Here is a 56,877-nt window from a genome sequence, read left to right on the forward strand (position 1 = left end):
AGGATGAACTCCTGCCGGACGTCGTCGGTGATGTGGCCGGCCCGGGTGAGGAAGTCGATCGCCTGTCCCCACTCGTCCTCGGTCAGGCGGACCTCACGGATGAAGGAGTGCAGGTGCTTGACCAGGCTGACCATGAGTTCCTTCAGCCGTGCGTCGTCGCAGGCGCCGAAGGAGGCGACGACGTTGTCCACCAGCCGCTGCTCCACCGCCTGTTGCTCCGGCGACGCCTCGCGGTGGATCGCGCCGGCGTCGTCGGTCCGGGCCGAGTCGGGGTTGACGTAGGTAGCCATGACGGCCTCTTTCAGCTGATCGGTTCGCCTGACCACGCGGCCCGCAGCAACAGGGTCAGGTTGGCGTGGGTGACGGGGGTGGGGTTGTCGGCCGGGATCGCCTTGATGATCGGCGCCAGCGCCTTGGCGATGCCGTCCTCGGGCATGCCGTAGTCGCGCAGCGCCCGTGGTGCGCCCAGCAGCTCGCGCAGGGCGGCGAGCCCGGCGCTCGCCGTGCGGGTGCCGGAGTCCATGCCGAGGGCCTGGGTGATCCGTGCCTCCGCCTCCGGGGCATGCGGGGCGTTGAAGGCCAGTACGTAGGGCAGGACGACCGCGTGGGTCTGGGCGTGGGGGAGGTTGAACATGCCGCCGAGGACATGGCAGATCTTGTGGTGCATGCCGGAGCCGGCCGAGGCGAAGGCGACGGCCGCGAGGTAGGCGCCGTACAACGTCTGCTCGATGCCCTGGACGCTCGTCGAGTCCACCGCGACCGCAGGCAGGCCGTTCGCCAGCGCGCGGATGCCCTCCTGCGCCAGCGCCCGGTCGAGCGGGTCGGCGCGCGGCCCCCACATCGAGTCCACGCAATGGGCCATCGCGTTCAGGCCGCTGGCCACGGTCATCCCGCCGGGCAGTGTGGTCAGCAGGGTGGCGTCGTACACCACCGAGGCGGGCAGCACCTTGTCGTCCACACCGGTGGTCTTGGTCTCGCCTTCGGTCAGGCCCCACACGTTGGTCGCCTCGGAGCCGGCGTAGGTGGTGGGGACCGCGACGATCGGCAGGCCGGTGGTCATCGCCACGGCCTTGGCCAGGCCTGTGGTCGAGCCGCCGCCGACGCTGACCAGGATGTCCGTGCCCGCGTCGGCCGCGGCCCGCCGGGCTCGCTCCGCGACCTCGACCGGCACGTGCATCACGACCTCCTCGTGGCGGAGGGCGACCGGGATCTCCTTGGCGATCGGGTCGGCCAGTTCCTTCTCGCGGTCGGACGCGATCAGCATGACCTTGGTACCGCCGTGGGCCTCGACCTCCGCCGCCACGGCGGCCGGCGATCCCCCCGCCGCGAACACGACCCGTTGGGGGAGGGTCCGGTGGGTGAACCGCATCAGGCTTCCGTCAGCCACTGCTTGCCTTCCGAGTAGAGCTGCTCGACTGCTGGGCCGGTGAGGCCGGGGAGTCCTTGCTTGACTGTGAAACCCGCCTTGGTCTGCAGGTAGGCCAGGTGTCGGTAACCGGTCGGGAATTGGTTGAGGAGGCCGGGGTCCAGCGTGAGTGAGGCAGCGGGGTCGACGACGTCGAGCCGGTCCTTCTCGTAGATCGGCTGCCGGCGCACGAGGGTCCAGTGCCCCTCGTGGCGGGCGAGGAAGTCGTAGAAGCGGCCGGTGCAGACGACGTCGACTTCCACGTCGTCGACGCTCGCGCGCTGGTTGATGGTCATCTTGGTCTGGGCGACGGCGCGGTCGCCGCCTATGTCCGCGGTGTGGCCGCCCAGGAAATGGAGGATGCTGACGCCGTTCTCGAAGCCCGCACGACTGGCCTTGATGAAGTCGGTGGCGCTGCCCTGGAACCAGGTGGCGCTCATCCAGCCGTCGTGCGGATGCCAGACCGTGGCGAAGCGGTCCCAGTCCCCGGCGTCGCGCCACAGTGCCCAGTTCTCGACGAGCTGCCGGATCTCGTGGCGGTCCTTGTCGCTCTGCGACATCGCTGACTCCTTGCTGACTCCTTGGAGGGGCGGAGATCCCCGGTACAGGGGTCTCGTCAGAGAGGTGGGCGGGGCACACGGCAGTCACGTGTACCCCACCCGCCTCTCCATGCCATCAGATGGGGTAGTGACGGGACCCGGACTGGATGGTGATCCAGCGCAGTTCCGTGAACTCCTCCAGCGCGGCGCGGGAGCCAAAGCGGCCCCAGCCGCTGGCGCCGACCCCGCCGAAGGGCATCTGGGGCTCGTCGTGCACGGTGGCGCCGTTGATGTGGCAGATGCCGGACTTGATGCGGCGGGCCACGTCGAGCGCCGCGGCCGCGTCCTTGCCGAAGACGGCGGCGGAGAGGCCGTACTCGGTGTCGTTGGCCACCGCTACGGCTTCGTCGGTGGAGTCCACCTCGATGATCGAGACGACCGGGCCGAAGGATTCCTCGTGGTAGATGCGCATGTCCGGTGTGACTCCGCGCAACACGGTGGGCTGCACGAACAGGCCGTCGGCCGTGCCGCCGGTCAGGACCTGCGCACCCTTGTCACGGGCGTCCTCGATCAGCGCGACCACATGGTCCCGGGCGGCGGTGTGGACCAGCGGGCCGATCTGTGAGCCGGGGTCGCTCGGGGGGCCGACGACCAGCTTGGCGGCACGCTCGGCCAGCCGGGTGGACAACTCGTCGGCCACGGTCCGGTCGACGATGACGCGCTCGGTGGACATGCAGATCTCGCCCTGGTTCATGAAGGCACCGAAGCTTGCCGCGGCAGCGGCTTCCTCCAGATCGGCGTCGGGTAGCACCAGGAAGGGCGCCTTGCCGCCGAGTTCGAGAACCACTCGGGTCAGGTGGCGGCCGCCGAGTTCGCCGATGATGCGGCCGACCTTGCTGGATCCGGTGAAGTTGACCCGCGTCACGGCGGGGTGGGCGATCAGCGCCTCGACGACGGCCGGGCCGTCCTCGGGTGCGTTGCTGATGAGGTTGACCGCTCCGGCGGGCACGCCGGCGTCGTGCAGCACCTGGACGATGGCGGCCTGGGTGAGCGGCGTCTGCTCGGAGGACTTCAGTACCACGGTGTTGCCCCACACCAGGGGCCACACGATGGCGCGCACGCCGAGGATCAGCGGGGCGTTCCACGGTGCGATGCCGACGACGACACCGACCGGCTGACGTACGCCGAGGGCGGTGAGACCGGGCACGTCAGACGGGATGACCTCGCCGACGGCCGCGTAGGCCTGGGCGGCCGCCTCGACGAGCATGCCCCTGGCGACGTGCACGTTGAAGCCGCACCAGGGCAGGGTGGCGCCCATCTCGCGGCTCATGGTGGCGACGATGTCGTCGGTGCGCTCACCGAGCAGGGCAGCCGCCCGCTCGAGAACCGCCCGCCGGGCGGCGGGCGGAAGGGCCGACCACTCGGCAAGGGCGCCGGCCGCGGCGTCCACCGCGAGGTTGACGTCCTCGACGGTGGCCGCGGCGACCCGTGCGATCGGTTCGCCGGTCAGGGCCTCGGTCGTCTCGTGGTAGCGGCCGTCCCTGGCCGCGACGTGCTCGCCCGCGATGAAGAGATCGCTGGTCCGGACTGTGCCGGACGTAGGTGCCTGAGTCTCAGTGGGTGACATGTTGTTGCCTCATCTCCACGACAGCGGCTCACTGCCGCACGAACCCTGCATGCCGCACTCTTCTCGGCCGACGGCCTGTCCTGAACCCTCTTGTCCGTTCATCGAACAGCGGCGTGAGGGCGCGGCCGCCTGCCGTACGGGATGTCAGACGGGCGGCATCCGCTTGGCCTGGTGCATGTGTGCCAGGCGCCAGCCCTCGGCGGTCTCCTCCCACACGCGCGTCACGGCCTCCTGCACCGGGAACGGCGGGAGGTTCTCGTCGAAGACGATGTGCATCTCCTGGAGGCATGTCGTGATCGCGGTGTTGCCGCGCACGGTGATGCTCAGCTGCTCGGCCTTCGCGAAGACGTGGCGGCGGCGGGTCCAGGTGAAGTGGGCGAAGGTCCTGGCATCGTCGATCTTCCCCACAGGGCCGTGGACCGCCCGGCTGTCGTCGAGCATGAGGGCGGTCATGGCCTCCTCGCCCTCGGTGAGTGCGACGAGCCAGGCGGCCTCCGCCTGCTCGATCGCCTGGACTGCCTTGTCGGGTGCGGCGGATGCGGTCGTCACAGGTCCAGCTCCAGAATCGGTGAGAGTGCTCGGGACGAGCAGGTGGTGAACATGCCGTCGGCGCGTTCACGGTCGGTCAGGATGTCGTCGCGGTGGTCGGGCTCTCCCGCGAGTACGCGCACGATGCACTCGCCGCAGATCCCCTGCTGGCAGGAATAGGGAGCGTCGACGCCCTCCGAGAGGAGGACGTCCAGGACGCTCTCGCCCTCCTTGATCTCGTACTCTCCACCGGACTTGGCGAGCCGCACCGTGAACGCGCCGCCCTCGGTGTGCGCGTCGGCGTCCTGCACGGGCGCGAAGCGCTCCTTGTAGATCGCGTCCGCGGGCCATCCCGCTCCCTGCGCGGAGGAGATCACGAAGTCCATGAAGCCTCCGGGTCCGCACACGTAGACGGCGGTGTCCGGGTCGGGCGGGCCGAGGTCGCCGGCGCTGAACCGCTGGTAGTCCGGGCCGTCGTCGAAGTGCAGCCGTACGCGGGGGTTGCGTTCCAACTCGCCGAGGAACGCCGCGTCCGCCCGGCTGCGCGCGCAGTAGTGCAACTCGTACTCGGCGCCCGTGGCCTGGAGCAGATGCGCCATGGCCAGCAGGGGAGTGATACCGATACCGCCCGCCACCAGCAGATGGCGACGGGCCCGGTCCGAGACTCCGAACCTGTTGCGCGGACGCGAGATCCGCAGCCTGTCACCCGCGCGGAGCCGGTGCATACCGAGGGAGCCGCCGCGCGACGCTGCCTCGGCCAGCACGGCCAGCTGGTACCGGGTGCGGTCGTGCGGCGGCCCGCACAGCGAATACTGACGGATCAGTCCGGCGGCGCCGTCACCGTCCAGGAGCACGTCGACATGGGCGCCGGCGGCGAACTCCGGGAGCTCGGCTCCGTCGGGACTGATCAGGTCGAGCACCACGATCCGCGCGGTCGCGTCGTACCGGGCGATCACGATGGTGTCGAGCCACTCGTTGCTCATGGTGCTCGCTCAGATTCCAGCCGTGGCGTCGACATCGGCTTCCGCCGGACGTTTGCCGATGGTGAACAGGCCGGACTGGGTGTGGTGGACCTCCGACGTGTCACGGATGATGTTGATCGGGTCGCGTCCGGCCTCGACGTCGTCGGCCATCGTCAGAAGCATCCGGCGCAGCATGACGACGCCGCGATCCCCGGTGGCCAGGGTCTCCTCGGAGTCCAAGGTGATGGCGCCCTGTGAACCCTGGGCCTCGTTGTCACCGGGGAACCGCTGGCGCTCCTCGTCGGTCAGCTCGTGGTTCAGCTTGCCGTTCTGCTGGATGCCGATGACGAAGCGGACCATGCGCTCGTGGTCGTTGGTGCGGATGGAGAAGAAGAGCCGGTGGGTGGTGTCGTCGGAGGGCACGACCCACAGCAGCTGGTCCGGCCGCTGGTCGGGGGTGACCTTTACGTAGTCCGCCAGGCCGAAGACGTTGGGAAGGTGCTGCTCGACGTCGAAGCTGTACTCGGTGACCTCTCCGTCCTCGCCCTCGATCTCGAACCGCTGGGTGTACTTGACGCCGTGGTCGGTGCGCTCGTACGTCAGGCGGTCGGCGATGGTGGCCGGGTCGAAGAAGTTCTCGGGGTAGCCGAAGGTGCCGGTGCCCAGCATCTGGTAGCCGCTGTGCGTGGAGTGCAGCCAGGTGACGTGGGTCGGGTCGGCGGAGTTCTCGTAGACGTTGAGCCAGCTGAAGTCCGCCGGCATTCCGAGGACCGCCGCGTGCGGGACGGGCCAGCTCGCGAAGTACCTCTCGTCCTCGGCGGGGTTCTCCAGCGCGTCGTAGCGCGGGAGCTCGGGTTTGAGCTCGGGCGGGCCCATGTAGACGAAGACCAGGCCGTAGCGCTCCGCGACGGGGTACCAGGGCTGGCGGGCGGCGTCGCGGCGGCGCCCGAGGGCCGGTTCGCAGGCCTGCTCGATGCAGTGGCCCTGGACGTCGAATTTCCAGCCGTGGTAGCAGCAGCGGATGCCGTCGTCCTCGACACGGCCGTAGAAGAGGCTGGCGCCACGGTGGGTGCAGCGCTCGATGACGACGCCGGGGTTGCCCTGCCCGTCCCGGAAGACGACCAGGTCTTCGCCCAGGACGCGGGTCTTCTGCGGCAGGGCGCCGGCGACGAGCGTCTCCGAGCTGGCGACGGGGTGCCAGTAGCGGCGCAGTGCCTCACCCATGGGCGTACCGGGCCCGACCTCGCGCAGACGGGCGTTGTACGAGGGCTTCGGGCGGCCGTAGGCCGTACCGGTGTCGATCTCTGAAGTGGTGGTCATGGTGCGGTCTCCCGTGCGGCTCGGGGGCACAACTCGTAGCGCGGGCAGGGTTGTGGGGGATCACCTGCGAGGGCACGGTGGTGTGCGGTCCTCGAATAGGATTGTGCATTCACATTCGCATTACGCCTCGTGGGCGTCAAGGGCTGTGTTCGCGAAGCGGGCCGGGCGGCACGCCGCCGGGGCGGATGCCGACGGTGTATAGGCTGGGACGGTGAGTACCGAACCGTCACTCGATCTGCCGCCGGCGCAGCAGGCCCGCAGCCGGCTGACCCAGCAGCGGATCCTGGAGGCGGGTACGGCCCTCCTGGAGGAGGGCGGCACCGAGGCGCTCACGGTCGCGGCCGTCGCCTCCCGGGCGGGCGTCTCGGTGGGCAGCGTCTACCGGCGGTTCGGCGACAAGGATCGGCTGATCGCGGCTCTGCAGCACGCCATGATCGACGAGTTCCGCGCCGACATCATCCGCCGTTTCGCGCCGCTGAGCACGGACCCGACCGCGCTGGTCACCTCGGCGGTCGCCGGCCTCACCGAGACCTATCAGGCGCACGAGCGACTGATGCGCGTCTTCCTGGCCGCGGGCGCGACTGATCCCGCGGTGGCCCGGGTCGGCTCGGAGGCCGCCATCGACGCCGCCCGGGTCTTCCGTCGGTTCCTGGAGTCGATCATTCCCATGATCGACGCGCCGGAGCCGGAGCGACGCCTGGACGTCGTCTACCGCCTGATCTACGGAACCTGCCAGAACCGCGTGCTGTACGGCGATCTCTTCGAGTCCGACCGGCCGCTGACGTGGCGTCAGCTCACGGACGAACTGGTGAACGTCGCCTGCCTGTCCCTGCTCGGTGCGCAGGCGCGGTGAGTCGCGATCTAATGTGAATGCGAGCACCCCTTCACATTAATGGCCGACGGCGACATACTGGCTTCCGCCACGGAAGTCGGCCGCTCGACCATGCGGCCGCCAGGGAAGGAACCGCCCCATGCGAGAGCCGCTCAGCTACGAGATCGCCCACGGCGCCGCGCTCGCCGCTCTGGAAGCGGGAAGGGCCGAGGGGCACAAGGTGTGCGCTGTCGTGGTCAACCGGAGCGGCGTCACCAAGGTGCTGCTCAGCGACGACGGCGTCGGCTTGCTCGGCGTGGAGACCGCGCGACGCAAGGCGTACACCTCAGCCGTGAGCGGTGTCCCGACCGCCAAGTTCGCGGCCTTCGCCGCGTCCCCGCAGATGGAGGTGGCGCCTCCCCACCTGGTCGATGCCAACCTTCTGCCGGTCGCCGGCGGCGTGCCGATCGTGACGGCCGACGGGGAGGTCATCGGCGCCATCGGGGTGGGCGGGGCGGACGACACCACGGACGACCGGATCGCGCACCAGGCTCGTGAGTCCGTGGCGAAGATCGTCGCGTAGGCCCTTTTCCTGGTGCGCAGGGGCAATCGGCGCGTGGCCGGAATGCGGCGGCCCCCGGCTCTCAGATCACCGCACGGATGATTCCGACGGTGCGTGCCAGGTGCGGTTCGGCGCGGTCGGCGCGGTGGGCGACGGCCAGCTCCACACGTGCGCCGGCGCCGGGCAGGGGCAAGTAGGCCACTCCGTCGAGTGCCAGCGCTGTCACCGGTTCGGGCACGACGGCGACGCCGAGGCCGCCGGCCACGAGGGTGACCAGCGTCGACGTCTCACCTACCTCGTGGCGGATGCGCGGTTCGACGCCGTCGTCGCGCAGCAGGCCCAGGACGATGTCGTACATCACGGACCGTCGGTCGGCGGAGTGCACGATCAGGTCGGCACCGGCCAGGTCCGCTACCCGCAGGCGTTTGCGGCGGGCGAGCGGGTGGTCGAGCGGAACGGCGACGACCAGCCGGTCCCGGCGCAAGGTGTGCACGGTGAGCGAGAGGTCGGCCGCCGGTGGGCGCAGCAGGGCGACGTCGATGGCGCCGGTGCGCAACGCCTCGACCTGGTCGGGTGCGAGCATCTCGCCGCGGAAGGAGAACTCGACGCCCGGCAGTTCCTCGGTGAGCCGCCGGGAGAGCGCGGGCAGGAGGCTGTACGTCGCCGAGCCCACACACCCGATCGCGAGGTGCCCGACCGAGCCGGCCGCCACGAGCCGTGCGTGGTGGGCGGCTTCGTCGACGTCGGCCAGGATCGCACGCGCCCGCTCCAGGTAGGCCCGGCCGGCCTCGGTCAGATCCACGCGCCGTGTGGTGCGGTGCAGCAGCTCGACGCCGAGCTCTGCCTCCAGCTGCCGGATCTGCTGGGACAGCGGCGGCTGGGCCATGTGGAGCCGCTCGGCCGCACGCCCGAAGTGACGCTCCTCGGCCACCGCCACGAAGTACCGCAGGTGCCGCAGATCCATACGTCATCCATATCAATCGCATCGGATATGTGTACTTCAGAATATCGCGGCCCGGGATTAGCGTCCCTGTCATGAGTGCTTTCCTGTACGCCGCGACCCGGACGCCGTTCGGCCGCTTCAACGGCGCGCTGGCCGGCGTCCGCCCCGACGACCTCGCCGCCGCCGCGATCACCTCGACGCTCGCCCGGGTACCGGGCCTCGACCCCGCCGCGATCGGCGACGTGGTGTGGGGCAACGCCAACGGCGCCGGTGAGGAGAACCGCAACGTCGGCCGTATGGCGGCGCTCCTCGCCGGCCTCCCGGTGAGCGTGCCGGGCACCACGGTCAACCGACTGTGCGGATCGAGCCTCGACGCGGCGATGACGGCCAGCCGCACCATCGAGTCCGGGGACGCCGAGGTGGTGCTCACCGGCGGCGTCGAGTCGATGACGCGTGCGCCGTGGGTGCTGCCCAAGTCGGCGAAACCGTTCCCGGCCGGAGACGTCACCGCGGTCTCCACCACCCTCGGCTGGCGGTTGGTCAACCCGCGGATGCCGAAGGAGTGGACGATCAGCCTCGGCGAGTCCAACGAGCAGCTCCACGAACGCTTCGGGATCTCCCGCGAGCGCCAGGACGCGTTCGCCGCCCGTTCCCACCAACTCGCCCACGCCGCCTGGGAGTCGGGCTTCTACGACGACATGGTGGTGCCGGTCGACGGCATCGACCTCACCCGCGACGAGGGCATCCGGCCCGGATCCACCCCCGAGGTGCTGGCGGGACTCAAGCCGGTCTTCCGTACGCCGGAGCAGGGCGGCACCATCACCGCAGGCAACGCCAGCCCGCTCAACGACGGCGCCTCCGCCGTGCTGCTGGGCAGTGAGAAGGCCGCGGCCGTGATCGGGGCCGAGCCGATCGCCCGTATCGCAGGGCGCGGGGTGATGGCGCTGGAGCCGCAGGCCTTCGGCTATGCCCCGGTCGAGGCCGCGAACCGTGCGCTGGCCCGGGCCGGGATCGGCTGGGACCAGGTCGGTGCGGTCGAACTGAACGAGGCCTTCGCCGTGCAGTCACTCGCCTGCGTGGACGCGTGGAAGATCGACCCCGCCCTCGTCAACCAGAAGGGCGGCGCCATCGCGATCGGCCACCCGCTCGGCGCCTCGGGCGGCCGCATCCTCGCCACCCTGGCCAAGGTGCTGCGCGAGACGAGGCAGCGCTACGGCGTCGCCGCGATCTGCATCGGGGTCGGCCAAGGGCTGGCCGTCGTACTGGAGAACTGCGACGTCACGGAGGTGGCCCGATGAGCCGGACGGAGATCGTCGAGAGCGCAGACGCGGCGGTCGCCGGCATCGAGGACGGGGCGACCGTCCTGGTCGGCGGATTCGGCCTGGCCGGGATGCCGTTCGACCTGATCGACGCGCTCATCCGGCAGGGCGCGAAGGACCTGACGATCGTGTCCAACAACGCGGGCAACGGCGACGTCGGGCTGGCCGCGCTGCTGGCCGCGGGGCGGGTGCGCAAGGTGCTGTGCTCCTTCCCGCGCCAGGCCGACTCGTGGGTCTTCGACGGCCTCTACCGCGCGGGGAAGATCGAGCTGGAGGTGGTGCCGCAGGGCAACCTCGCCGAGCGGATGCGCGCGGCCGGTGCCGGTATCGGCGCCTTCTACTGCCCGACCGCGGTCGGCACCCCGCTTGCCGAGGGCAAGGAGGTGCGGGAGATCGACGGCCGCACCTACCTGCTGGAGTACCCCATCAAGGGCGACTACGCGCTGATCGGCGCGCATGCCGCGGACACGCTGGGCAACCTCGTCTACCGCAAGACCGCCCGCAACTTCGGACCGGTCATGGCCACAGCCGCGACGACGACCATCGTCCAGGTCGACCAGGTCGTCGAGCCGGGCACACTCGACCCCGAGGCCGTCGTCACCCCGTCCATCTACGTCGACCGGATCGTCCAGGTCGAGGCCCGTCACTACACCGTCCAGGGGGCACGATGACCACCACGTCCACCGACCATCGTCTGTCGATGGACGAACTGGCCGCCGTGATCGCACGCGACATCCCGGCCGGCTCCTTCGTCAACCTCGGCATCGGACAACCCACCAAGATCGCCGACCATCTGCCGGACGGCTCCGGGGTGGTGCTGCACACCGAGAACGGCATGCTCAACATGGGCCCGAAGGCCGAGGGCGACGCGGTCGACCCCGACCTGACCAACGCCGGCAAGGTCCCGGTCACCGAACTGCCGGGCGCGGCCTACTTCCACCACGCCGACTCCTTCGCCATGATGCGCGGCGGCCACCTCGACGTCTGCGTCCTCGGCGCCTACCAGGTCGCCTTCGACGGCGACCTCGCCAACTGGACCACCGGCAAACCCGAGGACATCCCCGCCGTCGGCGGGGCCATGGACCTCGCCATCGGCGCCAAGGACGTCTACGTGATGATGACGCTCTTCACCCGCTCCGGTGAGCCCAAACTCGTACCGCACTGCACCTACCCGCTCACCGGCCTCGGCTGCGTCAGCCGCGTCTACACCGACCACGGCGTCTTCGACGTCGGCGCCGAGGGCATACGCATCCGAGAGACATACGGCATCGGCGCCGACGAACTCGCCGAACGGCTCGGCATCACGCCGGCTTAGAGGTCCTAACAGAAGTTGTTGATCATGTGACTGTCGGCGTGGTTTCTCGTTGGTCTTGCCGTGGGGAAGAGGGAGTCGCGGCCGTGGATCGTCTCGGACGAACTCTGGTCGCTCATCGAGCCGTTGTTGCCCGAGCCGGGTCCGAAACTGGTCGAGGGTAGACCGCGGGTCCCGGACCGGCAGGCGCTGTGCGGGATCCTGTTCGTGCTGCATACCGGGATCCAGTGGGAGTACCTGCCCCAGGAGCTGGGCTTCGGCTCGGGGATGACGTGCTGGAGGCGCCTGGCCGCGTGGAACGAGGCCGGCGTGTGGGACCAGCTGCATCTGGTGCTGCTGAAGAAGCTGCGGGTGGCGAAGAAGCTGGACTGGTCGCGGGCGGTGATCGACTCCTCCCACGTCAGGGCGGCCCGGCGGGGCCCAAAAGCGGGCCCAGCCCGGTCGACCGCGCACGGCCGGGCAGCAAGCACCACGTCCTCACCGACGGCCAGGGCATCCCGCTCGCGGTGTCCCTGACCGGCGGAAACCGCAACGACGTCACCCAGCTGATCCCGCTGCTGGACAAGGTCCCGGCCGTGGCCGGACTCGTCGGCCGCCCCCGGCGCAGGCCCGATGCGCTGCTGGCCGACCGCGGCTACGACCACGACAAGTATCGGCGCCTGCTCTGGGCCCGCGGCATCCGCCCGGTCATCGCCGAACGCGGCCAGCCCCACGGCTCAGGCCTGGGCATCTTCCGCTACGTGGTCGAGCGCACGATCGCCTGGCTGCACGGCTTCCGCCGACTGCGCATCCGATGGGAACGACGCGACGACATCCACGAAGCGTTCCTCGGCCTCGCCACCTGTCTCATCACCCACCGACACGTCCAACGCCTTTGTTAGGACCTCTTAGCGTCTTGCGCGCAGCTCCGCAGCTGCCGACGGCCTCGGTGCCGCCCCGCATGGGGCGGCACCGAGGCCGTCGACTGATCGGCGCTACTCTCCGCTGGTGATTTCGACGTAGGTGGTGCCTGTGACCTTGCCGTGGTCGCAGGGGTCACTGACCTTGGCGCTGCCTTCATGGCCGGGTGCGGGGACCACCAGTTCCTGGTCCTTGGCGTAGACGGTGACGTTCAGCTTGGCGTGCTCGCCGGGGATGCTGACCTTCCACCGCGTGGGGTAGCTCTTGCCGGTGGTCGGGCTGGTCCAGCGGGTGGACTCGTCGGGCGTGAGTGTCGCCTCGGCGAGGGTTTGCGTGCCGTCGGGCTTCAGGATGGTCGCGAAGTTGTTCTTCTTGCCGTCGCACTGCTGGTTCCAGACGCTGACCTTGTCGCCGTTGGACAGGTTGAGGTTCATCCAAAACCAGGAGGCATTACCCGTGGTGAGGTCGGGGAGCGGTCCCCACTGGCGGTCCAGCCAGGACTACCCGCGGACCTTCTCGGCGCGGCCGTTGATGGTCAGGGTCCCGGAGGTGTCCACCGTGGGCAGGGCGTACTCGTAGTTGGAATACTTAGCGTCACCGAAAATGGGGAAAGAGCCCGTGCCCAGGTTGTAGAGGGGGTTTCCGCGGGGGCGCAGCGTGGTGTCGATGGCCCCCTCGGGGACCTTGGCGCGCAGCTTCATCTCCTCGGCGTCGCCGGTCCAGGTGATGTTGCCGGTGTGGATGTCCACGCCCTGCTTGTCGGACAGGCCCGTTCCGAGCGGGAGGGGGATCTCCGACCTTGTGTACCAGCCGGTGTCCTCGTTGACCACTGACACCTTCGAGATGGCGCCTCCCTGCTTGCCGAAGCCGGCGTTGAGGTAGTGGAACAGGAAGCCATACCGGTGGCCCCCGGCGATCACGTGTGCGGTCAGGTACCAGGACTGGTTGGGCTGGTCGCGGCCATAGATGAGGCCCGCGGCGGGGTCGACGAGGGCCGGACGCTGGTCTGAGACAAGCCCGTCTGGGAGGCGGTGGGGTGTGCCGTGGTCGCTACGGTCGTCGCGGTGGCTGTCCCCCTGCGGCAAGGGTGAGCGAGGCGTCTGCGCAGCAACGTCGAGCGGTCCACGCCGAACCAGCAGGCCAGCACGTCGTGGGTGGCCCCCGTGACGGAGATGGACCAGGGTGGCCGGCAGCCTGTCGACGAACACCAGACGGTGCTTCGCATCGGCGCCCACTGCGCGCTTCCGCTGCGGGGAGGCGAGTCTGGCCTGGTGACGCTCGTGCCACAACGGCCCGATCTCAGCAACGAGTTCAGAAATCACATCGGCGGTCAGGCCCGTGATCCGCCGGTTGCCGATGATCACTGCACGAGTCGAGTTCCCCACCACCTGACCATGATCAATCAAGAGCTCAACGTCTCACCGCCAACCATGCATGAGGTCGTAAGGCTTGTCGCGTAAATGATCTCTGACGTGACGAATGGCCTGGCCGTTTGCCCGATATCCCGCGAGCGCGAGGCTGTGCATGCGGGCGATGCCGAGCATGGCGTGGTGGACGCCGTCGCCTTTCAGGCGGCAGTCGCGGAGGATCTTCCAGGTCTTCATGCGGGCGAAGGCATGCTCGACACGAGCGCGGCCCTTGCGGTGGGAGGCGTTGTGTTCCTCTTTCCAGGCGGCGAGTTCGGCCTGGCCTCTCTCGCGGCGGTGCGGGATGACCAGGCCGGTGCCCCGGTAGCCGCCGTCCGCGACGACCGTGGTGCGGCCGACGGCGTCCTTCGCACGGGACAGCTCCCACGCCTTGCAGTCGTTGCGGTTGCCTGGCAGCGGCCGGCCGACCACGACGACCAGGCGGGTGTCGGCGTCGATGATGACCTGATGGTTGGTCGAATAGCGGTAGTTCTTCGACTGCTCGGCGACAGTGTGATTTCGGGTGGGGACCGGAGTGCCGTCCACGATCAGCACGGCGTCGCGGCGGAACCGCTTGCGCGGCTGCAGTACCAGCGACGGGCCGAGGTGATCGGCGATCCGGTCGGCAGCGGACTTGGACACCCCGAACAGTAACGCCAGTTGGCGCAGTGTCAGGTTCGTCCGCCAGTGCGCGGTAACCAGCAGCATTCGGTCCTCCAGCGGCAGGCTCCACGGTCGGCCCTTGCGATCCGGATCCGCACCCTCGCGCCGCAACGCGGTGACCAGCTTGCCGAACTGATGCGGGCTCAGCCCCGAGAACGGGGCTGTCCAGGACGGCTCCGACGCCGTGATCACACCAGCCACCAAGATCATCCTCTGTGGTGGTGGCTCTGCGCGATACCGCGCGGAATCCGATGGTGCGACGCAGCTCCGGCGTCAACGATCGCCGGATGCATGAAGTGAAGCTGTCCGACGGGATCATCGCTCTGTCCCCACTGCGCTTGGACGATGCGGAGGCGCACCTCACGGGGGAGGATGAGCCGCTGGTTCGCTGGCTCAGCGGCGTTCCCGGCACACGCGAGGGCGTCGAAGCAGACATGCAATCGGCATAGCGGAGGGATGACGAGCTGTCAGCTCGCGCCGACACCACGCTTCGAGGTCAGCAAGCAGCTTGTTCAGCAACGAGAGTGTCCGTAACGGGTTGGCTACCGTGCGTATGGTCACATGCGCGTGCCAGACGGCTGGCATAGTGCTCAAGTCGGTCCACGAACAGGGCTTTCTCCCCTTTACTCCGGGAAGCGGCTCGGAGGAGCTGATTCACACTCGCGACCACGGGCGTGGTGTCTCTTCCGGAGTCTCGCAGCGCATGGAGAGCAGGGCTGTGCAAATAGTCGCCTTGAGTGACGTGAGCCCAGAGCAGCGCGGTCGCGGCTGTCGGATTTGGTGACGTCGGTCCGCCTCTGAAGTTCTTTAACCCATCCCGGAGTTCAGTCCAGGCGGCATCTGACAGGTGCCAGAGAGACATGGCGCGGCGCCGGTTGGCGTAGTCGATGCGATTGGGATCGGAGTCCAGGGCGTAGGCGATTCGCTCAACAGCTCGGTCGAATTCCGCCCACGATTCCTTGGTGCCCAGTACTTGCTTGAGGATTCTGAGGCTGTGCTGTGCTGTGGTCGAGGGCGTACCAAGAGTCTCAGCACACTGGGACCAGGTGCCGCCGGCCGCCATCTCGACAAGTTTCAGCGATGTGGCCCGGCGCAGATGGCGGGTGTTCCAGTCTGTGCTGGCCCCCAAGCGTTCCCGGAGCTTGGCGAAGTGACTGTCCGACCATGTTGTGGGTAGTAGCGCCGGAACGTGCTCGATGCCGAAGAGACACTTCCGCGACGGTGTACGGAGTTTAGAGCCGCCATGGCCGCCGGCGTGGTAAAAGCCGTTGATCTTGCGAGCTAATGCACGGGCGAGAGCCGGTGAGAAGTCCATCCGTCGGAACCCTGCGGATTGGTTTGAGGGGAGCCGTTCGAAGGCCGTGCGCGCCAGCGGTTGAACCCGATCCCGGAACTCTGCATCGCCTTCATCGCGATGGCTGAGAAGTTCGCTGGCGGCGGCGAGCAAGGCCGCGCACTGGGCGGGGTTGTCCGGGGCAGGCCAAGGGCTGGACGACCGAGGGCCGGGCCCGGAGCCGAGCGGCCTATTCAGCCGCTGGGTGATAGCCGTGGTGTGGCTGTCGATCAGCGGGGCGAGATGCGCCGAACGGACCAGGGACGCTCCTAGCGGCCAACTGAACTTGATCAGATGAGCTAGGGCGACCAGATCGAGGAAGAAATAGGGATCCTTCTTTGTGGGCTGGGAAGGCGTGGCAAATAGATGCTGGTCAATGTGGAGTTGAAGGGCCAGAACGCGATCCAGGTCCTCGGGTGTCATCGTCGGTGGGTTGCCGGGTGACTGATCGAGTCGGGCTCCGCAATAGCGGTTGGTCTCGGACGCGGTGGAGTTCCTGCCCAGCACTGGGTGACGGCATTGTGCGGGATGGAGCCCGACTGCGGCACGCTCCATGAGTAGGCCGGAGCGTTCGGTTCCGGGGGGACGATTGGGTAGGTTGTCGCACTGCGGGCAGGTGCTGGACAACAGCATCGAGTGCTTGGAGCAGGCGAATACAACGGGAAGATGCCAGCGCAGTTTCCAGGCGCTGCCGAACGTGTTTTGTACGGGACTTCCGTCGCCCGCCAGACACCGGGGGCAGAAGCGGCTGGACAGGTTGATCGCCCAACGCCGTCGCGCGGCCGCGTGGTTGCGGCCCTGATCCAGACGGGTTGTGACGAGTGGCGTGTACATGGAGGAGAGCCCCGATCCGGCGAGCGTGAGTGACTGTGCCTCGGTGGAGGAGAGCCGCGCGGCCTTGGCGAGAGCCTTGGCGGGCTGCGGGGGCAAGGCGATCAGATAGTCGGCGGGCAGGCGACGGTGCATGGTGCTGAGCCCGCACAACGCACCGATGCGGGCAGGAGACCGTTCCAGCCGGTAAGCGAGTCGGAGGAGGAATCCGGGCAGCGATTCCTCCGGGAACGGGGCCAGACTTCGGGGTAGTGCCAGGCGTTCCATCCCTTTTACCCTGCCGACCCTATGGCTTCCGGGCCGTCGTCGTCGAACACGGTGTTGCGGCCTTTGGGCTTCCTTTTCGGCGTTGGCGTGTGCACCGGGATATCGGGCTGTTCGCCGGATTCGGCGTCGAGGTCGGGCATGTCGTCGGGGGTGACGGTGAACTGGTTGAGTAGGTCCTTGGTCAGTCCTTCGCTTTCGTCCTCGATGGCGCGGCGGCAGCCGTGCTGGATGAGTTTCTCCAGGATGCCGACCACGCCCTTGGTGCGGTTGAACAGGTACTCGGGCATGTCGCCCTGGGTGAGCATGCCGGCGGTGTTGGTAAGTAACCGCAACTCGCCTTCGAGACGTCGGAGATGGGCCATCCATGCCTCCATCTCTGCAGGTGTGACGTACCTGAACGGGCCGAGGCCGACGACCTGGAAGCGGCGTTCGTGCTGGCTGGCGGCGTGGTCGTTGGGGCTGCGGCCGATATCCTTGACCGGCTCGTAGATCCACTCCTGTGTCTTGCGGTCGCGGCGGCCTTCGCGCAGCAGGCCTGAAGTGGGGATGCCGACGCCGACGAGGATGAGTGTGACCGGCATGCTCATCATTTCGCGGATCAGGTCGAGGACGTCCTGGTCGGCTTCGCGGTGGAGCTTCAGGCGGGTGATGTCGTCGATGACGAGTGCCTTCGTGGCGTGCTCGACGACCGCGGTCTTGACGGTGCGCACCAGGTCTTCCAGGCGCATGCCCTTGTAGTCCTCGCCGTAGAAGTCGAGGATCCGCTGGCAGGTGGAGATGGGGGTGGCCTTGACCGGGCAGCGTACGTAGGCGACGGGGGCGACCAGGTCGCGGGTGCCCGGCATGGCGTCGGGGTTTGCGTAGTTGTTGATGGCCAGCCACTCCTCCTGGAAGCAGGCCAGGGCCTCGCAGATCGTCTCGGTCTTGCCCTGGGCGCCGTCGCCGTTGACCATGATGCCGCCGCGGGTTCCGGCCTTGTGGCTGAAGGCGCCGTCCTCGACACGGGCGAGTACTGCGTGGGCGACGCGCTCGCTCATGGGGGTGGCCTGGATCGGCAGGGAACTGTGCGTCGCGAGGCGATGCAGGTCGTGGATGCGCTTCTGGCGTTTCGAGAGGCGGCCGTACTCCTGTGCCGTGAGGATCGGTGCGGGGACGAAGGCTTTGCGGGTCTGGCACCATCGGTTCCAGCCTTCGAAGGTGGTGCGGTCCACCGCCGGGCCGGGGAGGAACGACAGCGGGTTTTGCTTCGAGGTCACTGGCTGGCCTCTTCCTCGGCCTCGCTGGCCGTGAACGCGGTGTCGTCATCGTTGAAGTCGTCATCCGGCAGCGCCAACAGGCTTGTAGCGCGCAGCCGTTCGGAGAGATCGGGGGGTGTGGGCAACAACTCGTCGGGGACCGCTGCTTCACGGCGGCGCCGGCGTTCGCTGTTCACTGCATCGTGTACTTGCTGGGCGCGGTCCGTCGGGTGCAGAGGTACGACCTTGGCGTCGGGGGAGCCTGCCCGCGCTGCGGGAATGGAGGCGGGCTGTGCTGGCGGCTCCTTCTTGACCGAGTTCGCGGGCCGGTCGGCGGCCGCCGCGGACGCCTGGGCGACTTCGCGTGCGTGCTCGGTACGCTGCCTCTTGGAGAGCTGGGTCGGCCATTTCTCGACTGGTATGTTGCCGCCGATCAACTCCAAGAGCACCGGCAGGAGTTCGGTGTCCGCCTTCGGGGCCAGGCCCCTCTTGCGCAGTTCCCGCATGGCTTCACGGACGCGGGCATCACTGAAGGCGGGCACCTCGCCTTCCTCGGGCAGGCCCGTCCAGCGCAGCGTGTGCCAGTCGTGGGTCCGCGGGTCCTGGAAGAACACGAAGCAGGGATCACGCGGGTCGCGGTGAATGACGTACTTGTTCTTGTTCCGGCCCCCGCGGTGGGAGAGTTCACCGCGGTAAGGCTCCAGGGCCTCGCCGTCGTACCAGAGGTTCTTGATCTTCACTCCGCGCTTGCCGTGGATCATGACCTTGTGCCGCGGCAGGAGCTGGTAGTACAGCTCGGCGGGCGGGATCCGCAGGGCGAAGCCGCCCTGGGACATCGCCGCCGCGAACAGGCTGTTGGGGCTGTGGTCGCCGCGCGGGTCCCAGCTCGGGGCGTACGAGCCGAACCGGCGGTTCTGCCAGGTCTCCACAACCCAGGTGGCGATGAGGTGTTCCATTTCCGTGACGGTCAGACAGGCATCCGCCTCCGGGTCCGCACCCCGGTCGGCGACGTCTGTGCCCTGGTAGCCGAGCAGGAGGGCAAACAGCAGTGACCTGATGGCGCCGAACGTCCGCTCCACGGAGTGCTTGTCGGTAGGGCGCAGGACGCGGCTGGGTTTGATGTTGGCCTTGATGACCCGCTGCACCTCGACCAGATGGTGGTTGCGGTAGACGGAGCCGTGATCGGTGGTGACCGTCTCGGGAGGGAAGAACGGCAGTCCGGCGACCTCGTACCCGGCGAACTCCGCGACCACCATGCTGGGGATGCCGGGGTAGGCCCATTCCACGTCCTTGCCCCAGTCCGGGCGCATCGGCAGCGGCATCATCATGTCCCGCAGCACCATCGCCACGTCGATCGAGCTGTCGGACACGAGGCTGAGCCGGAACGCGACGATCGAACGCGTGTAGATGTCCAGGGCCAGCGTCAGATACACGGACACCGGGTCGCCGAACACGTTGTCCAGCACCTTCACCGGCAGCACGGTGCTGTCCAGTGCTACGACCTGGCCGGGCCGGTGCACCACGATGTGCCGACCGGTCGCGTACTGCTTCGCCTTTGCCGCCGAGCGTGCGTAGCGCTGCCGCGCCCCATTGGAGCCGAACCACTCCTTCCAGATGGCCCGCAGGGTGTCGTAACCAGGGATCTCCACCTGCGGCGCATCAGCGGGATCAGCGTCAGTGGCTTCACCGTCAGCGGCTTCAGCATCCGCAGAGTCGAACACTTCGCGCACGTACTGGTGGATGAGACGCTCCTTGTCCCGCATGGTCAGCTTCGAGCGCCGATCCGACGATTCGGCGTACACCGCAAATAACGCCTCGCGCAGTTCGGGGGAGATCGTGTGCCCGGTTGCTTTGCGCAGCCACCGATCGTCTGCGACGCCGACCGGCCCGTACTTCGCCCGCGCGGTGTCCCAGCGGACCAGCGTGCGCAGGCTTGCCCGGTGCAGCCCGGTCGCCTTGGCCTGCGCGGGCGCTTCAGCCGCGGCTTTCCGTAACTCCTCCACTTTCGCGAGGCGGCGCTGGGTCAGCGTCGTGGTGTCTGGTTCGTACTGCGGCCGTGGTTCATGCGGCAGCGCGTCGAGCGGGTCGCCGCTGCGAAAGCCCGTCTCGACCTCCCGCAGGTGCTCCATCCGGAGCGTTACAATCGTGTGTTCGTATTCCTCCAGATCGTCTATTGCCTTGGGCTGCCGCCCCCGGTCCGCGGCTGGCAGGTCCGTGCGAGTCCGGGTGGAGGGGCGGCAGTCCCGGCGATGGATCAGATCGCTCAGCGAGGTCTTCCACGTCTCGCCGTCGTCGTTGACGAGCGTGACCCGGCCGAGGTGGGGCAGGCAGGACTGGATCCGCCACGCGCTGCCGCTAATGATCAGCTCGGTTCCCGGCTCTAGGTTCCACATGGGATCTACTGCGGTACTCACCGTGGCAGCTCCCGGTGATGCTGTTGCGGAGCCAGCCGAACCAGGCTCGCGTCCCCGAATGGGCCCGAGAGATCCAAACCGAGGTGGCGGTGCCACAGCAGATGGATCGCATGAGCCCGGCCGATCGCTGGAATACGGCAGTGCTCCACCAACTCACCAAATGGCAGCGGCCCTTGCGCTACCACCTTCCGTAACTCGTCCTGAATACCCAGCACATCTGGCAGCGGACGCCGCTCCGCCGAGAGCGCGTCCACGTTCGTCCACACATACTCGCGCCACCCCGCCACGACGCCGTACTGCCATCCCGCCACCAGCGCAGTCTCCGCCGCTGCGGCGAACTTCAGCGCGTCCTCCGGTTTGATCCGGTCGGCCGGACGTACGTCGATCAAGAAGAGCCCGGACTCTGTTACCAGCAGAAAATCCGGGATGTGCCGGATTGTCTTGCCACCGGATAGGAACCGCAGCCGGAATGGCTGACACAAGGCCTCCACCAGGCCGGCGGCGAAGTCGGCGACCAGCAACAGCCGCTCCTCCTCATGGCTCTCGAATCCGTGGTGCCGGTCCGTCGCCATCAGGTACTCAAGCCCCGGGCGGTGGAACTGATCCATACGCCACGTGAAGCGCCGCACAGGGACGCTCCGTCGAAGATCCACCTTGTCCAGGTCGCTTACCGGGCTCGTGATCGAAGTCTGGCCGAACTTCCACGTAGTGGTCCATCGCACGGGCCATGCTTCGTCGAGCTCCAAGGCCTGCGAGTAGTCGGCGAACTCGGAGTGCAGAAGAGCAAGGTCTTCGATGCGACATGCATCCGACCATGCGGCGGCAGTGGAAGGTGACGCCGAGACCGATTCAGCCCAACCCGGCCCGGAACTAGCTGAGTTCATCCGTTAGACCTCTAACCGCCGCTGCTCGGCGAACCGAATGTCATGAGCACGGGAACGCTACGGAACCTCGCAGACTCGCGCTGGGTGCACGGTCCCGAGTCACACGTTCGGGTGAACGTTGGGCCGTTTCGCTGTTGTGGGTGCCGACAGGCTGATCGGTTGAAGCTGGCACTGCTGCGCTGTGTGCCGACAATGGACAGGGAGCAGAGTGTGACGAGCGACAACGGTCCAAGACCACTTCCGCGCAGTCTGTCACCATTGGGCGGCGAATCTCTGCCCGGCTATGTCCTGCGTCTGGCTTATCGCTTGCATCGGTCACCCGCCCGGATCGGCTACCTCACAGGTCTGATCTCGCCCCGAGGTGACCGCTCCGAAGCCGCGCAGCAGTATTACTTTCCGGGGCACCAACTGCTCGCACTGGACCCGCGCACCCTGGAGAGGTTCGCCGCTGCCACTCGCCTTACTCCCGAGGAGGCCGCAGCCCTAGGAATGCTCAGCCTCGCACCTGCCTACCCGCCTTTGGCCCGTGCGTCCGGGCGGGGGGACGGACGTGTGCGGCAACTCTCTTGGTCCCTTATGACGTCGAGTAGGTTCTGTCCGACGTGCCTCATCGGCGATCACAGCCCCACCCAACGTGCCCATGGCGGTACGTGGCAGCAGCGCTGGCACCTGCCAGTAATCTTCGCCTGCACTCAACATCAGCGACTGCTCGAATCCGACTGCCCCAAGTGCCGTCGTCCGGTAAGTAGTTCGAGCAAGCAGGCGGGTCGAACGGCGAGCATCATTCTGTATCCCCAGAACGAAGCACTACATTCCGGGCAGTGCCGTAATAAGGAGCTGGAGGCTCCGAGACCTACACGGCGTCCGGTCGTCCTGTGCGGTGCCGACCTCTCCGGGCCCCGCGACTCCCCCCTCGCTCCGTTATCGGCCGAGCTGGCTTCTTGCCTAGCCCTTCAACGGCGCATCGAGCGTCATCTAGAAACCACGAATGAAGGCCCCAAACTATTTGAGGATCTGATTGCGATTGCTCAGCTCATTAAGTTGTCCTGGCCGAAATCGCTGGAACTAGCGCCGATGCCTGCAGCAATGACCAGCGCCCTCGAACACCACATGGAAGGAATTCATCGGAAGCTGACGGAGAAAGGATCCGCCAACCTGAACGGTGGAGAGCTCACCAGCCCGCCCCGCCAAGCTTTTTCTTGTGCAGCGCTCCTAATGCAGGCAGAACGATTGCGTTCTGTCGACACCCCATCCGAACTGTATCTTGTGATGCAGACACTGGCTGACCGGGCTTTTCAGCAGCACAACCGCCGATTCCTCGCACTGATCGAAAATTCGAATCTATCTGTACCACTCGCGCGTGCCCTTGCGCCACAACGCCAAGGTTTTCTCACTCGTAGGACCCGGCGGGCGGCCGACAGGCTCCGAGTTCCCACATCCCACGGTCAGTTCACCGCCGCGCAAGTGCCCCAACTTATTCCGCTCGACTGGTACGACCGTCACCTTCAAGATTTCACGAGACAACTCACCGTTCCCTCCCGTAACAACATCACCTTTGTGCGTCGTGCAGCCTCGCTCAAGCTTGTGCAGATGGTTTCTGGGCATACGGCAAGTGAGTGCTCACGCATATTGGACATTTCTGCGAGTGTCGTGAACTCCACCCTCGCTCAGCTTCGACAGCGCTGTCCCGACAGGGCATGGGGGCGATTCCAGGATGCAGTGGAATCGATCGCACGTGAGTTGGGACGGGCGCAAGTCCGCATCGACTTCGCGCGCCGGCGGCAATATCTAGCCGATTGGGAGATCTCCGGCGAAATCTGGCTGGAACTGACTCGGGAGCTGTCCCTTCTCGCTGACGAGCCACGTCATCGTAAGGCCGGTTCAGTATTCGTGTGGAGCCGTGTCACGGAAGGTGATCATCTTTTCTGTCCGCTGGTGCGAATTAGAGGGACCGGCGCGCGGCGGGCGGATGCCCGCACGGTGCTCAGGCAAACGTACGCGTACTTTGGCAAACAGGGTGAATACAACTCCTTGCGCCACCGACTCATGGAGTACTCCGAGCAAATCGCCAGGCGGTGCGATCTGGAGGCGCCCGTGCAGGACGCAATCTGATGCCAGGGCCGGTGGAGGCCGCGGCTTGATCTGTCAGTTCCCAGTTTTCGTCGAGACGTTGGTTATGCGGCCTGGCTTACCTGATCGGTCCGGGCTCGCGCTTCCGAAATGATCCGCTCGAACTCGACGGTGGCTTCCCGCCGGCAGCGCTGTGGTGGAGCCTGGTGCTGAGCCCGCGATCCACGTCGCCATCTTCAGCCTCGCCTCGGCCCGCGTCGCGAAGGTGTGCCGGTGGACGTACTCGGCCGTGAGTACCGAGTGGAACGACTCCGCCGCTGCACTGTCCAGAGCTGACCCGACCTGGCCACCTTTGGTCGCGATCGCCATTTGCAGCGCGGTGCTGACCAGCGCGGCATCGTGCCGTTCGCCCATCACGTAGCCCAAGGCCCGGCGGGACCAAGCGTCATGGAGGGAGGCGAGGTAGTGCGTGCCTTCGGCGGTGTCGATCTCGGTGATGTCGCCCCACTACAGCACGTCGGGCGCAATTGCGTCGAACTCGCGTCGTACCAGGTTTGTGGCGGCTTTCCGCTTGCCAGGGCGATTCAGTGAACGGCGCCGACGCGGCGGCTTGCGGCCCTGCAGGCAGAACTCGGGCATGATCTCGGCGACGGTGTTCTGCGACATCTGCCAGCCCTCTTCCACAGATCCCGCATGATCCTCGGCGAGCCGTACGTCCGGCCGGAGCGGTCGAAGAAGTAGCGGACAGGGCAGTCCTTCTGGCTTCGCGCTTTGTCGGCTCGTCCGGGCGGCGGCGCCACTTGTAGCACCAACGCCTCCGACACCCCGAGTGCCCGGCAGGCGATGCGATGCGGAATGTTCTCCTCGGCCTTGCAGCCGCTGATCGTCCCGACCAAGGCGGCCAGGTCCGCCGCAGCTACTTCACCCGCAAGACCATGCAGCGTTTGAGCACATCACGCTCCATGGAGAGCTCCTTGTTGTCCTTCTTCAGCAACTGGCCAGCGTGGTCTCGTCGATCCCGAGACCCTTCGCGGAACTCCGCATCGAATTTCTGTCTCCTGCCCGCCATTAGTCCCAACTTGCCCTGCAGCCACGGTCTCTACGCTACGAGCGGAAGGTCAGGTTCCGCCATCCTGGGCTGGCGTGATACGGCCTGTGACCTGCGCTGTACCAAAGTGCCAACTATCTCTCTGATACGGCACCGCCGGTACCTGAATCTAGTTGGCATCAGCGCAGGTCACGAACGCCATCTGGTGCCAACTAGCAGTCGTCGTCACACAGGAAATGGTGGGTCCGGGGTGCGAAGGCCGCGTCCGGATGGCGCAGCCCGAGCAGGACCTTGCCGTCGCGCTCCAGGTAGAGGTGGACGCCCACGACGTGCGGGGCCTCCCGCCGCACGGGCACGCTCCCGTCGCCCCGGTGCAGAGCGAGCACCTCGGCGGCCCACGGCGCCATGACGAGATGCCGGACGGTCGCCGCGTCGAAGAAGGCGAACATGATGCCCTCGCCGACCGGGATCCGTGCCGGGTCACCGTCCCAGCGGCCCAGGAAGACCGTGGTGTCGTTGGTGACCGCGAACCGGGTGAGCGCCTCGATCACGAGTCCGGTCTCCTCCAGCAGCTCGCGCGCGACCGCCTCCTCCGGTGTCTCGTCCCCCTCCCGCGCCCCGCCGGGCAGCGACCAGGCGCCTCGATCCCGGATCGCCTTGTACGCGTCCCGCAGATGCAGCAGGTACTGCCCCCGCTCGTTGACCAGGAGCGCGGCCGTCTGGCTCGGCTCGACGTCCATGGGATCCCCCCTCGTATCCAAGCCGGCGTGGATCGTGTTACGAAGAACCATGCCTGCTCACGAGGGACACCACACCTACGACGCCGTAGTCGTCGGCGGCGGACACAACGGCCTGGTCGCCGCCGCCTACCTGGCCCGGGCCGGGCGGTCCGTGCTGGTGCTGGAACGGCTCGGCGACACCGGCGGCGCCGTCGTCTCCACCCGCCCCTTCGCCGGTGTCGACGCCCGTCTGTCGCGCTACTCCTACCTGGTCAGCCTGCTCCCGCGGAAGATCGTGGACGACCTCGGGCTGCGCTTCCGCGTCCAGGGGCGCACGATCTCCTCGTACACCCCCGTCGAGCGCGGCGGACGCCCCACGGGACTCCTCGTGGGCGGGGGAGAGGACCGCACCCGGGAGGCCTTCGCGCGGCTGACCGGCGGCGAGCGCGAGTACGCGTCCTGGCAGCGCTTCTACGGCATGACCGGGCGCGTCGCCCAGCGGGTCTTCCCCACGCTCACCGAACCCCTGCCCAGCCGGGAGGAGCTGCGCCGCCGCATCGACGACGAGGAGGCCTGGCGCACGCTGTTCGAGGAGCCCATCGGGGCCGCCGTGGAGGCGAACTTCTCCGATGACCTCGTGCGCGGTGTGGTCCTCACCGACGCCCTCATCGGCACCTTCGCCGACGCCCATGATCCCTCCCTCAAACAGAACCGCTGCTTCCTCTACCACGTCATCGGCGGCGGCACCGGTGCCTGGGACGTGCCGGTCGGCGGGATGGGCGCCCTCACCGACGCCCTGGCCGCCGCCGCGCGCGACGCGGGAGCCGTCATCGCCACCGGCCACGAGGCGGTCCGTATCGCCACCGACGGCCGCAGCGCCGAGGTCACCTGGCGCAGCGCCGACGGCGAGGGCGTCACCACCGCCCGGCACGTTCTGGTGGGCGCCTCCCCGCAGGCCCTGGCCGCGCTCACCGGCGACGCGCCGCCCGCCCCCGCCGAGGGCGCCCAGCTCAAGGTGAACATGCTGCTCAAGCGGCTGCCCCGGCTGCGGGACGGCTCGGTCGACCCGCGCGAGGCGTTCGCCGGCACCTTCCACATCGCCGAGGGCTACGAGCAGCTCGCCACCGCCCACGCCCAGGCCGCCGCCGGTGCGCTGCCCGCCGCCCCGCCGTCCGAGATCTACTGCCACTCGCTGACCGACCCGACGATCCTCGGTCCCGACCTGGTCGCACAGGGCTACCAGACCCTGACCCTGTTCGGCCTGCACACCCCGGCCCGGCTGTTCGCCGGCGACAACGACGCCGTACGCGACCAACTCCTCGAGGCGACCCTCGCCCAGCTCGACGCCCACCTCGCGGAACCCCTGGCCGACTGCCTCGCCCCGGACGCCGACGGGCGCCCCTGCATCGAGGCGAAGACCCCGCTCGACCTGGAACGCGACCTCGGGCTGCCCGGCGGCAACATCTTCCACCGCGACCTGTCCTGGCCGTACGCGGACGAGGGCACCGGCCGCTGGGGCGTGGAGACCCCGCACGCCAACGTCCTGCTGTGCGGGGCGGGCGCGGTCCGCGGGGGAGGGGTGAGCGGGGTGCCGGGGCACAACGCGGCGATGGCGGTCCTGGAGGCGACCAGCGGCGAGTAGATCCAAAAGCGCTCCCGCCCAGTAAATCTGACGGTCTATCAGAAAACCTCTTCCGTCGTCCGGTCCACTGCGGCATCCTGCGCCCATGCAGACGGAGCTGAGCAATCACCTGGGAGTCGAGCACGCCGTCTTCGGCTTCACGCCGTTCCCCGCCGTCGCCGCGGCCATCAGCCGCGCGGGCGGCTTCGGCGTGCTCGGCGCGGTCCGTTACACCGCCCCCGACGACCTCAAACGCGACCTCGACTGGATCGAGGCGCACGTCGACGGGCGGCCGTACGGGCTCGATGTCGTCATGCCCGCCAAGAAGGTCGAGGGCGTGACCGAGGCCGACGTCGAGGCGATGATCCCCGAGGGGCACCGGCAGTTCGTCCGGGACACCCTCGCCAAGTACGGCGTCCCGGAGCTGGCCGAGGGCGAGGCCTCCGGCTGGCGGATCACCGGCTGGATGGAGCAGGTCGCCCGAAGCCAGCTCGACGTCGCCTTCGACTACCCGATCCGGCTGCTCGCCAACGCCCTCGGCTCCCCGCCCGCCGACGTCGTCGCCCGCGCCCACGAGCGCGGCGTGCTGGTCGCCGCGCTCGCCGGGAGCGCCCGGCACGCCCGCAAGCACCAGGAGGCCGGCATCGACATCGTCGTCGCCCAGGGGTACGAGGCCGGCGGGCACACCGGGGACATCGCCTCGATGATCCTGACCCCGGAGGTCGTGGACGCCGTCGACCCGCTGCCCGTCCTCGCCGCAGGCGGCATCGGCAGCGGACGGCAGATCGCCGCCGCCCTCGCGCTCGGCGCCCAGGGCGTGTGGCTCGGCTCCCTCTGGCTGACCACCGCCGAGGCCGATCTGCACTCACCGGCCCTCACCCGCAAGCTCCTCGCGGCCGGCTCCGGCGACACGGTCCGCTCCCGCGCCCTCACCGGCAAACCCGCACGCCAGCTCCGCACCGAGTGGACCGACGCCTGGGACGACCCGCACGGACCCGGCACCCTCCCCATGCCCCTCCAGGGCCTGCTCGTCGCCGAGGCGGTCTCCCGCATCCAGAAGTACGAGGTCGACCCGCTGCTCGGCACGCCCGTCGGGCAGATCGTCGGCCGGATGAACGAAGTCCGCCCGGTCCAGGCGGTCTTCGACGACCTCACCCGCGGCTTCGAGCAGGCCGTGGACCGCGTCAACCGCATCGCCGGAAGGAGCGGACAGTGACCGGCACGAGCACACCCCCCGCGGGCTTCTGGGCCCAGGCGGCCGCCGACCCCGACCGAACGGCCCTGATCGCGCCGGACGGCGAGGAGTGGACCGCCGGACGGCTGCACGCCGACGCCAATCGGCTGGTGCGCGGGCTGCGCGCGGCCGGGATGGAACGCGGCGACGCCTTCGCCGTGGTCCTCCCCAACTCCGCCGAGTTCTTCACCGCCTACCTCGCCGCCACCCAGGCCGGCTTCTACCTCGTCCCCGTCAACCACCACCTCGTCGGCCCCGAGATCGCGTGGATCGTCGCCGACTCCGGCGCCAAGGTCCTCATCGCCCACGAGCGCTTCGCCGACGAGTCCCGCCGCGCCGCCGACGAGGCCGGTCTGCCCGCCGACCACCGGTACGGCGTCGGAGCGGCCGAGGGCTTCCGGCCCTACGCCGAACTCCTCGACGGACAACCGGAGTCGGCGCCCACCGGCCGCACGCTCGGCTGGGTCATGAACTACACCTCCGGTACGACGGGCCGCCCGCGCGGCATCCGGCGCCCGCTGCCCGGGAAACTCCCCGAGGAGGCGTACCTCGGCGGCTTCCTCGGCTTCTTCGGCGTCCGGCCCTTCGACGACAACGTGCACCTGGTCTGCTCGCCGCTCTACCACACGGCGGTCCTGCAGTTCGCGGGCTCCTCGCTGCACATCGGCCACCGCCTGGTCCTCATGGACAAGTGGACCCCCGAGGAGATGCTGCGGCTGATCGACACCCACCGCTGCACGCACACCCACATGGTCCCCACCCAGTTCCACCGGCTCCTCGCCCTCCCCGAGGCCACCCGGCAGGCGTACGACGTCTCGTCCATGCGGCACGCCATCCACGGTGCCGCGCCCTGCCCGGACCATGTCAAGCGGGCGATGATCGACTGGTGGGGCGAGTGCGTGGAGGAGTACTACGCGGCCAGCGAGGGCGGCGGCGCCTTCGCCACCGCCGAGGACTGGCTGAAGAAGCCCGGCACCGTCGGCAAGGCCTGGCCCATCAGCGAACTGGCGATCTTCGACGACGACGGCAACCGGCTCCCGCCCGGTGAACTCGGCACGGTCTACATGAAGATGACCACCGGAGGCTTCGCCTACCACAAGGACGAGGCGAAGACCCGGAAGAACCGCATCGGAGACTTCTTCACCGTCGGCGACCTGGGCGTCCTCGACGAGGAGGGCTATCTCTTCCTCCGCGACCGCAAGATCGACCTGATCATCTCCGGCGGCGTCAACATCTACCCCGCCGAGATCGAGTCCGCGCTCCTCGCCCACCCGGCCGTCGCCGACGCCGCCGCGTTCGGCATCCCGCACGACGACTGGGGCGAGGAGGTCAAGGCGGTCGTCGAACCGGCCCCCGGCCAGGAACCCGGTCCCGGCCTCGCCGCCGCCCTCCTGGCCCACTGCGCCGACCGCCTCGCCGGCTACAAGCGCCCCAAGTCCATCGACTTCGTCACCGAGATGCCCCGCGACCCGAACGGCAAGCTCTACAAGCGGCGTCTGAGGGAGCCGTACTGGGAGGGCCGCACCCGGCCGGTGTGATACTGAGACCCTGTCAGGTGCGACGGGGGAGTGGGCCGTGCGACTTCCGCAAAGGGCGGGCGAGTTCGGGCCGGCCGTCGTCATGCTCGCGGCCATGGCGGCCGTACGGCTCGGTCCGCGCCCGGAGGACGAGGGACCCCTGTGGGCGGCCCTCGCGCTCGCCCTCGTCATCGCCGGCGGCCTCGCGGTGCGCCGCCGACTGCCGCTGACCGCCTACGCGGTCGGCACCGCGGGGCTCGTCGCGGAGGCCCTGTGGGTGGGACCGGGCCCGCTGACACCGGTCGCGAACCTCATCGGCGTGTACTACGTCGGCCTGTGCGCCACCCCGCCGAGGGCCCGGCTCGGCGCCCTGCTCGTCCTGCCCGGTGTGCTGGCCTGGTTCGCGCCCGAGGACCGGCCGGCCTCGGTGCCGGTCGCCGTGGTCTTCGTCTGGCTGCTGGTGTGGGCGGCCGGGTACGGCACCGCGCGCCGCAACCGGGAGGCGGAGGACCGCAGGGCGGACCGGCGCCGGGAGGACGTGCTCGCCGAACGGGTGCGGATCGCCCGCGAACCGCACGACGTCGTCGGGCACTCCGTGAACGCCATGCTGGTGCAGGCGGGCGCCGCCCGGGTGGTGCTCGACACCCGGCCCGACCGCACCCGTGAGCTGCTGGCGGGCGTCGAGCGCACCGGCCGGGACGCCCTCACCGAACTCGACCGGCTGCTCGGCGTCCTGCGCGCCGAGGAGGATCCCGACGACCGGGACGATCCCCTCGGCCTCGGCCAGCTGGTGCGGCCGCTGGCCGACGCGGGCATGGAGGTCCGGCTGGACATCGCGCCCGAGGCCCGTGAACTGCCCCCGCAGCTGCGGACGTCGGTCCACCGGATCGTGCAGGAGGCCCTCACCAACGCGCTCCGGCACGGACGTGCCCGCCCCGCCGAGGTCACCGTCGGCCGCCGGGAGGACACCCTGCTCGTACGGATCGCCGACGGGGGCGAAGGCCCCGCCCCGCACTACCGTCCCGGTCGCGGCCTGCGCGGCATCGGCGAGCGCGCCGCCGCCCTCGGCGGCCGGGTCGAGCACGGGCCGGGCGACGGCGGCGGGTTCACCCTGAGCGTCGGAGTCCCGCTGCCGTGAACCGGACTTCCGGAGTGCGACGCCCATGACCCTGCGTGTCCTGCTCGCCGACGACGACCCCCTGCTGCGCACCGGTGTCGCCGTCGTGCTCGAAGCCGCCGGCATCGAGGTCGTCGGCGAGGCGGGCGACGGCGTACGGGCGGTGGAGCTGTGCCGGGAACTGGCACCGGACCTCGTCCTGATGGACGTCCGCATGCCCGGCCACGACGGCATCGAGGCCACCGCACGCATCGTGGACGCCGGGCTCGCGACCCGCGTCCTCGTCCTGACGACGTTCCCCGACGACGAGTACGTGTGGCGGGCGCTGCGCGCGGGAGCCCACGGCTTCCTGCTCAAACGCGCCGCGCCGGAACGGCTCGTGGACGCCGTCCGTACCGTCGCCGCCGGACACACCCTGCTGGACCCGCTGGTCACCCGGCCCCTCGTGGACCGTCTCGTCACCCGGCGCGGCGGCGCCCCGGACGACGCCCGGCTGCGGCACCTCACCTCCCGCGAGACCGAGATCCTGCGCCTGGTCGCCGAGGGGCTGACCAACGCCGAACTCGCCGGCCGCCTCGGCATCGCCGAGTCGACCGTGAAGACCCATGTCAAACGCATCCTGCACAAGATCGGCGCCCGCGACCGCGCCGGTGCCGTGGCCATCGCCCACCGCTCCGGGCTCGTCTGAGGCGTACCCCCGTGGGGGTACCCCGGCGGGGGGACGCCCCGGGCCGGACACCGTCCTACCGTCCCTTCCGTCGGCAGGCGGACGGCGAGACGACGGGGGCGCGCATGAACGTGCTGGGCGGGTACGCGAGCGAGGTGTGGCGGGCCGTGCGGCCGGTCGACCGCTACCAGCGGCTGCTGTGGTGGTGCGGGACGGCGATGGTGGCGTCCGGCGCCGTGCACGGCGTGGTCGCGCTCGTCGACTTCGCGCCCTGGTGGGGGCCGGTGTCCTGGCGCAAGCCGGTCGTGTTCGGGGTGTCCTTCGGGCTGATGGCGTGGGCCGCGGTCCGGATCCTTCGCCAGCTCGCCGTCCGCTGGTGGATCCGGGCCGGTGCGGGGCTGGTCGTCCTCACCTCGGTGGGCGAGACCGCGCTGATCACCGCCCAGCGCTGGCGCGGCACCGCGTCCCACTTCAACCGGGCCACCGCCACCGACGCCGCCGTCTGGAGCGCGATCGGCGATCTCGTCGTGCTGCTGGTCCTCGGGGTGGTGGTGCTGTGCGTGGCCGCGCTCGTACGGTTCGAGGGCCGCCCGGCGTCCCGGGTCGCGGTGCTCGTGGGGCTGGCCGGCGTGCTGGCGGCCGGGGCCATCGGGCAGCGGATGGCCGCCGTCGGCGAGCAGGTGTTCGACGAGACGGGACACGTTCCCCACGAGCTGCTCTTCGGCGCCGCGGGCAGCGCCAAACTGGCCCACGCCGTCGGCCTGCACGGACTGCAACTCCTCGCCGTGCTCGCGATCCTGTGCGAGGCGGGCCGGCTCGGCGAGCGTGCGGCCGGCACCGTGACGGGCATCGCGGCCCTCGGTTACGCCGCCGCCTTCACCGCGATCACCGTCACGGCCTACGACGGACGCGCCCCCCTCCACCCCTCGGCCGCCATGGCGGTGCTGCTGGTGGCCGGGTTCCTGACCACGGCGGCGGCCGCCCTCGTCACGTTCGTGCGGGCCTCCTCGATACGCGGGACCGGGTCCCGCCCGATGCCGACGTCATCGCCGGCCCGCCCCACCGCAGCTGACACCGGCCGGGCGGGCCCGACTTGACCTGTCCCGGTGGCAAGCCGAGGATCATGTGCCATGACGTCCGGACACGGCAGCACGGTCGACGGGGTGCTGCGGCGCAGCGCCCACCGCACCCCGGCACGCGTCGCGGTCGAGTACCGCGACCGCACCTGGACCTACCAGGAGCTCGACGACGCGGTCTCGCGCGCGGCGGCCGTCCTGCTCGGCGAAGGGCTGGAACGGGGCGACCGGGTCGGTGCCTACGGCCACAACTCCGACGCCTACCTCATCGCCTTCCTCGCCTGCGCCCGCGCCGGCCTGGTCCACGTCCCCGTGAACCAGAACCTCACCGGAGACGACCTCGCGTACATCGTGGAGCAGTCGGGCAGCGCCCTCGTGCTGGCCGATCCCGATCTCCAGGACCGGCTCCCGGCGGGCGTGCGGACGCTGCCCCTGCGCGACGCCGACGCCTCGCTCCTGGCCCGGCTGGCCGGTACCGAGCCGTACGACGGCCCCGAGCCGCGCTCCGAGGACCTGGTCCAGCTCCTGTACACCTCCGGCACGACCGCCCTGCCCAAGGGCGCGATGATGACCCACCGGGCGCTGGTGCACGAGTACCTCAGCGCGATCACCGCCCTCGACCTCAGCGCCGGCGACCGCCCCGGGCACTCCCTGCCGCTGTACCACTCCGCGCAGATGCATGTGTTCCTGATGCCGTACCTCGCGGTCGGCGCCACGAACCTCGTCCTCGACGCACCCGACGGCGACCAGCTCTTCGACCTGATCGAGGCGGACCGCGTCGACAGCCTCTTCGCGCCGCCCACGGTCTGGATCGGCCTCGCCCATCGCCCCGACTTCGCCACCCGTGACCTCAGCGGGTTGCGCAAGGCCTACTACGGGGCGTCGATCATGCCGGTGCCCGTCCTGGAACGGCTGCGCGAACGCCTGCCGAAGCTCGGCTTCTACAACTGCTTCGGACAGAGCGAGATCGGCCCGCTCGCCACCGTCCTCGCCCCGGACGAGCACAAGGGCCGCATGGACTCCTGCGGGCGCACGGTCCTGTTCGTGGACGCCCGTGTCGTGGACGAGAACGGCGAGGCGGTCCCCGACGGCACGCCCGGCGAGATCGTCTACCGCTCCCCGCAGCTGTGCGAGGGCTACTGGGAGAAGCCCGAGGAGACCGCCGAGGCCTTCCGGGACGGCTGGTTCCACTCCGGGGACCTCGCCGTGCGGGACGCCCACGGCTACTTCACGATCGTCGACCGGGTGAAGGACGTCATCAACTCCGGTGGAGTCCTGATCGCCTCCCGTCAGGTGGAGGACGCCCTCTACACCCATGAGGCGGTCGCCGAGGCCGCGGTGATCGGCCTGCCCGACGAGAAGTGGATCGAGGCGGTGACCGCCGTGGTCGTCCCGCGCGGCGAGGTCACGGAGGACGAACTCCTCGCACACGCCCGGGAGAAGCTCGCCTCCTTCAAGGCCCCGAAGCGGGTCCTGTTCGTGGCCGAACTGCCGCGCAACGCCAGCGGGAAGATCCTCAAGCGGGAGCTGCGAGACCGGTTCGGAACGTGACCCCGGGGGGCGGGAGCTACTCCTTCGGGCGCTCGTCCACGATCCGCCTGATCTTCCCCACCGACCGTTCCAGCGACTCCGGCTCGACGATCTCCACGGTCACCGACACCCCGATGCCGTCCTTCACGGCCGCCGCGATGGCCTGCGCGGCGCTGTCGCGGTCCCCGGGGCCGGCGCCGGGGCGGGCCTCCGCGCGCACCGTCAGCGCGTCGAGGCGGCCCTCCCGGGTCAGCCGGAGCTGGAAATGGGGCGCGACACCCGGGGTGCGCAGCACGATCTCCTCGATCTGCGTCGGGAACAGGTTCACCCCGCGCAGGATGACCATGTCGTCGCTGCGGCCGGTCACCTTCTCCATCCGCCGGAACACCCGCGCCGTGCCCGGCAGCAGCCGGGTCAGATCCCGGGTCCGGTAACGGATCACCGGCATCGCCTCCTTGGTGAGGGAGGTGAACACCAGCTCGCCCTCCTCGCCCTCCGGCAGGACCTCACCCGTGATCGGGTCGACGACCTCCGGGAAGAAGTGGTCCTCCCAGATGTGCAGGCCGTCCTTCGTCTCCACGCATTCCTGCGCCACCCCCGGACCGATCACCTCCGACAGCCCGTATATGTCGACCGCGTCGATCGCGAACCGCTCCTCGATCTCCCGCCGCATCGCCTCCGTCCACGGCTCGGCGCCGAAGATCCCCACGTGCAGCGAGGTGGACCGCGGATCGACGCCCTGCCGCTCGAACTCGTCCAGCAGGGTCAGCATGTACGACGGGGTCACCATGATGATCCGGGGCTCCAGGTCCTGGATCAGCCGGACCTGACGGGAGGTCATCCCGCCGGACGCGGGGATCACCGTACAGCCGAGGCGTTCGGCGCCGTAGTGCGCGCCGAGCCCGCCGGTGAACAGGCCGTAGCCGTAGGCCACATGGACCGTGTCGCCCGGGCGGCCGCCCGCGGCGCGGATCGAACGGGCCACCATGTCCGACCAGAGGGACAGATCGCCGTCCGTGTACCCGACCACCGTGGGGCGGCCCGTCGTGCCGCTGGAGGCGTGGATGCGGCGGACGCGCTCGCGCGGGACGGCGAACATCCCGTACGGGTACTGGGCGCGCAGGTCCGCCTTCGCGGTGAACGGGAAGCGGGCCAGATCGGCGAGGCTCCGGCAGTCGTCGGGGTGGACGCCCGCCTTGTCGAAGGACTCCCGGTAGAAGGGCACCTGCGCGTAGGCGTGCCGCAGGGTGGCCCGCAGCCGCTCCAGCTGCAGGGCCCGCAGAGCGGCCCCGTCGAGACGCTCACCCTCGTCCAGCAGGTCCCTCGTGTCCGTCATGGGAGCCCTCCCTCGGCACATGGCCTGAACGCGACCGATCCGGGCGACCGATCATTCGGTCGAGTCGCCGTGGATCAGTAATCCAGGCCGAGGGGCGTCAGGCAAGGGGCCGACCGAGTCTTCCTCTCACCGGCTCTCCGCCGCCGCGACCTCCCGGGCCCACCGGTAGTCCGCCTTCCCGCTCGGCGAGCGTCGGATGGTGTCGGCGATCACCAGTTGACGGGGGATCTTGTAGCCCGCGAGGCGGGTCCGGCAGTGGGTCTGGATCTCCTCCAGGGAGGGGTGCGGCGCCCCGGTGCGCACCTGCACCACCGCCGCCACATGGTTGCCCCAGGTCACGTCCGGTACCCCGGCCACCAGGGCGTCGTACACGTCCGGGTGGGACTTCAGCGCCTGCTCGACCTCCTCGGGGTACACCTTCTCGCCGCCGGTGTTGATGCACTGGGAGCCGCGGCCCAGGACGACGACCACCCCGTTCTCGTCGACGGTGGCCATGTCGCCCAGCAGCACCCAGCGCTCGCCGTCCCTCTCGAAGAAGGTCTCGGCGGTTTTCACCGGGTCGTTGTAGTAGCCGAGCGGGACGTGACCGTGCTGGGCGACCCGGCCGACCTCGCCGGGGGCGATCGGCCCGAACGTCACCGGATCGACCACCTTCGTACGGGAGTTGACCCGGATCCGGAAGCCGCGCTCGGGGCCTGAGTCCTCCGTCGCGGTGCCGTTGAAGCCGGACTCGGAGGACCCGAAGTTGTTGAGCAGCATCGCGTTCGGCAGCAGCGCCCGGAACTGGCCGCGGACGGTGTCCGACATGATCGCCCCGGAGGAGGACACGCTGAACACCGAGGAGCAGTCGGTGCCCTTCATCGGCCCCTCCAGCGCGTCGATCAGCGGCCGCAGCATCGCGTCCCCGACCAGGGAGATCGCGTTGACCTTCTCCTTCGCGATGGTCCGCAGCACCTCCTCGGGCACGAACTTGCGGTGCAGCACCACCCGTTGGCCGAAGTTGAAGCCGATGAAGGCGGTGAGGGTCGATGTGCCGTGCATCAGCGGGGGAGTGGGGAAGAAGGTGATCCCCGAGCCGCCCGCCGCGACCCGCTCGGCGAGCTCCTCCGGCCTCTTCACCGGCTCCCCGGTCGGCGCCCCGCCGCCCAACCCCGAGAAGAACAGGTCCTCCTGGCGCCACATCACCCCCTTGGGCATGCCCGTGGTGCCGCCGGTGTAGATGATGAACTGGTCGTCGCCCGAGCGGTCCGGGAAGCCCCGCTCCGGTGAGCCGGCCGCCTCGGCGTCCGCGAAGGCGGTGACCCCCTCGCCCGCCGGGCCGACGCACACCAGGTGCCGCAGCGCCGGGGCCTGCGGCAGCGCGGCCGCGACCCGCTCCGTGAACTCCGCGTCGAACACCAGTCCGACCAGATCGGCGTCCCGGTAGAGGTAGACCAGCTCGTCCTCGACGTAACGGTAGTTGACGTTCACCGGCACGATGCGCGCCTTCAGGCAGCCCAGCGCCGTCTGGAGGTACTCGACCCCGTTGTACAGATGCAGGCCGACGTGTTCGCCCGGGCGGATCCCGCTCTCCAGGAGGTGGTGGCCGATCCGGTTGGCCGCCGCGTCCAGTTGCGCGTACGTCAGCCGGCGCTCGGTGCCGGTGCCCGGATGGTCGACGTACACGAGCGCCTCGCGGTCCGCCGCCACGTCGACGACCGACTCGAACAGGTCGGCAAGGTTGTACTCCACTGCTCCTCCTGACCCTGGACGCCCCGGCTCCTGCAACGGTTCGCCGGTCATCAGAGCAAAGGGCGCGACAACTGGGAAGGGTCCGCGCCAAGAAATCTGACTGAGTGTCAGAAAACTCTTGAAGTGCCTTCACGCCTCCTGCAACCTGTTCTCGTTCTTTCCGAGGGGAGATGTGCGATGGGCGGAACCGAACACCTCACCGTGCGGCGCGAAGGCGCCACACTCGTGCTCACGCTCAACCGGCCGGAGGCCAAGAACGCGCTCTCGATCGGCATGCTCGTCGGTCTGTACGACGGCTGGCTCGAGGCCGACGAGGACGACGCGGTCCGCTCGGTCGTCCTCACCGGGGCGGGCGGCAGCTTCTGCGCCGGCATGGACCTCAAGGCCCTGGCCGGGAACGGCATGGCGGGCGAGCAGCACCGCGACCGGCTCAAGGCCGACCCCGACCTGCACTGGAAGGCCATGCTGCGCCATCACCGGCCGCGCAAGCCCGTGATCGCCGCCGTCGAGGGGTACTGCGTGGCGGGCGGCACCGAGATGCTCCAGGGCACCGACATCCGCGTCGCCGGCGAGTCCGCCACCTTCGGTCTCTTCGAGGTCAGGCGCGGTCTGTTCCCGATCGGCGGTTCCACCGTCCGCCTGCAACGGCAGATCCCGCGCACCCACGCCCTGGAGATGCTGCTCACGGGCCGGCCGTACACCGCGCGGGAGGCGGCGGGCATCGGCCTGATCGGCCATGTGGTCCCCGACGGCCAGGCACTCGACAAGGCCCTGGAGATCGCCGAACGGATCAACGGCTGCGGGCCGTTGGCCGTCGAGGCCGTGAAGGCGTCGGTGTACGAGTCCGCCGAGCTGACGGAGACCGACGGTCTCGCCGCCGAACTCAAGCGCGGCTGGCCGGTGTTCGACACCGCCGACGCCAAGGAAGGCGCCCGCGCCTTCGCGGAGAAGCGAACCCCCGTCTACAAGCGCGTCTGAGGAGCCCCCCGTGCCCGAAGTCCTCACAGCCCCCCTCGTCGTCGAGTTCCCCTTCACCCGCTCCCTCGGGCCCGTCCAGAGCGCCTTTCTGACCGGGCTGCGGGAGCGGGTCGTCCTCGGGGTCGCCGCCGCCGACGGGCGCACCCTCGTGCCACCCGTCGAGTACGACCCCGTCACCGCCGAGGAACTCCGGGACCTCGTCGAGGTCGCGCCCACCGGAACGGTCACCACCTGGGCCTGGAACCACGAGCCGCGCCGCGGGCAGCCCCTCGGCACCCCCTTCGCCTGGGTCCTCGTCAGGCTCGACGGCGCCGACACCGCCCTGCTGCACGCCCTCGACGTCCCCGCCCCCGAAGCCGTCCGCACCGGGATGCGGGTACGGATCCGCTGGGCCGGGGAACGGACCGGGGCGATCACCGACATCGCCTGCTTCGAGCCGTACGACGGAGAGCCGGTCCCACCGGGCGGCAGCGACGGCGCGTTCGAGGACAAGGTCGCCGGGATCGTCGCCCACGCCCGGCTCGACTACACCTACTCGCCCGGCCGGGCCCAGTCCGCCTACATCGCCGCCCTCTCCGGCCGGCGGACCGTCGGCGAGCGCTGCCCCTCCTGCCGCAAGGTGTACGTCCCACCGCGCGGCGCCTGCCCCACCTGCGGCGTCGCCACCACCGAGCAGGTCGAGGTCGGCCCGGCCGGCACCGTCACCACCTTCTGCATCGTCAACATCAAGGCGAAGAACCTCGACATCGACGTCCCCTACGTCTACGCCCACATCGCCCTCGACGGAGCCGACCTCGCGCTGCACGGACGCATCGGCGGGATCCCGTACGACCAGGTGCGGATGGGCCTGCGGGTCGAACCGGTGTGGACGGACGGCGGCCGCTACCCGGACCACTACCGGCCGACCGGCGAGCCCGACGCGGACTACGAGACGTACAAGGAGCTGCTGTGACCGGGGAGATGGACCGGGAGATCGCCGTCGTCGCCTTCGGGCAGAGCGACACCCTGCGCGGCACCGCCGAGCACTCCGAGGTGGAGATGCTCATGCCGGTCCTGCACGACGTGCTGGAGCGGACCGGCCTGAAGACCGCCGACATCGGCTTCACCTGCTCCGGCTCCAGCGACTACCTCGCCGGCCGCGCCTTCTCCTTCACCCTCGCCCTCGACGGCGTCGGCGCCTGGCCGCCGATCTCCGAGTCCCATGTGGAGATGGACGGCGCCTGGGCGCTGTACGAGGCGTGGACGAAGCTGCTGACCGGGGACGCCGACACCGCGCTGGTGTACTCCTACGGCAAGTCCTCGCCCGGGTCGGTGCGGGACGTGCTCACCCGGCAGCTCGACCCCTACTACCTCGCCCCCCTGTGGCCCGACTCCGTCGCCCTCGCCGCCCTCCAGGCACAGGCGCTGATCGACGCGGGCGACACCGACGAGCCCGCCCTCGCCGGGATCGCCGCCCGCAGCAGGGCCGACGGGGCCGGCAACCCGCACGCCCAGCTGCGGGGGCCGGTCCCGCACGGCGACTACCTCGTCCGCCCCCTGCGCACCGGCGACTGCCCGCCGATCGGCGACGGCGCCGCGGCCGTGGTCCTCGCCGCCGGGGAACGCGCCCGTGAGCTGTGCGAACGCCCCGCCTGGATCCGCGGCATCGACCACCGTATCGAGGCCCACGCGCTGGGCGTGCGCGACCTGACCGACTCGCCCTCCACCCGGCTGGCCGCCGAGAAGGCCGGTGCCTTCGCACGGCCCGTCGACACCGCCGAACTGCACGCGCCCTTCACCTCGCAGGAGGTCGTCCTGCGCAAGGCGCTCCGGCTCGGCGACGACGTCCGGGTCAACCCGTCCGGCGGAGCCCTCGCCGCCAACCCGATCATGGCCGCCGGACTCATCCGCATCGGCGAGGCCGCCACCGCCGTCCACCGGGGCGAGTCCGACCGGGTCCTCGCCCACGCCACCTCCGGCCCGTGTCTGCAACAGAACCTGGTCGCCGTACTCGAAGGGGATCCGCGATGAGCAAGGAACCCGTGGCCGTCGTCGGGATCGGCCAGACCAAGCACGTGGCGGCCCGCCGGGACGTCTCGATCGCCGGACTGGTCCGCGAGGCCGCCCGGCGCGCCCTCGACGACGCCGAGCTGACCTGGGCGGACGTCGACGCCGTGGTCATCGGCAAGGCGCCCGACTTCTTCGAGGGGGTGATGATGCCCGAGCTGTACCTCGCCGACGCGCTCGGCGCGGTGGGCAAACCCATGCTGCGGGTGCACACGGCGGGCAGCGTCGGCGGCTCCACGGCACTGGTCGCCGCAGGCCTGGTCGCGGCCCGCGTCCACGGGACCGTCCTCACCCTCGCCTTCGAAAAACAGTCCGAGTCCAACGCCATGTGGGGCCTGTCCCTGCCGATTCCCTTCCAGCAGCCCCTGCTGGCCGGGGCCGGCGGCTTCTTCGCCCCGCACGTGCGCGCCTACATGCGGCGCAGCGGCGCGCCCGACACCGTCGGCTCGCTGGTGGCCTACAAGGACCGGCGCAACGCGCTGAAGAACCCGTACGCGCATCTGCACGAGCACGACATCACCCTGGAGAAGGTCCAGGCCTCGCCGATGCTGTGGGACCCGATCCGCTACTCCGAGACCTGCCCCTCCTCCGACGGCGCGTGCGCGATGGTCCTCACCGACCGTGCGGGCGCGGCCCGTTCACCCCGGCCGCCGGCCTGGATGCTCGGGGGCGCGATGCGCAGCGAACCGACCCTGTTCGCGGGCAAGGACGCCGTCTCCCCGCAGGCCGGCAAGGACTGCGCGGCCGACGTCTACCGCCAGGCCGGCATCGGCGACCCGCGCCGGGACATCGACGCCGTCGAGATGTACGTGCCGTTCTCCTGGTACGAGCCGATGTGGCTGGAGAACCTCGGCTTCGCCGCCGAGGGCGAGGGCTGGAAGCTCACGGAGTCGGGGGTCACCGAGCTGGACGGGGACCTGCCCGTCAACATGTCGGGCGGTGTCCTGTCCACCAACCCGATCGGCGCCTCCGGCATGATCCGCTTCGCGGAGGCCGCCCTCCAGGTGCGCGGACAGGCCGGGGAACACCAGCTGGAGCGGGCCCGCAAGGTGCTCGGACACGCCTACGGCGGCGGTTCGCAGTTCTTCTCGATGTGGCTCGTGGGAGCGCGGCCACCCGAGTCCTGAAAGGCACCCGTCATGTGCTCTGTCGGCACCCGGGACCGATCGCTAGGCTGGCCCGCGGACGACGAACCGGGAGGAGCACGGACGTGGCCGAGAGCACCATCCAGCAACAGCCGCTCATGGGCTGGGACAAGCCTGAGCTGGACCTCAGCAACGCCGAGTGGCAGTCCAGCAGCCGGGGGCGGGGGGATGTCCAGATCGCCTTCGTCGAGGGATTCATCGCGATGCGCAACAGCGAGCGCCCCGAGAGTCCCTCCCTGATCTTCACGCCGGCCGAGTGGGGCGCCTTCGTCTCGGGCGCGCGGGAGGGAGAGTTCGACCTGACCTGATCGGGGGTGTTCGGTCCGTTTTTCCGGACACGCGACCCCATACGTCCCCCCGGGGCCCCGGCTGAGCGAGGCTGGCCCCAGCAGGACGAAGGTCGTTCTCCGGAGGTGAGGACCATGAGCACCCTGCCGGTCGTCGCGGCGGTCGACGGTTCCGACGACAGCCTGCGCGCCCTCGACTGGGCCGCCGACGCCGCCCGCCGCCGAGCGGCGCCCCTGCGCGTGGCGCACGTACGGCACCACGTGGCCTGGGCACCGCCCGGTGCCGCGCTCCCCGTGCCCCCGCCGCCGGAGGGCGACCCCGTCCTCGCCGACGCCCGGGCCCGGCTCGCGGGCGTCGAGGGACTGCCGGACGTGGAGTACGCCGGCCTCGACGGCGCCCCCGGTGTCCTGCTGCCCGCACTCGGCGCCGAGGCCCACCTGCTGGTGCTCGGCTCCCGCGGCCGCGGCGGCTTCGCCAGCCTGCTGCTCGGCTCCAACGGACTGAGCGCGGCCCGGGACGCCGAATGCCCCGTCGTGATCGTGCCCCGGCCGGACCGCACGGTCGACATCACCCTGCCCGTCGAGCCCGGCCCCCGGGTGGTCGTCGGCCTCAAGACCGACAGCCCCGACGACGCCGCCCTCGACCTCGCCTTCACCGAGGCGGCCCTGCGCGACGCACGCCTGCACGTGGTCGCCGCCTACCCGTGGCCGATCCAGACCTGGGTCGCCCCCGGCGACCTGCCCACGACGGTCTACGACCAGGACGCCATCGAGCACGAGACCCGCACCCTCGCCGACGGCTTCCTCGCCCCGCACCGCGCGCGGCACCCCGGCGTCCGCGTGGACACCGTCCCCACCCCCGGCGACGCGGCCGGACTCCTCGTCGCCGCCTCCCGGGACGCGGAGCTGGTCGTGGTCGGCCGGCACCGCCGCCGGCTGCTCGCCCCCGCCCGCATGCTCGGCTCCGTCACCCAGGCCGTCCTGCTGCACGCGGCGAGCCCGGTCGCCGTGGTGCCACCGGTCCCGGCCGAGGAATGACCTCGGCGGGGCCCGGCTCTCCGGGGTGTACGGCGTACGGCGTGCGCGAAGCCCGTCCCGGCCGCACCACCTGGGGCAGGGCCCGCCCCGACCTCGTCCCCGGTGCCGACTCCTGCCCCGCCGACGCGAACCGCCTCCTGCCGACCGCCGCCCATCCCTCCCGCCGCCGATGGTCTGTGCTCCACCTGTCACACGGAACGCCACAAGAAGATCGCGAACTGATAACCAACGGGACGCTGTCCGACCGAAGCGGTGCGGGGAACTGCGCCATCAACCCCAAACCACCCCAAACCACCCCAAACCACCCGCACGCGAAACCCGGCCGATCCTCCCGTGGCCGTACGATGGCGGCATGTCGTTCCTCCGCCGCCGCAGCGCCACCCCCGCCGGCCCCGATTTCGACGTGCTGGCCATGGACCCGGGCGACTGGCCCGGCAACCTCGGCGCCGGCCTGCTGCCCGCCCCCGACGGCAGCTGCCAGGGCGTCTTCCTGCGCTACGACCTGTTCGGCGGCCGCGGCCCCGCGATGATCATCGGAAACCTCCCCGAGGGCTCACCGGCCCGCGAGGTCGCCGACGGCGAGATCCCCTTCGAGGTCGCCCAGCTGCTGCTCGCGCTGGAGAACGACGAGGAGGTGACCGTCGTCGGCACCGAGGACATGCCGGTGATGCAGGGCGACAACCTGCTCATCGTGCGGCGGCTGAAGCTCTCCGAGGGCCGGATCTCCTGCGTCCAGTTCGACCGCAGCGACAACGTCCTGGTGACCATCGCCGCCTGGGACCGCCCCATCACCGACGACCTGTACGCCCTGCTGAAGCCTCTCCCGGCGGAGCTGTTCCAGCAGGGCTGAGGCGTCAGGACGCCGGGACGACCGTCACGTCCGCCGTGCGGACGAACGCCACCCGGTGGCCGTACTGGATCTCGTAGTACAGGTCCTTGCCCTCGACCACCCGGTGCGTGCTGGGGTCGAAGGCGCCCGCGTAGAGGTACTCGCCCGGCACCCTGTCCCCGGCCACGTACCGCTGGCCCTTCGGCAGGGTGTACGGCAGCGCGGAGACCGGCTGCACCGGGACCCCCGCCGGGTAGGCCGAGGCCTCGGGGTAGGCGCGCCCGTACACCGGGACGCTGTCCAGGCCCGCCCTCGGCGTGATCAGCACGCCGTGGGAGGGCACCGCCGTCGGCTTGGACTGCGGGTTCCTGAACCAGGCCTTACGGCCCAGGTACCAGACGGCCGTCCAGTCGCCCCAGGTGCCCGCGACCGCGAACTGCTGGCCGGTGGAGACCCGTGAGGACAGGTCGTTCACCCCGGTCGTCGGGCTGCCGCCCAGACCGGGGTCGGCGATCAGCGCCGACTTCTCGTCGTGGTCGGAGTACAGCCGCACCGCGCTGGAGCCGTGCGCCGCACACGCCTTGCCCTTGCCGCCGCAGTCCAGGTACGCGGGCCGGTTCGTGGCGTAGTCCGGCCGGATCGTCACCACCCCGCTGCCCGCGAGCGCCGTGGGCTCCAGCGGCCGGCCCAGCAGCTCGAAGTAGTGCCGCCAGTCCCAGTACGGGCCCGGGTCGGTGTGCATACCGCCCACGTTCGCCGCGGTCGGGCCGGGCACGGTGTCATGGCCGAGGATGTGCTGCCGGTCCAGCGGAATGCCGTACCGCGCCGCCAGGAACGCCACCAGCCGCGCCGACGACTTGTACATCGCCTCCGTGTACCAGGAGTCCGGCTGGGCGAGGAAGCCCTCGTGCTCCAGACCGATCGAGTTCGCGTTGACGTACCAGTTGCCCGCGTGCCAGGCCACGTCCTTCACCCGTACGTGCTGGGCGATGTGACCGTCGGTGGAGCGCAGCGAGTAGTGCCAGGACACGTAGGTGGGGTCCTGGACCAGGTTGATGACGCCTTCCCAGCCGCCCTCGGTGTCATGGATGACGATGTACCGGATGGCCGAGGACGCGGGCCGGTCGGCCTCGTCGTGGTTGCCGTAGTCGTTGGCGCCGAACGCCTCGTACGGCGCCGGGATCCGCTCGCAGGACACCCCCGGCGGACACTCGGTGCCCTCGGCCGAACCCTGGCGCAGACCGGCCCGGTTCAGCTGGGTGATCCGCGGGTCCAGGTTCGGCTGCGCGGCCAGCGCGACCAGTTCGCCGGAGTCGGTGACCCGCCGTTCGCCGGTGCGCATCACCTCGTAAACGTCGTTGGCGTACGCGGCGGCGGTCTCGCTGTCGTCCGCGCCCGAGAAGCGGGCCACCGCGCCGTACCAGTCCGAGGGGTCCTCGCTCAGCGGCTCGCCCAGGTACTCCTGGGCGTCGGCGAGCAGCGCGGCGCCGCCCGCCACGTTGGCGGCCGGGTCCTTGCGCAGCTTCGCCGCGCTCAGCCCGGTCAGCCGCGCGGCCCGGGGGAGGGTGCGCAGCCGGGCCGGGATCTCGTCGCCCTCGGGGAGCCGCACCTGCGGATGCCGGGCCCGGCGGGCGTCGTCGCCCCGGGCGTCCTCGGTGGCCTCGCTGTGGTGCGGGGTGGTGGCCAGGGCGGTACGGGCGTCCGTGAGGTGCATCGGGCCGTAGCCGCCGGTCACGCTGGGCGCCCCGGCGTGGGTGTCCCAGCGGGACTGGAGGTAGGAGACGCCCAGCAGCACGCTCTGCGGCACGTGGTAGCGGGCGGCGGCCGTGGCGAAGGCCTGCTGCAGACGGGGTGCCTCGGTCCCGGCGGCCGACGGCGCCGCGCCCAGCAGGGGCAGCAGCAGAGCCGCCGAGGCGACGGCCCCGGCGGCTCTTCGGACGTGGACGGGTGGTCGGGGGTGGGTGACGGGTCCTGGCAAAGGGGCCTCCTCGGTCTGCCGATAACCCGTCAATCATGACCATATAAAGGACATTTGCTGTGTTAGCAACGCACAAAGGGCCGCGGTGCACCGCCGTTCTGGCGCACCGCGGCCCTTCGTCCCCTCAGCGAGTGCCGACCGCCGCGCGCACGGCCCGGCGGGCCAGCTGGCAGTCGTCGTGCAGCCGCCGCAGCAGCAGCCGCTGTTCCTCGCCGGACGGCGCGGCACCCGGGTGGGCCGGCCCCGGGGCCGTCGGGGCAGAGTCGTGCATCGAACGCTGCACGGCCGTCTCGTAGGTGCGGATCTCCCGGGTCAGCACCAGCATCAGGTTCACCAGGAAGGCGTCCCGGGAGGCCGGTCCCGCCGACTGGGCGATCTGGCTGATCTGACGGCGCGCCACCGGCGCGTCACCGAGGACCGACCACAGCGTCGCCAGGTCGTAGCCCGGCAGGTACCAGCCCGCGTGCTCCCAGTCCACCAGCACTGGACCGGCCGGTGAGACGAGGATGTTCGACAGGAGGGCGTCGCCGTGGCAGAACTGGCCCATGCCCTGCCGGCCCGCGGAGGCCGCGATGCCGTGCAGCAGCTTCTGGAGGTCGCCCAGGTCCCGGTCGGTGAGCAGACCCAGCTCGTGGTAGCGGGAGATCCGGGCCGCGTAGTCCAGCGGCGCGTCGAAGGTGCCCGCCGGCGGCCGCCAGGCGTTCAGCCGGCAGATCGCGCCCAGCGCCGCCCTGATGTCCGCCCGCGGCGGAGCCTCGGCCGGGTGCCGCTGGAGGGCCGCCACCCGCCCCGGCATCCGCTCGATCACCAGGGTGCAGTTGTCCGGGTCCGCCGCGATCAGTCTCGGCACCCGCACCGGGGGGCGCTGCCGGACGAACGTGCGGTAGGACGCTATTTCGTGCCGGATCCGCTCGGCCCAGACGGGCGAGTGGTCCAGTAAACACTTCGCGACGGCCGTACTGCGTCCGGTGGTGCCGACCAGCAGCACCGAGCGTCCGCTGCGGCGCAGCACCTGCACCGGGGCGAACTCCGGACAGATCCGGTGCACCGAGGCGATCGCGGTGCGCAGCTGTGCGCCCTGCGGGCCGGACAGGTCGAGCCTGCCGCTGAGCGGCTGCGTGCCGAGCCCCGCGGGACGGCGGACGCCGCCCGCGCCGAGCGCGGGAGCCGCCGACCGGGCGGGGGCGAGATAGGGGCCGCCACCGCCCGGGCGGGGATGCAGCGGCCGGGGCGGGGCGGACACGGAGGACGATGCTGCGTACATGGGCGGAACAGATCCCTTCGTGTGCCTGCGAGTCAAAGCGCTGCCCCGACCGACCACCCGGGTGCACCCTGGGGAATGTCCCTCGGCGACCGGGTCGGGGTGGCGCGTTCCTACCTGACACCCGTCGCCCAGTGGCACACCATCTGGCGGACCCTGGCGAACCCTGGCGAATAGTCGCCCGGCAACTTTCACCGGGCTACTGTCAACTCAGCCGAGAACCTGGGGGCTTACGTGAGCGGACAACCCAACACCCGCCTTGCGGACCTGTTCGGCCTGGCCGGCTGGTCCAAGGGTGAACTCGCGAGGCTGGTCAACCGGCAGGCGGCGGCCATGGGCCACCCCCAGCTGTCGACCGACACCTCCCGGGTACGGCGGTGGATCGACACGGGAGAGATCCCGCGCGATCCGGTGCCGCGGGTGCTGGCGGCCCTGTTCACCGAGCGTCTCGGCCGTGTCGTGACCATTGAGGACCTCGGTCTGGTCCGGCACGGGCGTACGGGGAAACGGCCGGGCGGCGGGAGCGCAGAACATCCCGACGGCTTGCCGTGGGCGCCCGAACGGACTGCCGCGGTCCTCACCGAATTCACGGGAATGGACCTCATGCTCAACCGACGCGGCTTGGTGGGCGCGGGTGCCGCGCTCGCCGCGGGATCAGCACTCAGCAGCGCCATGTACGAATGGCTGCACACCGACCCCACCCTCTCCGCCGACGCTCCCGTCCTCGACAACCCCCTCCTCCCGCACGCCGACTCCGCTGGGTTCGACCGCTACGAGGCCGCCCCCATCGGGACGGAGGAGATCGAGGAACTGGAGCGCTCGGTCGAGGTGTTCCGAGCCTGGGACGCGGCCCGCGGAGGCGGGCTGCAACGCAAGGCCGTCGTGGGACAGCTCAATGAAGTGGGCGGCATGCTCGCCTACCACCATCCTGCCCATCTCCAGCGGCGCCTGTGGGGCGTCGCCGCCAACCTCGCCGTCCTCGCCGGCTGGATGTCGCACGACGTCGGCCTCGAACCCACCGCCCAGAAGTACTTCGTCATCGCCGCCCATGCCGCACGGGAGGGCGGCGACCGGCCGAGGGCGGGTGAGGCGCTCTCCCGTGCGGCCCGTCAGATGGTCCATCTCGGCCGGCCCGACGAGGCCCTGGACCTGATGAAGCTGGCCCAGTCCGGCTCCGGCAGCCGGGTGCTGCCCCGGACCCGGGCGATGTTCCACACCATCGAGGCCTGGGCGCAGGCGTCGATGGGCAAGGGCCAGGCCATGCGCCGCACCCTGGGCCAGGCGGAGGATCTCTTCGTGTCCGACCGGGCCGATGTGGAACCGCCGTCCTGGATGCAGACCTTCAAGGACGAGGATCTGTACGGCATGCAGGCCCTGGCCTACCGCACCCTGGCCGAGTTCGAGCCGCAGGCGGCCGTCCACGCCCAGTACTACGCGGAGAAGGCCCTGGCGCTCCGGATCGACGGACGGGAGCGGTCGAAGATCTTCGACCATCTGTCCATGGCCTCGGCCTGTTTCATCGCGGACGACCCGGAACAGGCGGACCGCTACGCCCGGCTGGCCCTGATGTCGATGGGCTCGAACTCCTCCCGTCGCACCTGGGACCGGCTGCGCGAGATGTACCGGCTCACCGCGGAGTACGCCGGCTATCCGAGCATCAGCGAGCTGCGTGAGCAGATCAGGCAGGCGCTGCCGAGGCCGAGGGGAGGACGAGGCGGCAACACCGCTCAGGCGTGAGTGAGTTGACGGTTAACCGTCCGAGTTGATTACCGGCTGACCCGGGCGACGAGTACACAGGCGTCGTCGTCGCGCCCGCTCTCGAACTCCTCCATGACCGTCCGCAGGCAGTCCTGTGCGGTGCGCGCCTCGTGGAAGCGGGGGGCGAGGTCGAGCAGTCGGTGTGTCCTGTCGCCGGGCACCAGTCCGGCGGTGTGCAGCAGGAGCAGGTCGCCCGTATCGAGGGTCGCTTCGGCCTGCTCGTAGGCGGCGCCCGTGGTGGCGCCCAGGAGAACACCGTCGGGTGTGTCGAGCCGACGCCCCGTCCCGTCGCGGAACAGCAGCGGGGTGGGGTGTCCGGCCTGCGCCCAGGTCAGGGTGCGGGTGTCGGGCCGGTAGCGGCAGCACAGGGCGCCGGCCAGCACCGGCTGCACGGTGGCGTCCAGTAACTGGTTGAGCCAGCCCATCAGTTGGGCCGGTGCGGTGCCGGCCATGCCCATGCCGCGCAGGGCGCCCAGCAGCATCGCCGTGTCCGCGGTGACGGCCGGGCCGTGGCCGGTGAGGTCGCCGACGCTCAGCAGGGTCTGGCCGTCGGGGAGTTCGAGGGCGTCGTACCAGTCCCCGCCGAGGAGCGAGCCGGTCGCGGCGGGCAGCCTGGCGGCGGCGAGGTCGAGGGTGCCGGAGCTCCCGTGCGGCAGCCGCAGGGCGCCGTGTCCGGGCGGGAGCACGGCCTCGTGGAGCTCGACCGCGAGCCGGCGCTCGCTCTGCGTGCGCTGCCGCTCGCGGTGCAGCGAGTCACGGGTCTCCCGCACCTCGCTCTGGCTGCGGCGCAGTGCGCTGACGTCCCGCAGCACGGCCCACATCGAGGCGGTGCCGCCGTCGGCGTCGAGCACGGGCTCACCCATCATGTGCACGGTCCGCACCCCGCCGTCCGGCCGTACGACGCGGAACTCGCCGTCGATGGGCCGCGCGTCCACCAGGCAGTCCGTGACCATCGCGGTGAGCTTCGGCCGGTCCTCGTCGAGGACGAGGGAGGGCAGTTCGTCGAGGGTGAGCGCGGGGGTGGCGGGGTCGCGGCCGAGGATGCCGTAGAGCTCCTCGGACCAGAGGGCGTCGTCCGCCAGCAGGTTCCACTCCGCGCTGCCGACCCGGCTGAGCAGTGAGTCCCGGGGGGCGGCGGAGGCCGGCGGCGGGCCGTCCCGGAGCTGGGCCAGATGGGCGTCGAGGTCCTCGAGCTGATGCAGCGCCAGGTCGTACAGCGCGCGCTGCCAGCGGCCCTGCGGGTCCCCGGTGTCGATGTCCCGGGCGTCCCGGCGTACGGCGTCGACGTCGACCTTGAGCCGTCGTGCCTGTGAGATCAGCGCGTCGACCGAGCCGCGTCCCGGCGGCTGGGCGGCGGGATGGTCCGCAGGCAGATGGGACGGCATGACGCTCTCCGATGCGGGGACGGTACGACGAACGGGGACGGAAGGGCCGTTACGACTGTTGCACAGCCCGCGATGCCGTGTAAGGGATTTGGCAACACACGATTCAGTGGTGTCTCTGGCATATGCCTCCGTCCCCGAGGCGGGCTCGCGGGGGTGCTGGTCGTACGCCGGGAGGGGGACCAAGTCGTAGGTGACGTACGTGACTTGAGGGACCGGAGGGGGGTGCGGGAAGACCGTCAGTCGTCTGTTCGACGGCCGTATGTTCAGGTCATCGGCGCCGTGACGCAGATCACATCAAGTGGCACCCGCTTTCGCGTAATGCGAGCGGCACATCCGGGGTCCTACAAGCATGGACATCACCCTCGAACAGCCCGTCCGCGCGCGCCTGATCACCGCCGAGGACCAGGAACTGCCCGTCGCCGCGACGCTCCGCTACGCCGCCGGCGACCCGTTCGCCGTGCACCTCGACTTCCCGGCGGAGATCTCCCTCGCCGAGGAGGCCGCGACCTGGACCTTCGGCCGCACCCTGCTGGAGGAGGGCCTGCGCGGCCCCGCCGGCACCGGTGACGTGCACATCTGGCCCTGCGGCCCGACCCGGACGGTGGTGGAACTGCACTCGCCGTTCGGCATGGCCCTGCTCCAGTTCGACACCTTCGCCCTGCGCCGCTTCCTGCTGCGCAGCTACGCCGTGGTCCCGGCGGGACGGGAGGACGTCGGGGCCGCCGTCGACGAGGGGCTCCAGGCCCTGCTCGGCAATGTCTGAGGCCGGGCGGTCTCAGTCGTCGTGCCCGGCGTACAGCCCGGGACGCCCGGCGAGCGCGATCCCGACGCGCTCGCCGCTCTCCAGCGCCCGGACCCCGGCCTCCGCGACGGCGGAGGCCGCGTAACCGTCCCAGGCGGTCGGACCGGTGACCCGCCCCCGCCGGGCGGCGTCGACCCAGCTCTGCACCTCACGGTCGTAGGCCGCCGCGAAGCGGACCAGATAGTCCCGCGGCACCTCGGTCGCCGCGTCGCCGCGCGCGGTCACCAGCATCCCGTGGTCGTCGCCGATGCGCGCACTGCCCGCCTCGCACACGGCCTCGCAGCGCACCTGGTACCCGAAGCCGCAGTTGACGAAGACCTCCACGTCCACCAGGGCGCCCCCGTCGGTCTCGAACACCACGAACTGCGGGTCGAGCAGCCCCTGCGGGGCGCCGGAGGAGGGACGCGGCCGCAGTACGGAGACCGCCGTCAGTTCCTGGCCGAGCAGCCAGCGGGCCGCGTCGATCTCGTGCGACACCGAACTGTCGATCAGCATCGCGCTGGTGAAGTCCGGCGGCGAGGAGACGTTGCGGTGCACGCAGTGCAGCATCAGGGGCCGTCCCAGCCGCCCGCCGTCCAGGAGCGCCTTGAGCCGCCGGTACTCGGCGTCGTGGCGGCGCATGAACCCGACCTGGGTGAGCCGCCGGCCGAGCCGGGCCTCCGCCTCGACGATCCGCAGGGCCCCCGCCGAGTCCGGCACCATCGGCTTCTCGCACAGCACCGGAAGCCCCCGGGCGAGCGCCGCGAGCAGGGCCTCCTCGTGCGCGGGACCGGGCGAGGCGATCAGCACCGCCTGCACCCCGGGAGCGTCCAGCGCGGCCTCCGTCTCCGTGTGCACGAGGACCCCGTCGATCCCGGCGACGGCGTCCTTCGCCCGCGCCGGGTCGAGGTCGGCCACGGCGGCGACCCTGGCTCCGCTCACCACGCGGTCGAGGCGCCGTATGTGGTCCGCCCCCATGTGCCCGGCCCCCAGCACCGCCACACCCAGCAGCTCACCCACGTGCGCTCCCCCTCCCGGCCGCCGATCGTGTCGTAGCGTACGCGCGGGGGGAGGGCACGGGGGGAGGGGGCGGGCCAGGGAGGGCAGGAGGGCGCGGGGGGAATGCGCCGCCGGGGGCTCTCAGTACCGCAGGACGCCCGCGATCCCCGCCTCGTTGCCCAGTGTGCCGTCCGGGACGAAGCGCACGTCGGCGCCGGTCTCCAGGCACTGCTCGACGATCTCGTCCACGATGTCCTCGCGGGCGTCGAGGTCGCCGCTCAGGGCCGGGATCAGATGGTCGCCGTCGTCGCGCACGGTCACCCGGTAGTTCTCCTCGACGGCGAGCAGCCGGACCCGGCCCTCGCGGGCGTTCTGCCACACCTCGTCGACGCCGGCCGCGAACTCCTTGCGGCCGAGGGCCGATTCGAGCGCGCGGCTGACCGTGTCCACGCTGCGGCGGGCCTCGGCGGCGACCATCGGCCGCACCGCCTGCCACACCGAGTCCGGGGTGCCGTGCGACAGCCCGCCGTGCGGGACGTGCACCGCGGCCCGGGTGACCGTGCCGAGCTCGTCCAGGGCCGAGAGGGCCGCCTGTTCACCGGTGATGTACAACGGCCGCGCGGCCAGCCGCAGCAGCCGGTTCATCGCGGTGTCGGCCTCGCGCAGGAAGTGGCGGGTGTCCTCGTCGCGGAAGGTGCTCGGGGTGTCGCCGATCTGCTCCCGGCGTTCGGCGTCGAAGTTCTCCTGCCGGCGGACCATCGGGAAGCCACCGAGGTGCTCCTCGGTGACCCGGTCCGGCCCGCCGCTCCACAGGGTGACCCGGTCGACGGAGACCGACAGCACCCAGTACGGCCGCTCGGCGGCCTGCGCGGAGACCAGGTTGCGGGTCAGGAAGGTGTCCGCGAGCACGACCCGCTCCGGCACCGGGCGGCCCAGCGACCACACCTGGTGCTCGCCGGGCGCGGCGAAGATCACCAGCCCGTCCTCGGTGTACGTCAGGTCGACCTCGGCCATCGCCCGGTCGAGCTGGTCGGCGACGTCGGCGCGCCGCTCACGGGTGACCCCCGGGTCGGATTCCAGCTGTTTCTTCGCGTCGGCCACGACATTGCGCAGCCGGACCCGGTCCTGGGCGTTGTCCGGTTCCCGGCGGTGCGTCGGGGTCAGCACGGAGACCGCGGGATAGGGGCGCGGGCGGCGCAGTTCGGAGAGGGTCGCGGGGCTGAGTGCGTGCTCCATATGAGCACCATAGGACCGATTCACCTATGGGGCATTCGGGGTAACACGCGCAAAGCGGTCGGCGGGCCGTCCCGTTGGTCGGGGCCGGGGCGGGTCCTCGGGAAAGTCCCGGATTTCCTCGGCGTACGACGGTGACGACGACCCCGGCCGACGGTTACCGTACGCGTCAGTAACCGGGACGTACCGCAGGAGGCACCCATGCCGCAGCTCGAAGTCGACGGCGCACCGCTGACGTACGACGACGAGGGACCGCGCGACGGCGGGGGGACGCCGCTGGTCTTCGTGCACGGCTGGACGGCGAACCGGCGCCGCTGGGACCACCAGGTCGCCCACTTCGCCGAGACGCGCCGGGTGGTCCGGTTCGACCTGCGCGGACACGGCGAGAGCGGCGGCGCCGGGGTGAGGACGGTGGCGGAGCTGGCGCAGGACCTCGTCGCCCTCCTCGACCACCTCGGCATCGAGCGCTGCGTCCTGGTCGGCCACTCGATGGGCGGGATGATCGCGCAGACCGTCGCCCTCTCCCACCCCGGGCGGGTGGAGCGCATGATCCTGGTGAACTCCATCGCCCGGATGACGTACAGCCGGGGCCGGGGACTGCTGATGGCGGCCTCCACCCTGGTCCCCTTCAAGCTGTTCGTCGCCGCCAACATCCAGCGCGCCTTCGCGCCCGGCTTCCCCCGGGAGGAGATCCGCCGGTACGTCGAGTCCTCGGCCGACACCTCGCGCGAGGTGGTCATGACGCTGTACGGCGCCATGCGGGCCTTCGACGTCCTGGACCGGGTCGGGGAGATCAAGGCCCCCACCCTCATGATCCACGGGTACTACGACATCCAGCTGCCGGTGCGGCAGATGCTCCGGATGGCGAAGGCGTACCCGGACGCCACCGTCCGCATCCTGGACGCCGGCCATGAACTCCCCGTGGAGAAGCCGGCCGAGCTGACGGCGGCGATCGACGCGTTCGTGGGCTGATCCGGCGCCCCGGCGCGTTCCGGCGGGCGTCAGCCGAAGACGTCCGGGTCCGCCGCCGCCCAGTCCGCCGCCCAGTCGGCGGGCGGTCCGGCGGTGAGGGCGCCCGGCTCCAGCCACTCGTACAGCTCGGCGTAGGAACGGACCGTCCGCGCGTCCGTACGGCGCAGCAGATGCCCGGGGGTGAGCCCGCCCGGCTCGCGTACGCCCAGCGCCGCCATGATCCGGACGGCGCTGCGGACCGTCGCCCGCTGGTAGTGCCGGACCCGCCGCGCCTTGTCGCCGACGTGCAGGGCCCACACCCGCCACGGGTCCTGGGTGGCGACACCGACCGGGCAGGCGCCGGTGGGGCAGCGGCCGGCGCCGACGCAGCCGACGGCGGCCATCATCGCGCGGGCCGCGTTGGTGTAGTCGGCGCCCTGGGCGAGCCGTCGGACGATGTCCGCGCCGGTGGCGATCCCGCCGCTCGCGCCGATCCGGATCCGGTCCCTGAGGCCGGTGCCGACGAGCGCGTTGTGCACGGTGATCAGCCCCTCGGTGAGCACCATCCCCGGCCGTTCGGCGAGGCCCGCCGGCCCGGCGCCCGTGCCGCCCTCCGCGCCGTCCACCACGACGAAGTCGGGCGTGACGCCTTCCGCGAGCATCGCCTTGCACACCGCGAGGAACTGCCGCCGCGACCGCACGCACAGCTTGAACCCGGTCGGCTTGCCGCCCGCCAGCTCCCGCATCCGGGCCAGGAACAGCACCAGTTCACGCGGTGTCGAGAACACCCGGTGACACGGCGGCGAGACCACCGTCCGTCCCTGGACCACGCCCCGTTCCCGCGCGATCTCCGCGCTCACCTTGGCCCCCGGCAGTACCCCGCCGCCGCCCGGAGCGGCCCCCTGCGACAGCTTCAGCGACACGCACTTCACCTCGGGCAGCGCCGCCCGGTCCGCGAACTCCCGCTCCTCGAAGCCCCCGTCGGGCCTGCGGCAGCCGAAGTAGCCCGAGCCGATCTCCCAGACGAGGTCCCCGCCGCCGCGCAGATGGTGGTCCGAGAGCCCGCCCTCCCCGGTGTCCTGGGCGAAACGCCCCAGCGCCGCACCCCGGCCGAGGGCGAGGACCGCGCGGGCGGACAGCGCCCCGAAGCTCAGCGCCGACACGTTCAGCAGGGCCATGTCGTACGGCAGCGTGCAGTCGGGCCCGCCCACGCGCACCCGCGGCTCCTCCTCGGGCGGCGGGACCGGGCCCGCCGAGGGCGCGAAGAACTCCTGTGCGGCGGGTGTGACGTGAACCGGGGGCGCCGGTTCCCGCACCGGGTATCCCAGACGGCCCACCAGGGGATGGTTGCGCAGCAGCGCACGCCGGCGCTGGAGCATGTCCCGGGCGCCGAGGAGGGCCAGGGCGAGCAGCGGACCGGCCGCCCACCACCACCGGGCGGACACCGTGCACGACGCGGCCAGCGCCCCGGCCGCGCAGAGGACGACGAGCAGCCACGGCGCGAACCGGCGCACTCAGCCGCCGTCCTCGTCGGACAGGCAGGAACTGCCGCTGCGGGGCAGGGAGCCGTACAGCAGGAAGTCGTCGACCTTGCGGTGCACGCACTTGGACGAGCCGTAGCCGGTGTGGCCCTCGCCCCGGTTGTCGAGCACCACGGCCGAGCCGCCCAGCCGCTCGGCCGTCTCCACGGTCCAGCGGTACGGCGTCGCCGGGTCCCCGCGGGTGCCGACGAGAAGCATCTTCGGCGTGCCGAGGTCCTTCACCTTCTCGCGGATGAAGTCGGTGCCCCGGGGCCGGCCGTAGCACAGCAGGACCTCGGACAGGCGGTACCGGCCGAACACCGGTGACGCCTTGTCGTAGTCGGCGCGCAGCCGTTGCAGATCGGCGGTGATCCGCTCGGCGGTGGGACGGTCGGGGTCGTCGGCGCAGTTGATCGCCATCAGCGCGGCCGGGAGGTTGTCGAGCGGAACGTCCTCGGCGTCGACGAGCGGGCTGGGGGAGGGGGCGGGGCCCGGGGCGCGGGCCGGGAAGGCGACGCCGCCGGTGGCGAAGGCCATCACGCCGGAGGTGTCGCCGTCCTCGACGAGTCGGGCGAGGGCGCGCTCCAGCGAGGGCCACAGTTCCTCGCTGTAGAGGCCCTCGCCGAGGGCGGCCACCAGGTCCTGTCCGGTGAAGTCGTCACCGAAGTCCGTCGGCACGGGATCCTCGTCGAGCGAGCGGACCGTGCGGACCACCTCCTCGCGGGCCGTCCGCGCGTCCGTGCCGAACGGGCAGGCGATGTCCTTCACACACCAGTCGACGAAGTCCTCCAGCGCCACCTGCTGGCCCCGGGCGCCCGCGAGGCCCTGCTCGGTGAGCGGCTCGGTGAGGGTGTCGACGCCGTCGAGGGCCACCCGGCCGACCTTGCCCGGGAACCGGGCCGCGTAGACGGCGCCCAGCCGGGTGCCGTAGGAGAAGCCCAGGTAGTTGAGCTTCTTGTCGCCCAGCGCCTGGCGTATGACGTCCATGTCCCGCGCCGCGTCGACCGTGCCGATGTGGGTCAGGACCGGCCCGGAGTGCCGTGCGCAGGCGGCGGCGGTCTGCTTCAGCCTCGCCAGCAGCGCCCGGGGATCGCCGAGGGCGGTGTCGTCCTCCAGAACGCTCAGCCCCTCGTCCTCCTCGGTGTCCCCGCAGCTGACCGGGGAGGAGCGGCCGACGCCCCGGGGGTCGAAGGACACCACGTCGTAGCCGTCGGTCAGCTCCATGAAGTCCTTGCCGCCGTAGGCGAGTCCGGGAACGCCCGCGCCGCCGGGGCCGCCGAAGTTCAGCAGCACCGAGCCCCGTTTGTGGCCGGTGGCCCGGTAGCGGGCGAGCGCCAGGTCGAGGGAGCCCGCCCCGGGGTGCGCGTAGTCGAGCGGCACGGTCACCTTGCCGCACTGGAGGTCCTCGGGCACGCCGTCGAGGTCGCAGGCCGACCAGGAGATCTTCTGGTCGTAGAACCGGTCGAGGCCGGACCGGTCGTCCCCGGCCGCCGCGGCGGCCGTCGGCAGTCCCGTCCCCAGCAGGGTGAGCGCGGCGCCCGTGGCGAGCGCGCGGCGGCGCCGCGTCGACAGCATGGCCAGCATCAGTGCCTCCAGGGACGCCCCGCAGCGGACCGGGGACCGGCGTCCCGGATCACGATAGGCGGCCTCCGGAAGGCTCGCCTCCGGACGGGCGGCGGGCCGCCGTCGCCCTCGCGCGGACCGGTTCGCGGGGCGTGGGGCCGTTCGACCGGGGGCGCCCGATGGGGTGAATGACGGATT

General features: G+C 70.6%; 51 protein-coding genes and 1 pseudogene (1 of these 52 cut by a window edge). 26 read left to right on the forward strand and 26 right to left on the reverse strand.

The window, feature by feature from the left end; all coding sequences use genetic code 11:
* The 7 genes from AQJ64_RS23365 to AQJ64_RS23395 all read right to left on the reverse strand — a co-directional run.
* Positions 1-290, reverse strand: partial view of a dioxygenase family protein gene (locus tag AQJ64_RS23365; RefSeq protein ID WP_206189637.1) — the beginning only. Its footprint begins 649 nt before the window's first position; the window shows 290 of its 939 coding nt (coding positions 1-290); it begins with the start codon at positions 288-290; the stop codon falls past the left edge of the window.
* An 11-nt stretch (positions 291-301) separates the two neighbouring features.
* Positions 302-1,369, reverse strand: a complete 1,068-nt coding sequence (locus AQJ64_RS23370; RefSeq protein ID WP_055632524.1) for a maleylacetate reductase — start codon at positions 1,367-1,369, stop codon at positions 302-304.
* Positions 1,369-1,965: a nuclear transport factor 2 family protein gene (locus tag AQJ64_RS23375; protein WP_055632523.1), complete on the reverse strand. Its 597-nt coding sequence runs from the start codon at positions 1,963-1,965 to the stop codon at positions 1,369-1,371. Before AQJ64_RS23375 ends, AQJ64_RS23370 begins: the two co-directional genes overlap by 1 nt.
* A gap of 115 nt (positions 1,966-2,080) precedes the next feature.
* Positions 2,081-3,571, reverse strand: a complete 1,491-nt coding sequence (locus AQJ64_RS23380) for an aldehyde dehydrogenase (RefSeq protein ID WP_055632522.1) — start codon at positions 3,569-3,571, stop codon at positions 2,081-2,083.
* 144 nt (positions 3,572-3,715) lie between these two features.
* Positions 3,716-4,120, reverse strand: coding sequence for a nuclear transport factor 2 family protein (locus AQJ64_RS23385; RefSeq protein ID WP_055632521.1), 405 nt, complete (start codon positions 4,118-4,120; stop codon positions 3,716-3,718).
* Positions 4,117-5,082, reverse strand: coding sequence for a PDR/VanB family oxidoreductase (locus AQJ64_RS23390; RefSeq protein WP_055632520.1), 966 nt, complete (start codon positions 5,080-5,082; stop codon positions 4,117-4,119). Before AQJ64_RS23390 ends, AQJ64_RS23385 begins: the two co-directional genes overlap by 4 nt.
* A 9-nt stretch (positions 5,083-5,091) precedes the next feature.
* On the reverse strand, positions 5,092-6,381 hold the full coding sequence (locus tag AQJ64_RS23395) for a Rieske 2Fe-2S domain-containing protein (protein ID WP_055632519.1): 1,290 nt from the start codon (positions 6,379-6,381) through the stop codon (positions 5,092-5,094).
* Positions 6,382-6,592: 211 nt separating this feature from the next.
* Between AQJ64_RS23395 and AQJ64_RS23400 the strand changes: the two genes are divergently transcribed.
* Positions 6,593-7,234 carry a TetR/AcrR family transcriptional regulator gene (locus AQJ64_RS23400; RefSeq protein ID WP_055632518.1) on the forward strand — a complete coding sequence of 214 codons (642 nt, stop codon included), beginning with the start codon at positions 6,593-6,595 and terminating at the stop codon, positions 7,232-7,234.
* A gap of 118 nt (positions 7,235-7,352) precedes the next feature.
* Positions 7,353-7,775, forward strand: coding sequence for a GlcG/HbpS family heme-binding protein (locus tag AQJ64_RS23405; protein ID WP_055632517.1), 423 nt, complete (start codon positions 7,353-7,355; stop codon positions 7,773-7,775).
* Positions 7,776-7,836: 61 nt separating this feature from the next.
* Here AQJ64_RS23405 and AQJ64_RS23410 read toward each other — a convergent pair whose 3' ends face one another.
* A complete protein-coding gene (locus tag AQJ64_RS23410; RefSeq protein ID WP_055632516.1) occupies positions 7,837-8,718 on the reverse strand; it encodes a LysR substrate-binding domain-containing protein in 882 nt (293 codons plus the stop codon).
* A 71-nt stretch (positions 8,719-8,789) separates the two neighbouring features.
* Here AQJ64_RS23410 and AQJ64_RS23415 point away from each other — a divergent pair, with 71 nt between their 5' ends.
* The 4 genes from AQJ64_RS23415 to AQJ64_RS46325 all read left to right on the forward strand — a co-directional run bounded on the left by AQJ64_RS23415 (position 8,790) and on the right by AQJ64_RS46325 (position 12,209).
* Positions 8,790-9,995 carry a thiolase family protein gene (locus tag AQJ64_RS23415; RefSeq protein WP_055632515.1) on the forward strand — a complete coding sequence of 402 codons (1,206 nt, stop codon included), beginning with the start codon at positions 8,790-8,792 and terminating at the stop codon, positions 9,993-9,995.
* Positions 9,992-10,687, forward strand: a complete 696-nt coding sequence (locus AQJ64_RS23420; protein ID WP_055632514.1) for a 3-oxoacid CoA-transferase subunit A — start codon at positions 9,992-9,994, stop codon at positions 10,685-10,687. Before AQJ64_RS23415 ends, AQJ64_RS23420 begins: the two co-directional genes overlap by 4 nt.
* Complete coding sequence (locus tag AQJ64_RS23425; protein ID WP_055632513.1) at positions 10,684-11,331, forward strand: 3-oxoacid CoA-transferase subunit B; 648 nt, start codon at positions 10,684-10,686, stop codon at positions 11,329-11,331. Before AQJ64_RS23420 ends, AQJ64_RS23425 begins: the two co-directional genes overlap by 4 nt.
* Before the next feature lie 87 nt (positions 11,332-11,418).
* A protein-coding gene (locus AQJ64_RS46325) for an IS5 family transposase (RefSeq protein WP_425315616.1) occupies positions 11,419-12,209 on the forward strand; the annotation gives its coding sequence in 2 pieces (ribosomal slippage) (positions 11,419-11,740 and positions 11,740-12,209; 792 coding nt in all).
* 93 nt (positions 12,210-12,302) lie between these two features.
* Here AQJ64_RS46325 and AQJ64_RS51070 read toward each other — a convergent pair.
* The 3 genes from AQJ64_RS51070 to AQJ64_RS23450 form a co-directional block, all read right to left on the reverse strand.
* The gene (locus tag AQJ64_RS51070; protein WP_055632510.1) at positions 12,303-12,662 is read right to left on the reverse strand and encodes a lipocalin family protein; all 360 of its coding nucleotides are present in this window, start codon (positions 12,660-12,662) and stop codon (positions 12,303-12,305) included.
* A 66-nt stretch (positions 12,663-12,728) separates the two neighbouring features.
* The gene (locus AQJ64_RS52430; RefSeq protein WP_420876524.1) at positions 12,729-13,592 is read right to left on the reverse strand and encodes a lipocalin-like domain-containing protein; all 864 of its coding nucleotides are present in this window, start codon (positions 13,590-13,592) and stop codon (positions 12,729-12,731) included.
* A 54-nt stretch (positions 13,593-13,646) separates the two neighbouring features.
* Complete coding sequence (locus AQJ64_RS23450) at positions 13,647-14,498, reverse strand: IS5/IS1182 family transposase (RefSeq protein WP_055632508.1); 852 nt, start codon at positions 14,496-14,498, stop codon at positions 13,647-13,649.
* A gap of 17 nt (positions 14,499-14,515) precedes the next feature.
* Here AQJ64_RS23450 and AQJ64_RS51080 point away from each other — a divergent pair, with 17 nt between their 5' ends.
* Positions 14,516-14,746 (forward strand): hypothetical protein, encoded by a 231-nt coding sequence (locus AQJ64_RS51080; protein WP_240512514.1) that lies wholly within the window; start codon positions 14,516-14,518, stop codon positions 14,744-14,746.
* A gap of 47 nt (positions 14,747-14,793) precedes the next feature.
* Here AQJ64_RS51080 and AQJ64_RS46340 read toward each other — a convergent pair whose 3' ends face one another.
* From AQJ64_RS46340 to AQJ64_RS23465, 4 genes are read right to left on the reverse strand one after another with little or no spacing between them, the layout of a single operon-like run.
* Positions 14,794-16,728, reverse strand: coding sequence for a TniQ family protein (locus tag AQJ64_RS46340; protein WP_079061902.1), 1,935 nt, complete (start codon positions 16,726-16,728; stop codon positions 14,794-14,796).
* Positions 16,729-16,733: 5 nt separating this feature from the next.
* Positions 16,734-17,984, reverse strand: coding sequence for an AAA family ATPase (locus AQJ64_RS23455; RefSeq protein ID WP_055632507.1), 1,251 nt, complete (start codon positions 17,982-17,984; stop codon positions 16,734-16,736).
* Positions 17,981-20,377 (reverse strand): transposase, encoded by a 2,397-nt coding sequence (locus AQJ64_RS23460; RefSeq protein ID WP_240512513.1) that lies wholly within the window; start codon positions 20,375-20,377, stop codon positions 17,981-17,983. Before AQJ64_RS23460 ends, AQJ64_RS23455 begins: the two co-directional genes overlap by 4 nt.
* Positions 20,374-21,261 (reverse strand): TnsA-like heteromeric transposase endonuclease subunit, encoded by an 888-nt coding sequence (locus tag AQJ64_RS23465; RefSeq protein WP_099053893.1) that lies wholly within the window; start codon positions 21,259-21,261, stop codon positions 20,374-20,376. The genes AQJ64_RS23460 and AQJ64_RS23465 overlap by 4 nt, the downstream gene beginning before the upstream one ends.
* Before the next feature lie 192 nt (positions 21,262-21,453).
* On the opposite strand from AQJ64_RS23465, the pseudogene AQJ64_RS52435 reads away from it, so the two are divergent.
* Both AQJ64_RS52435 and AQJ64_RS51085 read left to right on the forward strand, forming a co-directional pair.
* A pseudogene (locus AQJ64_RS52435) lies at positions 21,454-21,960 on the forward strand (TniQ family protein); the annotation flags it as partial.
* Between the two features lie 387 nt (positions 21,961-22,347).
* A complete protein-coding gene (locus AQJ64_RS51085) occupies positions 22,348-23,373 on the forward strand; it encodes a hypothetical protein (RefSeq protein WP_240512512.1) in 1,026 nt (341 codons plus the stop codon).
* A gap of 465 nt (positions 23,374-23,838) precedes the next feature.
* On the opposite strand, the gene AQJ64_RS49205 is transcribed toward AQJ64_RS51085, so the two are convergent.
* On the reverse strand, positions 23,839-23,997 hold the full coding sequence (locus AQJ64_RS49205; RefSeq protein WP_157880859.1) for a hypothetical protein: 159 nt from the start codon (positions 23,995-23,997) through the stop codon (positions 23,839-23,841).
* 594 nt (positions 23,998-24,591) lie between these two features.
* The gene (locus tag AQJ64_RS23470) at positions 24,592-25,119 is read right to left on the reverse strand and encodes an NUDIX domain-containing protein (protein ID WP_063788669.1); all 528 of its coding nucleotides are present in this window, start codon (positions 25,117-25,119) and stop codon (positions 24,592-24,594) included.
* A gap of 49 nt (positions 25,120-25,168) precedes the next feature.
* Here AQJ64_RS23470 and AQJ64_RS23475 point away from each other — a divergent pair, with 49 nt between their 5' ends.
* The 7 genes from AQJ64_RS23475 to AQJ64_RS23505 all read left to right on the forward strand — a co-directional run bounded on the left by AQJ64_RS23475 (position 25,169) and on the right by AQJ64_RS23505 (position 33,881).
* Entirely contained in the window at positions 25,169-26,740 is a 1,572-nt protein-coding gene (locus AQJ64_RS23475; protein ID WP_059202949.1) for a phytoene desaturase family protein, read from the forward strand.
* An 85-nt stretch (positions 26,741-26,825) separates the two neighbouring features.
* Positions 26,826-27,935, forward strand: a complete 1,110-nt coding sequence (locus AQJ64_RS23480; RefSeq protein ID WP_055637130.1) for an NAD(P)H-dependent flavin oxidoreductase — start codon at positions 26,826-26,828, stop codon at positions 27,933-27,935.
* Positions 27,932-29,491 (forward strand): acyl-CoA synthetase, encoded by a 1,560-nt coding sequence (locus tag AQJ64_RS23485; RefSeq protein WP_055637131.1) that lies wholly within the window; start codon positions 27,932-27,934, stop codon positions 29,489-29,491. The genes AQJ64_RS23480 and AQJ64_RS23485 overlap by 4 nt, the downstream gene beginning before the upstream one ends.
* A gap of 37 nt (positions 29,492-29,528) precedes the next feature.
* Entirely contained in the window at positions 29,529-30,608 is a 1,080-nt protein-coding gene (locus tag AQJ64_RS23490; protein ID WP_055637132.1) for a sensor histidine kinase, read from the forward strand.
* Positions 30,609-30,633: 25 nt separating this feature from the next.
* Positions 30,634-31,275, forward strand: coding sequence for a response regulator (locus AQJ64_RS23495; RefSeq protein WP_055637133.1), 642 nt, complete (start codon positions 30,634-30,636; stop codon positions 31,273-31,275).
* Positions 31,276-31,379: 104 nt separating this feature from the next.
* A complete protein-coding gene (locus AQJ64_RS23500; protein ID WP_055637134.1) occupies positions 31,380-32,351 on the forward strand; it encodes a hypothetical protein in 972 nt (323 codons plus the stop codon).
* A gap of 33 nt (positions 32,352-32,384) precedes the next feature.
* Positions 32,385-33,881: an acyl-CoA synthetase gene (locus AQJ64_RS23505; protein WP_055637135.1), complete on the forward strand. Its 1,497-nt coding sequence runs from the start codon at positions 32,385-32,387 to the stop codon at positions 33,879-33,881.
* A gap of 16 nt (positions 33,882-33,897) precedes the next feature.
* On the opposite strand, the gene paaK is transcribed toward AQJ64_RS23505, so the two are convergent.
* Together paaK and AQJ64_RS23515 are read right to left on the reverse strand one after the other, a co-directional pair.
* Positions 33,898-35,196 carry a phenylacetate--CoA ligase PaaK gene (paaK, locus tag AQJ64_RS23510; protein ID WP_055637136.1) on the reverse strand — a complete coding sequence of 433 codons (1,299 nt, stop codon included), beginning with the start codon at positions 35,194-35,196 and terminating at the stop codon, positions 33,898-33,900.
* 126 nt (positions 35,197-35,322) lie between these two features.
* The gene (locus tag AQJ64_RS23515) at positions 35,323-36,927 is read right to left on the reverse strand and encodes an acyl-CoA synthetase (protein WP_055637137.1); all 1,605 of its coding nucleotides are present in this window, start codon (positions 36,925-36,927) and stop codon (positions 35,323-35,325) included.
* A 177-nt stretch (positions 36,928-37,104) separates the two neighbouring features.
* Between AQJ64_RS23515 and AQJ64_RS23520 the strand changes: the two genes are divergently transcribed.
* The 7 genes from AQJ64_RS23520 (at position 37,105) to AQJ64_RS23550 (ending at position 43,271) form a co-directional block, all read left to right on the forward strand.
* Entirely contained in the window at positions 37,105-37,905 is an 801-nt protein-coding gene (locus tag AQJ64_RS23520; protein ID WP_055637138.1) for a crotonase/enoyl-CoA hydratase family protein, read from the forward strand.
* A gap of 10 nt (positions 37,906-37,915) precedes the next feature.
* A complete protein-coding gene (locus AQJ64_RS23525) occupies positions 37,916-38,857 on the forward strand; it encodes a Zn-ribbon domain-containing OB-fold protein (RefSeq protein ID WP_055637139.1) in 942 nt (313 codons plus the stop codon).
* A gap of 8 nt (positions 38,858-38,865) precedes the next feature.
* On the forward strand, positions 38,866-39,915 hold the full coding sequence (locus tag AQJ64_RS23530; RefSeq protein WP_055637145.1) for a thiolase domain-containing protein: 1,050 nt from the start codon (positions 38,866-38,868) through the stop codon (positions 39,913-39,915).
* Positions 39,912-41,078, forward strand: coding sequence for a thiolase domain-containing protein (locus AQJ64_RS23535; RefSeq protein WP_055637140.1), 1,167 nt, complete (start codon positions 39,912-39,914; stop codon positions 41,076-41,078). Before AQJ64_RS23530 ends, AQJ64_RS23535 begins: the two co-directional genes overlap by 4 nt.
* Positions 41,079-41,161: 83 nt before the next feature.
* Complete coding sequence (locus AQJ64_RS23540) at positions 41,162-41,404, forward strand: DUF397 domain-containing protein (RefSeq protein WP_055637141.1); 243 nt, start codon at positions 41,162-41,164, stop codon at positions 41,402-41,404.
* Between the two features lie 114 nt (positions 41,405-41,518).
* Entirely contained in the window at positions 41,519-42,421 is a 903-nt protein-coding gene (locus tag AQJ64_RS23545) for a universal stress protein (protein ID WP_055637142.1), read from the forward strand.
* Positions 42,422-42,773: 352 nt separating this feature from the next.
* A complete protein-coding gene (locus tag AQJ64_RS23550; protein ID WP_055637143.1) occupies positions 42,774-43,271 on the forward strand; it encodes a hypothetical protein in 498 nt (165 codons plus the stop codon).
* 4 nt (positions 43,272-43,275) lie between these two features.
* On the opposite strand, the gene AQJ64_RS23555 is transcribed toward AQJ64_RS23550, so the two are convergent.
* On the reverse strand, positions 43,276-45,228 hold the full coding sequence (locus AQJ64_RS23555; protein ID WP_055637144.1) for an N-acetylmuramoyl-L-alanine amidase: 1,953 nt from the start codon (positions 45,226-45,228) through the stop codon (positions 43,276-43,278).
* 124 nt (positions 45,229-45,352) lie between these two features.
* Complete coding sequence (locus AQJ64_RS23560; RefSeq protein ID WP_059202950.1) at positions 45,353-46,492, reverse strand: aminoglycoside phosphotransferase family protein; 1,140 nt, start codon at positions 46,490-46,492, stop codon at positions 45,353-45,355.
* A 231-nt stretch (positions 46,493-46,723) separates the two neighbouring features.
* Here AQJ64_RS23560 and AQJ64_RS23565 point away from each other — a divergent pair, with 231 nt between their 5' ends.
* Complete coding sequence (locus AQJ64_RS23565; RefSeq protein ID WP_059202951.1) at positions 46,724-48,226, forward strand: DNA-binding protein NsdB; 1,503 nt, start codon at positions 46,724-46,726, stop codon at positions 48,224-48,226.
* Positions 48,227-48,255: 29 nt separating this feature from the next.
* Here AQJ64_RS23565 and AQJ64_RS23570 read toward each other — a convergent pair whose 3' ends face one another.
* Positions 48,256-49,632, reverse strand: coding sequence for a PP2C family protein-serine/threonine phosphatase (locus tag AQJ64_RS23570; RefSeq protein ID WP_055638715.1), 1,377 nt, complete (start codon positions 49,630-49,632; stop codon positions 48,256-48,258).
* A gap of 349 nt (positions 49,633-49,981) precedes the next feature.
* Here AQJ64_RS23570 and AQJ64_RS23575 point away from each other — a divergent pair, with 349 nt between their 5' ends.
* A complete protein-coding gene (locus tag AQJ64_RS23575) occupies positions 49,982-50,395 on the forward strand; it encodes an SsgA family sporulation/cell division regulator (RefSeq protein WP_055638716.1) in 414 nt (137 codons plus the stop codon).
* 12 nt (positions 50,396-50,407) lie between these two features.
* Here AQJ64_RS23575 and AQJ64_RS23580 read toward each other — a convergent pair whose 3' ends face one another.
* On the reverse strand, positions 50,408-51,433 hold the full coding sequence (locus tag AQJ64_RS23580; RefSeq protein ID WP_055638717.1) for a Gfo/Idh/MocA family protein: 1,026 nt from the start codon (positions 51,431-51,433) through the stop codon (positions 50,408-50,410).
* 120 nt (positions 51,434-51,553) lie between these two features.
* Positions 51,554-52,648 carry a baeRF3 domain-containing protein gene (locus tag AQJ64_RS23585; RefSeq protein ID WP_055638598.1) on the reverse strand — a complete coding sequence of 365 codons (1,095 nt, stop codon included), beginning with the start codon at positions 52,646-52,648 and terminating at the stop codon, positions 51,554-51,556.
* A gap of 198 nt (positions 52,649-52,846) precedes the next feature.
* On the opposite strand from AQJ64_RS23585, the gene AQJ64_RS23590 reads away from it, so the two are divergent.
* Entirely contained in the window at positions 52,847-53,617 is a 771-nt protein-coding gene (locus tag AQJ64_RS23590; RefSeq protein ID WP_055638599.1) for an alpha/beta fold hydrolase, read from the forward strand.
* A gap of 29 nt (positions 53,618-53,646) precedes the next feature.
* Here AQJ64_RS23590 and AQJ64_RS48245 read toward each other — a convergent pair whose 3' ends face one another.
* Entirely contained in the window at positions 53,647-55,110 is a 1,464-nt protein-coding gene (locus tag AQJ64_RS48245) for an FMN-binding glutamate synthase family protein (protein ID WP_055638600.1), read from the reverse strand.
* The gene (locus tag AQJ64_RS48250) at positions 55,111-56,700 is read right to left on the reverse strand and encodes an alpha/beta hydrolase (RefSeq protein ID WP_059202952.1); all 1,590 of its coding nucleotides are present in this window, start codon (positions 56,698-56,700) and stop codon (positions 55,111-55,113) included.
* Between the last annotated feature and the right edge of the window lie 177 nt (positions 56,701-56,877).

Source organism: Streptomyces griseoruber, from assembly GCF_001514205.1.
In the GTDB taxonomy this organism is placed as follows: Bacteria; Actinomycetota; Actinomycetes; order Streptomycetales; family Streptomycetaceae; genus Streptomyces; species Streptomyces griseoruber.

Excerpts from the sequence above, each read along its gene's own strand:
- AQJ64_RS23370 (WP_055632524.1), bottom strand. The coding sequence starts at position 1,369 with ATGCGGTTCACCCACCGGACCCTCCCCCAACGGGTCGTGTTCGCGGCG.
- AQJ64_RS23395 (WP_055632519.1), bottom strand. The coding sequence starts at position 6,381 with ATGACCACCACTTCAGAGATCGACACCGGTACGGCCTACGGCCGCCCG.
- AQJ64_RS23405 (WP_055632517.1), top strand. The coding sequence starts at position 7,353 with ATGCGAGAGCCGCTCAGCTACGAGATCGCCCACGGCGCCGCGCTCGCC.
- AQJ64_RS23550 (WP_055637143.1), top strand. The coding sequence starts at position 42,774 with ATGTCGTTCCTCCGCCGCCGCAGCGCCACCCCCGCCGGCCCCGATTTC.
- AQJ64_RS23570 (WP_055638715.1), bottom strand. The coding sequence starts at position 49,632 with ATGCCGTCCCATCTGCCTGCGGACCATCCCGCCGCCCAGCCGCCGGGA.
- AQJ64_RS51085 (WP_240512512.1), top strand. The coding sequence starts at position 22,348 with ATGACCAGCGCCCTCGAACACCACATGGAAGGAATTCATCGGAAGCTG.
- AQJ64_RS23425 (WP_055632513.1), top strand. The coding sequence starts at position 10,684 with ATGACCACCACGTCCACCGACCATCGTCTGTCGATGGACGAACTGGCC.
- AQJ64_RS48250 (WP_059202952.1), bottom strand. The coding sequence starts at position 56,700 with ATGCTGGCCATGCTGTCGACGCGGCGCCGCCGCGCGCTCGCCACGGGC.
- AQJ64_RS49205 (WP_157880859.1), bottom strand. The coding sequence starts at position 23,997 with ATGTCGCAGAACACCGTCGCCGAGATCATGCCCGAGTTCTGCCTGCAG.
- AQJ64_RS23560 (WP_059202950.1), bottom strand. The coding sequence starts at position 46,492 with ATGTACGCAGCATCGTCCTCCGTGTCCGCCCCGCCCCGGCCGCTGCAT.
- AQJ64_RS23465 (WP_099053893.1), bottom strand. The coding sequence starts at position 21,261 with ATGAACTCAGCTAGTTCCGGGCCGGGTTGGGCTGAATCGGTCTCGGCG.
- AQJ64_RS23495 (WP_055637133.1), top strand. The coding sequence starts at position 30,634 with ATGACCCTGCGTGTCCTGCTCGCCGACGACGACCCCCTGCTGCGCACC.
- AQJ64_RS46340 (WP_079061902.1), bottom strand. The coding sequence starts at position 16,728 with ATGGAACGCCTGGCACTACCCCGAAGTCTGGCCCCGTTCCCGGAGGAA.
- AQJ64_RS23585 (WP_055638598.1), bottom strand. The coding sequence starts at position 52,648 with ATGGAGCACGCACTCAGCCCCGCGACCCTCTCCGAACTGCGCCGCCCG.
- AQJ64_RS23530 (WP_055637145.1), top strand. The coding sequence starts at position 38,866 with ATGGACCGGGAGATCGCCGTCGTCGCCTTCGGGCAGAGCGACACCCTG.
- AQJ64_RS23520 (WP_055637138.1), top strand. The coding sequence starts at position 37,105 with ATGGGCGGAACCGAACACCTCACCGTGCGGCGCGAAGGCGCCACACTC.
- AQJ64_RS23475 (WP_059202949.1), top strand. The coding sequence starts at position 25,169 with ATGCCTGCTCACGAGGGACACCACACCTACGACGCCGTAGTCGTCGGC.
- AQJ64_RS23470 (WP_063788669.1), bottom strand. The coding sequence starts at position 25,119 with ATGGACGTCGAGCCGAGCCAGACGGCCGCGCTCCTGGTCAACGAGCGG.
- AQJ64_RS23375 (WP_055632523.1), bottom strand. The coding sequence starts at position 1,965 with ATGTCGCAGAGCGACAAGGACCGCCACGAGATCCGGCAGCTCGTCGAG.
- AQJ64_RS23410 (WP_055632516.1), bottom strand. The coding sequence starts at position 8,718 with ATGGATCTGCGGCACCTGCGGTACTTCGTGGCGGTGGCCGAGGAGCGT.
- paaK (WP_055637136.1), bottom strand. The coding sequence starts at position 35,196 with ATGACGGACACGAGGGACCTGCTGGACGAGGGTGAGCGTCTCGACGGG.
- AQJ64_RS23590 (WP_055638599.1), top strand. The coding sequence starts at position 52,847 with ATGCCGCAGCTCGAAGTCGACGGCGCACCGCTGACGTACGACGACGAG.
- AQJ64_RS23420 (WP_055632514.1), top strand. The coding sequence starts at position 9,992 with ATGAGCCGGACGGAGATCGTCGAGAGCGCAGACGCGGCGGTCGCCGGC.
- AQJ64_RS23390 (WP_055632520.1), bottom strand. The coding sequence starts at position 5,082 with ATGAGCAACGAGTGGCTCGACACCATCGTGATCGCCCGGTACGACGCG.
- AQJ64_RS51070 (WP_055632510.1), bottom strand. The coding sequence starts at position 12,662 with ATGAACCTCAACCTGTCCAACGGCGACAAGGTCAGCGTCTGGAACCAG.
- AQJ64_RS23380 (WP_055632522.1), bottom strand. The coding sequence starts at position 3,571 with ATGTCACCCACTGAGACTCAGGCACCTACGTCCGGCACAGTCCGGACC.
- AQJ64_RS23545 (WP_055637142.1), top strand. The coding sequence starts at position 41,519 with ATGAGCACCCTGCCGGTCGTCGCGGCGGTCGACGGTTCCGACGACAGC.
- AQJ64_RS23500 (WP_055637134.1), top strand. The coding sequence starts at position 31,380 with ATGAACGTGCTGGGCGGGTACGCGAGCGAGGTGTGGCGGGCCGTGCGG.
- AQJ64_RS23575 (WP_055638716.1), top strand. The coding sequence starts at position 49,982 with ATGGACATCACCCTCGAACAGCCCGTCCGCGCGCGCCTGATCACCGCC.
- AQJ64_RS23535 (WP_055637140.1), top strand. The coding sequence starts at position 39,912 with ATGAGCAAGGAACCCGTGGCCGTCGTCGGGATCGGCCAGACCAAGCAC.
- AQJ64_RS23505 (WP_055637135.1), top strand. The coding sequence starts at position 32,385 with ATGACGTCCGGACACGGCAGCACGGTCGACGGGGTGCTGCGGCGCAGC.
- AQJ64_RS23480 (WP_055637130.1), top strand. The coding sequence starts at position 26,826 with ATGCAGACGGAGCTGAGCAATCACCTGGGAGTCGAGCACGCCGTCTTC.
- AQJ64_RS23415 (WP_055632515.1), top strand. The coding sequence starts at position 8,790 with ATGAGTGCTTTCCTGTACGCCGCGACCCGGACGCCGTTCGGCCGCTTC.